The organism is Corallococcus terminator, from assembly GCF_049194865.1.
Classification (GTDB): Bacteria; Myxococcota; Myxococcia; order Myxococcales; family Myxococcaceae; genus Myxococcus; species Myxococcus terminator_A.
Genome location: NZ_JBLZWL010000057.1, coordinates 56,606 through 113,055, shown reverse-complemented (window position 1 = coordinate 113,055; position 56,450 = coordinate 56,606). Strand labels below are relative to the sequence as shown.

The window sequence follows — 56,450 nt, the reverse complement described above, 5'->3', positions numbered from 1 at the left end:
GTTGTGAGGAAGGAAGCGCCGTGACGAAGGTGAAGACGGGACTGGACGTGTGGGTGGAGCAGGGGTTCTCGGCGCTGAAGGGCAAGCGCGTGGGCGCCATCGTCAACCCCACCAGCGTGGACTCGAAGTTCCGCCACCTGGCGGACCTGCTGTCCCAGGCGCCGGGCGTGACGCTGGGCGCGCTGTTCGGCCCGGAGCACGGCGTGCGCGGCGAGGCGCAGTACATGGTGGCCGTGGGTGAGGCGAAGGACCGCCGCACCGGCGTGCCCGTGCACAGCCTCTACGGCTCCACCTTCGAGTCGCTGTCCCCGCGCGTCGAGTGGCTCAAGGGCCTGGACGCGCTCGTCTTCGACATCCAGGACGTGGGCAGCCGCTACTACACCTACGTCTACACCATGGCGCTGGCCATGAAGGTGGCCGCCAAGGCGGGCGTGCCCTTCTATGTGTTGGACCGGCCCAATCCCCTCAACGGCCGGGCGATGGAGGGCAACCTGGTGGGGGAGGGGTTTCGTTCCTTCGTGGGCCTGTACGCGCTGCCCAACCGCCACGGCATGACGGCGGGGGAGCTGGCCCGGTTGTTCAACGCGCAGGAGGGCTTCGGCTGCGCGCTGACGGTGGTGCCCTGCGAGGGCTGGCGCCGCGAGCAGTTCTGGTCCGACACGGACCTGCCCTTCATCTCCCCGTCGCCCAACATGCCCACGCCGGACACGGCGCTGGTGTATCCGGGCATGTGCCTGGGCGAGGGGACCAACGTGTCCGAGGGCCGTGGGACGTGCCGCCCCTTCGAGCAGTTCGGCGCGCCGTGGGTGGACACGGACGCGCTGCTGGCGCGGCTGGCGAAGGAGGACCTGCCGGGCGTGGCCTTCCGCGCGGTGGGCTTCACCCCCACGTTCGACAAGTACCGGGGCGAGTCCTGCAACGGGGCCTTCATCCACGTCACGGACCGGCGGGCCTTCCTGTCGCTGCGCACCGGGGTGGCCATCTTCCAGGCCCTGCACGACATTGGCCCGGGGAAGTTCGACTGGCGGGCGGACGCGTACGAGTTCGTCGAGGACGTCCCGGCCTTCGACCTGCTGTGTGGGACGGACCAGGTGCGCCGGGGAATCGAGGCGGGCTGGAGCCTGGACCGGCTGATGGAGGGGTTCTCCGCCCAGACGGAGCGCTTCGGCGGACACAGGGAGCCCTACCTGCTGTACGCTTGAGCGTGGGACTTTCCACGTGATTGGTGTCTTCTCCGACAGCCACGGTGACCTGCAAGCCTTCGACGCGGCCTATGAGCTGCTGCGCTCCCTGGGCGCGCGCCGCTTCCTTTTCACGGGTGCGCGCTACACGGACCTGGACGAGTGGTTGCTCTGGCGGCGGCAGAAGAGCCGGGGTGGCCGGGAGTACTCGGACTCGGACTTCCTGGCGGACGTGAGCCAGTGGCTCGGCAGCCAGGACGCGCTGCCCCGCACTCCCTCGCGGGGCGCGGCGCCCGCGGACATGGCCTCCGAGGACGACCGGCGCCTGGTGATGGAGCGCTTCGTGCGGGTGCCGGAGCGCGATTCGCTCCAGTACCGAGACCCATCCATCAACAACAAGGCGATGGACCTGCTGGGCGACACGCTGTGCTGCGTGGTGCACGACAAGAACGATTTGACGCGAGAGGACCTGCTGAACGCGCTGGTCTTCGTCCACGGCAAGGACCCGGAGCCCAAGGTCGTCCAGATTGGCCCGCGCTACTTCCTGACGCCGGGACGGCTGGTGGGCGCCGCCGAGCAGACATGCGCGCTGCTGGAGAAGGTGGACCGTGACTTGCGCTTCTCCGCGTACCGGCTGGACGGGCTCGTGGTGCTGGAGCCGCAGGTGGTGGTGCTGGACAAGAAGTCCCCGAAGCTGACCTTGAAGTGACGTGAGGCCCTGACGTGCAGGTCGCGCTCCTAGGAGGCTCGTTCAATCCGCCGCACGTGGGGCATCTGATGGCGGCCTCGTACGTGCACGCGACGCAGGGCGTGGACGAGGTGTGGCTGATGCCGTCCTCGCAACACCCGTTTGGCAAGCAGATGGAGGCGTTCGAGCACCGGGTCGCCATGTGCGACGCCATGTGCCGCGAGACGGCGGGCTGGCTGAAGACGACGCGCATCGAGAGCGAGCCCGGGCTGACGGGGCGCACGGTGGACACGCTCGAGTTGCTGGTGAAGCGGCACCCGGGCGTGCGCTGGTCGCTCATCATCGGCAGCGACATCCTGCGAGACTTGCCCCACTGGAAGGACTTCCACCGCATCCAGGAGATGTCGCGCGTCATCGTGCTGTACCGCGCGGGCTACCCGGCGCCGGACACGGTGGGACCGCCCCTGGCCGAGGTGTCCTCCACCGTGATTCGCGAGCTGCTGGCGCGGGGCACGGAGCCGTCGGACCTGGTGCCCTCCGGCGTGCTGGCCCATGCCCGCGCCGCCGGGCTGTATGGCCTGGGGCGCGGGAAGTAGGGCGGGCCTAGAGGCCGAGTCCCACCAGGTGCAGGTCTCCCAGCCCGTCGTCGTAGCGACGGGCGAATTGGTAGAAGATGGAGAAGGGCACGGCCTGCCCCAGGGTGAACTGGAGCGACATGGCCGCGCCAAACGCGCCGTGGTTGTCCCGGTTGTCCGTGCGCGCCAGCGTCGCGAAGATATCCATCTCGAAGTTGCGCACGAAGAGCGACGGCAGCAGCCACAGCGTGGATGCCCAGCCGTGGTCGATGATGAAGCGGTAGCGGTACGTCGCGCCGCCAATCAGCGCGTTCTTCGCGCGAATCGTGATGTCCTCGTAGCCGCGCACGTACTCGCTGAACGCGATGCCCGGCTGGAGCTGAAGTGGCAGGCGGCTCGTCTCCGTCGAGCGTCGGCTGCTGTACCAGGTCTGGCCCGCGCTGAACCCGCCCACTTCGAGCAGTCCCTCGGGTGCACCCGGCAGGTAGCGGCCCACCGCCGAGAGCTGGATGTTGTCCGTGCCGCCAAAGAACCCGCGGAAGAAGCCGTCCAGGCCCACGCGGACGTCACCCATCGTCGAGTCGAGGGCGAACGCCCCGGGATACACGGCGCCGCTCACCGAGATGCCCAGTCCGCGCTGGAGGCCACCGTAGGACGTTGAGTCACCCGCGAAGTAGGACGCGGAGACCTCCGGGCCAATCAGCCGCGTGACGAGGCGAGGGAACTGGCCGAAGGCGTCGTACTCGCGCCGCAGTGCCAGCACGCCAATCGTCACCGGCGTCGTCCAGAACGTGCGCGACGCGTAGGCCAGTGCCTGGAGGTCCGTGCGGTCGTTGTCTCGCACACGGGCGACGGAGGCCTGCAGGTACCAGGGCGCGAGCTGCGCGTTGCCGTAGGCGAGCGACACGTTGGGCTCTTCATCCTGCGTGCTGTACGAGAAGTTCAGCGAGTACGCGTGGAAGCCGAGCCGGTCCTGTCCCGCGAGTGACAACCCACCGCTGAACAACAAGTCATCCGAGTCTTCGCTCTCCGTCGCGACCCACAGATACGGGAGTCGGAACTCGGGGATGAAGAAGCCCTCCAACGTCGAGTAGGGCTCGTCGGTGAGCACCGTCACCGCCTTGCCCGGGTCGGGAGGCGGCGCGACGACGGGCGCTTCGAGGTCTCCCTCGGTGGACGCGATGGGCTCCACGGGAAGGTCGGTCGCGAGCGGCGCGGCCACCGGAGCGGGCTCAACGGGCGCGTCCGTGGACCGCGGCGGGAAGTCCGTGAAGCCACCTGGGGCCGGCTCGGAAGTCGTCGGCCCCTGTGCCTGGACAGGTGGCGATGCCCCCGAGTCCTGCGTGCCGGGGAGGGCCGTGAGTGTCCCCGCGTCTTGTCCGGCCGAGGCGTTGTGCGTGCCTGGGCTGGCCGCGAGGGTCCCCGCATCCGGGTTGGTCGACGCGGGCGTGCCAGGGAACTGCGACAGCGCGTCGGGCGACATGCCCGCGTTCGGCCCCTCGGGCGGCGATGTGGCGGGGAAGGCCGAAAGCTCCTCGGGCGCGGGCGGTGGCGGCGTCTGGTCCACCGGAGTCGTGACGGCGGGCGCGGCGGTGAGGGGCGGCGGGCTCATCGTCGCCGTGTCCGCCTGGGAGGGCAGGGGGGCTTCGGTCCCCGCGACAACGGGAGGAGCCTCCGTGCTGAACGCCGGCACCGTGGTGCTCACTCGCTCCGTCATCGCCACCAGGGGTGAGCGGTCGATGGTGAACGACGTCCCCGCGCGATTCAGGAAGACCACTTCGCCCGTGCCCATGGGGCTCACGTCCATCACCAGGTGCGGCGCATCGGTGATGCGCGCGAGCTCCCGCGTGGAGACCGTCATGACGTACGCCTGGAGTCGTCCGGTGTCCTCGCGCAGGAACACGATGCGGTCCGCGTCCAGCCAGCGTGGCGAGTAGTTGAACAGGCCGTCTCGCGTCAGCCAGCGCAGGCTCCCATCCTCCTCGCGCACCACGAGGTCCCAGCCCAGGCTCCCTCCCAGTGGGAACACCATCCGCTTGCCATCCGGCGACACTGCCGGCGGGCCCAGCGGCGCGCTCGCATCGAAGCGGGTGAGCTGCTCCTGCTTGCCCGTCTCCAGCTCCAGCCGCATCAGGTTCGCCGTGTCCCCCTCGACGCGGACATAGACATACGCCGCGCCATCCGGAGTGACACTCCCGCCCATTCCCTTCACGTCATCCCAGACGCGAACCACTTCGCCCGTGCGAGCGTCCACGCGCCACAGCTTCGCGGCGTACGCCCCCACCGCGTTCAGGTCCGCCATCACCAGGTAGAGCCACGCACCGTCCGCGCTGAAGGACATGCCGCTGACCAGCGTCGACGAGCCCAGCACCCACCGGCGGAAGGGCAGCAGCTCCACCAACGGCCGCTCGAACCGCACGTGCCCATCCGGCTCACGCACCGTCAGCCGCGAGTACTGCTCCCGGCCCACGCTCACGAGCGCCGTCACGCCGCTCGAGGGATGCGAGGCGAGCCGCGAGAAGTACCCCGCTTCGGGAATCCAGACGCGCTGCGACTCCGGCCGCTCTCGCACGATGAGCTGCTCATGCAGGTCCTTGGTGTAGTCGGCGAACAGCGAGCCGATGTCCTTTCCATAGACACTCTTGAAGCGCAGCGTCACCGCGATGGGCGGGATGATGGTGGAGCCCTGCTTGTCCACCAACTGCCACAGCTTCGCCTCGCCATACTTCGTGGCCAGGTACTCCACGAAGTGCATGCCCGTGAGGTAGTTGCCTCCAAACGGATCCAACGCCCGGTTCTCCGGAGACAGGTACCCCGGGTTCAGCTTCCCGTCCTTGGCCTGCACCACCGAGTCGAACCAGCCTCGCCACACCGGACTGTGCGGACGCCCGGTGTCCTTGCCGAAGCGGCCCTCGTAGTACGTGGCCAGTCCTTCCAGGAACCAGGACTCGGTGAAGGTGTTGGGCTGGAACAGGCCCCCCGTGAAGGTGTTGAGGAAGCCCCACAGGCCATTGGTCTGCTGGAGCTGCACGTAGTGCACGGCCTCGTGGCAAGCCACGTCGCCGATATCCACCTCGCCCAGGCCGAAGAAGTGGAACAGCTCCAGCGTCACGTGCGCCGGCATCACCATCTGCTGGGGGATGCTCGCGTAGTCCGGCACGACGTACGCGTTGTTGAAGTCCGCGCTCGTCATGTAGACGAGGAGGCGGGGGCGGGGCTCCTGGCGCCAGGTCTGCGCGCGCAGTCGCTCCACGCAGCCCTCCAGCCGCGCCGCCATCCGCAGCGCGGGACCTTTGAGTTGCTCCGGGTAGTAGAGCTCCAGTGATTCCGTCGTCAGCTTGCGCATGGGGTCGCGCGCGAACGACGTCTGGATGTCTTGGGGAAAACGAGGTGTGACGAAAGCACACCCCCAGCTTGTCAGCAGGAGACAGACGGCCACGGCATGCCAGCGAAGGCGCCGGTGGGAAGCAGGCATGCGGGCCATCCTACTGGCCACAAATCGTAGCCACGAACGCGTTTTTCACGGTAAGGGGAAGCCCACCGCTTCCCTTTCGATTTCGGATTCCTTCATGTCCCAACCGGAACCCCAGGCGCATCCTGTCCCCCAGCATGTCCACCAGGCGCAGCTCCAGGTCGCCGCGGCCCTCGAAAAGGCCGAGGGCCAGCCGATTGACCTGGTCAAGGCGCCCTGGGCGGACGTGGAGAAGGCCGTCGCGAAGGTGCTCGGTGGCCCCTTCCAGGTGAACAAGCCCGAGCACCAGACCATCGCCCTGGGTCTGGCCGGCGCGTTCGCCATGCGCCTCATCGTGGAGCACAACGCGTTCTGGTTCCCCAACCGCGACTCTCCGGAGGGTGCCACCCTGGGCTTCCCCGAGGCCATCATCATGCTGTCGCCGTTTGGCGCGGCGATGGACGCGCTGGGTCAAAACAAGCTGGGCCGGCTGGATGACCTGGCTTCGGACATCCGCCGCTCGCTGGGTCAGGCCCGCTTCGGCACCAACCCCGCCCAGGCCCTGGGTGGTCAGGCGCCGAAGCTGACGCCGGTGGACTACCAGCGCCTGTTCGACCCGGGCTTCCTCCAGTTCGTCGTCGTGGACCCGAAGAAGGCGACCACCACGCTGGAGACCAAGCCGGACGTGCTCGCCCGCGACGTGCGTAACGCGCTGGGTCGCGCGCAGGACCTCCCGGCCGAGGCGCGGCAGCAGTTCGAGGGGCAGATCGTCCAGTCCCTCCAGCGCCTGGACCCGAGCAAGACGCTCATCGAGCAGGCCGAGCGCGCCCCGCGACTGGCCGAGCTGATGGTCCACCTGTTCGCCACGGTGAACGGCACGGGCTCGGCGCCCGAGGACTTCTGGCACGACATCGTGCTGCCGCTGCTCTTCATCGGCGCGCCGACCTCCTTCCCGCCGCTGGATGAAGAAGAAGTCGAGCTGTACCGCCAGGGCGCGGACGCGCTGCCCCTGTTCGTGGATGTGGTGCCGCACGCGCACCCGGCTCCGGACGAGGGTCTGCTGGGCGCGTTCGAGATGAGCGACATCGGCCTGCTGCACCCGGGCTTCGCTCGGGTGGGCGCGCTGCGGCTCATCCGCATCGACCCCACGCGGATCAAGCCGCTGCTGGCCAGCTTCGACGCGGCCAAGCTCGGGGGCTCCATCAAGGCGTTTGGCGAGGCCGTGGCGAAGGCCGCTGGCAAGCCGGTCAACGAGACGCCGCAGGGCAAGGAGATGCTCCAGGCCTCGCTCACGCTGCTGTCGGACCTGCAGCGCGGAATCGCGTCGGGTCAGGGCGAGCTGTGCCTGCGCCGGCTCACCGAGGCGGAGGCCGCTTCGGAGCGTGCGCTGGGCTCGGTGCGCAAGGGTCTTCAGGGTTCGCTGATCATCACCTGAGTTGCTTCCGCAGCGCGGCGCGCGACTCGGGGCGGAGACGCTCCGAGGCCAGCTTCAAGGCGCGCCGCGACAGCAGTCGGTAGATGGGGGCGACGTCGTCGGGGAGGGCCGCGAGGTGTGCGGCCACCACTCCCGCGTCGCCTCGGACGATGGGCCCGGTGAGGCTTCCCGCGAGGCCCCGGGCTTCCATTCCACGCAGGGCGGAGCGCATCAGCGGTAGCAGGGCCGGCAGGGCGTCCTTCGGGTCGATGCCCGCGGCACCGAGCGCGGCGACGGCGGCATCCGCGAGCGCCACCACGAGGCCCGCGCTCATCACCGCACCCGCGTGGTAGGCGGCGCGGTGGCCCTCGGGCACTTCCAGCGTGTCCAGCCCCACGTCGACGGCCATGTGACGGAGCACGTCTCGCAAGGCGCGCGAGCGGGTGCTGATGGCGGCGGTGTTGCCCGCGAGCGAGTCCCGGGCGGAGGACACCGCGCAGAGCGGGTGGAAGGAGCCCAGCGCGCGACCTTTCGGTGGGCCCAGGGCGTCCAGGGACAGCGCGCCCGCCGTGTGCACGAGGGCGACGGAGCGGGGCAGGGTGGTGGCGAGTGACTCCGCGACTCGGGGGACCTCGGCGTCGGGGACGCAGAGGAGCACGAGGCGCGCGCGCCGCAGATCCTCGGGCGTCGCGGTCTTCAGTCCGAGGGCTTCGGCGCGAAGGCGTCCCTCTTCTCCGCGTGAATGCATGCGGACGGGCCAGCCCGTTGCGTTGAGCGCGAGGCCCAGCGCACCCCCGAGCCTTCCCGCGCCGATGATGACGAGCGGTGGGCGGGGTGTGCTCGGGGTGTTTCTTCCAGCTCGATTCGCGAGCGGCTCCGCGACTTGTGTGGTGCCTTCCGGCGTGGCTCCGCGTGTCGCCGCGGCACCGCGTTTCCGAGAGGTGCCGAGGCTGCGTTCCGGCGTGTGCTTCCGCGCTTCTTTCGCCGCGCGGGTGAGTGAGGAACTCGAGCCCTTCGTGAGCGCGGGTTTCCGCGCTGCTTTCGCCGCACGGGTGAGTGAGGAACTCGAGCCCTTCGTGAGCGCGGGTTTCCCCGCTGCATTCGCAACACGTTTGCGCGGGGAGCTCGTGCCCTTCGCGGGAGCGGGTCTCCCCGCTCCCTTGCCACCACGCGTCCGCGAGACGCGGGGACTCATCGCACCCGCTGGAACGCGAGCTGACCGGCGAGCAGCGCGACGCGCACCTTGTCGCCCGCGCCGAACTCACCAGAGAGGATGCGCTCCGCGAGCGGCCCTTCCACCAGCCGCTGCACCATCTGCCGCATGGGGCGCGCGCCGAGCTGCGGGTCGAACCCGCCCGACTTCAGCAGGTGGCCCACCACGTCCTGGCCCGCGACGTACTCGATGCCGCGCTCGGTGGAGAGCCGCTTGCTGCTCTCCTCCAGCAACAACGTGGCGATGCGAGCGACCTCCTCCTCCTCCAGGGGACGGAAGGGGAGCCGCTCGTCGATGCGATTCCACAGCTCCGGGGGCAGCGCCTTGCGCGCCGCCGACGCCGCCAACTCCAGCGCGTTCGTCGTCCCCGCGCCCTCCGAGCCGAAGCCCAGCGGACGACCCGTGCGGGAGAACGCCTCCGCGCCCAGGTTGGTCGTCATCACGATGACCGTGTTGGAGAAGTCGATGTGCCGACCCTTGCCGTCCGTCAGCCGCCCCTCCTCCAGCACCTGGAGCAGCAGCATCTGCACCTCGCGGTGCGCCTTCTCGATTTCATCCAGCACCACGATGGACGAGGGCCGCCGACGCACCGGCTCGGTGAGCTGTCCACCCTCGCCGAAGCCCACGTAACCCGCAGGAGAGCCGATGAGGCGCGACACCCCATGCGCCTCCGCCATCTCACTCATGTCCAGCCGCACCAGCGCGTCGCGGTTGCCGAACAGCACCTCCGCGAGTCCGCGCGCCATCTCCGTCTTGCCCACGCCCGTGGGGCCCAGGAAGAGGAAGCTGCCCATGGGCCGCCGCGACGCGAAGCCCGCGTAGTTGCGACGGATGACCCGGGCGATGCGCGCAATCGCCTCTTCGTGCCCGATGACCCGCTCGCTCAGGTCCTGCTCCAGCCGCAGCAGGCGCGCCGAGTCGTTCATCAACAGCCGCTCCTCCGGCACGCCCGCGAGCTTCGCCACCACCCGCGCCACGTCCGAGGGCTCCACCACGTCGCGCCCCTCGCGGTGGCACCGGCTGCCCGCCAGGTCCACCACCGAGATGGCCTTGTCCGGCATGAACCGGTCCGTCACGTAGCGACTCGCCAGCGACGCCGCGGCCTCCAGCGCCTCCGGGCGATAGCGCAGCGCGTGGTGCTCCTCGTACCGGCCGATGATGCCGCGGAGGATCTCCACCGTCTCCGGCACCGACGGCTCGTGCACGACAACGGGCGTGAAGCGTCGCTCCAGCGCCGGGTCCGCGCTGATGAACTTGCGGTACTCGTCGTGCGTCGTCGCGCCGATGCAGGGGAACTCACCGCGCGCCATCGCCGTCTTCAGCTCGTTCGCCGCGTCCTGCGGACCGTCGCCCGTCGAGCCCGCACCCACCAGGGTGTGAATCTCGTCGATGAAGACCATGATTCGGCCTTCCGCGCGGCGGACCTCTTCCTTCAGCGTGTTGAGCTTCTCGGAGAAGGAGCCGCGAAGCTGCGTGCCCGCGACCAGCGAGGCCATGTCCAGCTCCACCACCACCTTCTCCGCCAGGCTGCCGCGCAGGCTCAACAGCCGCTGCGCCACGCCCTCGACCACCGCCGTCTTCCCCACGCCCGCTTCACCCAGGAGGCACGGGTTGTTGGTGCGGCGCTTGCCCAGGACGTCGATGACCTCTTCGATCTCCCTCGCGCGGCCCACCACCGGATCCAACCGACCTTCACGGGCCAGCTGACTCAGGTTGCGGCCCAGCGACGTCAACATCGGAAACGCCTTGGGGTCCAACGCCAGCGACGCGCCCTTGGCCACGGGTGCGGGCGTCGGAGCGGGGCGCGACACGGGCGCCGGGGGGGCAGGCGTCGGCGCGGGAGGCGGCGCCGCGCGGGCCACCGGAGCGGGCGCGGGCGGCGGCGGAGCGACCTTGGGCGCGGGCGCCTCCTGGACCTCGTCATCCACGTCGATGAGGTCCCTCGGAGAGAGGGCGGGAGTGGTGACGCGCGGCGGCGGGGGCAGCGGGGGCGCGGCCGGCAGGGAGCGCGGCAGGCTCACCGCCACGGCCGAGGAGGGCAGGGGAGACGGAGGCGCCCCGAGCGGTCGGGCAGGGACGATGGGACGCGCGCCGAGCACATGCGTACGGCCAGGCTGGAGCTTGCGCGGCATCCGCCCACTCACGAAGTAGGAGACCGCCGTGGTCCGCAGGGTCGCCAGATCCAACCCCGTCTGCGTCAGCAGCTCGTGGGCGACGCAGCGCACCCGCGTCACCGCGATGAGCAGGTGGAGGCAGTCCGCCTCCTGGGAGCCACAGCTCGTGGCGATTTCCCGGGCCTTCTCCCTCAGCTCGCGAACGTGGCCGTCCCCTTCCGCCGGCGCGGCGGTGAGCAGGTGGAGGAGCGCATCCTCGTCCACGCCCCGCTCCTTCAGCAGGAGCTGCGCCCGGTTCTCCACCGTGAAGAGCGCCAACAGCACGTGGGCCGAAGTAATCTTCTGGGCCACGCTCCGGGCGATGTCATTCGCTTCTTGGAGGACCTGGGCCAGATCCGTGCTTTCGACCATTCGAGCTCCGGCAAGCGTGCAGCCGAGCGGAATACACCCTCTCGATCCCGACGGCAAAATTTCCGCAACAGGTTGCTACAGGTCTGCGGAATCCTTGGAGTAGAAAGCCGCCCCACCTTCCATGAGGATGGAATTAGGTTGGCCGGCTGCCCGTTCACCGCCGCAAAATTTCGACTGGCCGAGCAATTGCCTGAGGGGGAGCGTCGTACATCCCTCCGAGACCACTCACTCTATGACCTCTCTCGTCCAACCTGTGCGCGTCTTCATCGACCCTGTCGAGGGAACGCCCGCCGCAGTCGAAGCCCGCCGTTGGGTCTGGCCCCTGCTCATCCTCGCCCTCTGTGTGTCCGCCTCCGGGACGCTGTTTTCCCTGCGCTGGGACGCGACCCCGGATGTCATCCGTGAACTTCAGGCGTCCGGGGAGATGGCGACCATCTCCGAGGCCGACCTGAGCGACAAGATCCAGACGACGACCCGCAAGGCGCTCGTCGGCGGCATCGCCAAGGGCGTCTTCGTGATGCCCATGGTCGCGCTGCTGCTGGCCGCCATCCTCTGGGTGGTGTCCTGGCTGTTCGACCGCCCGGCCCACTTCGAACAACTCATGTCCGTGGCGGCGCTGGCGCTGCTGCCCATCGCGCTGTACCACGCCGTCCTCGCCCTCTGCATCGCCGCGCAGCACACCATCTCCGTCGCTCGCGTCGCGCAGCTGGTGCCGGCGCACCTGGGCGTGCTCATGAGTGGCCTCAGCCCGAAGATGGCGCGGGTGGCGTCCACCGTGGACTTCTTCAACCTGTGGAGCACGGGCCTGCTGGGCCTGGGCTTCGCCGCCGCCACGGGCATGTCGCGCAACCGCGCGCTGCTGCTGGCCCTGGTGCTCTACGTGATGTTCGCGGGAGTGATGATGGTGGGCTTGCCCGGTTCGGGAGGTGCGCAATGAACGCGCTCATCGTCGCCGCGCTGCTCACCGCGGCTCCGTCGCCCGAGCCCACGCGCCTCACGCTGGAGGAGATCCGCACCCAGGGCCGGCAGAGCACCACCGCGCTCCAGTCCCTGCTCGACCTGGAGGTCGCCGAAGCGGACGTGCGCGTCACGCGCTCCGCGCTCTTGCCCCAGCTCTCCGTCAACGCGTCGGTCGGCAAGAACTGGTTCGGTCGCCGCAAGTCCTTCACCCTGGTTCCGGACCCCAACAACCCGGGCGAGTTCGTGCAGATTCCGGTCGAGTCGAAGCCCACCAGCACGGGCGACTACGACCTGGGGTTCATCCTCAATCAGGTCATCTATGACCGGGCGCGCTGGAAGCAGCTGGAGCAGAGCGGCGTGCTGCGCGATGCGCAGAAGAGCCAGGCGCAGGAGGAGGCGGACACCTCCGAGCTGGAGGCCATCCGGCGCTTCTTCGCGCTCTTCCGCACCCAGGCCACCCGCCAGGTGCTGGAGGCCACCGTCAAGCGCAGCGAGGAGCAGTTGGACCGCGCGCGCTCCCTGTTCCAGGCCGGACGCGTGGGCAAGGTCGAGGAGATCTCCGCGCTGGTGAACCTGGGCAATGACCGCATCACCTTCATCCAGTCCCTCACGCAGCTGGTGACGGACCAGACGCAGCTCGCGGTGTGGCTCACCCGTCCGGGCACCGAGCCCCTGGAGGCGGTGGACCCGGGCGTGCTCAACGAGGAGCCCGCGCCCGCGCCCACCATCGAGCAGGCCATCGACGAGGCCCGCGAGAGGCGCCCCGTGCTCAAGGCGCTCCAGCTCCAGGTGCGCTCGGCGGAGCTGCAGCGCGCCATCGCCCGCGCGGACTACCTCCCCGTGCTGTCGGCCCGCGGCCTCTACACCCGGCAGGGTCCGGACGCCGAGCAGGTCTTCACCGAGCCGCGCCTGCAGAACAACTTCCTGGGCAGCGTCAACCTCCAGTGGAACGTCTTCAACGGCTTCATCACCCCCGCGCAGACGCGTCGGGCGGAGGCCACCATCCGCAAGGCCCAGCTCACGCTGGCGCAGTCGGCGCGGGAGATTGAAGGCGAGGTGCGCACCGCGCACCAGTCGCTGCAGGCACAGATTGTCGCCGCCCGCCTGTCCGCCGAGAACAAGGAGGCCGCCATCCAGGGCCTCCGGCTGGCGGAGGAGCGCTTCAAGGCCGGTGCGGGCTCCACGCTGGAAGTCCGCGATGCCCAGCTCAGCCTCACGCAGGCGGAGCTCAGCTTGTTGGAAAACAGGATTGATGTCGAAATCGCCCGCTTCAGTTTGTTGCGGGCCATGGGCGCCCTGAGCCCGGGAGAGACGAAATGAAGTGGTGGAAGGGTGCGATTGCCGGTGCGCTGTTCCTGGGTGCCGCGGCCATCACGGCTGGGGGACTGAAGGAGCGTCCGCCACCGTCCCAGGAAGTGCAGATCGCCAAGGCCCGCAAGGGCACCATCACCCGCGCCATCACCGGCGCGGGAAAGGTGCAGGCGGCGACCACGGTGAAGATCTCCTCCAGCCTCTCCGGAGACCTGGTGGAGCTGCTCGTCAAGGATGGCGAGCCGGTGAAGAAGGGCCAGGTGCTGGGGCGCATCGACAAGCGCATCTACGAGGCGGCGATGAAGCAGGCCATGGCGTCGCAGAACGCCGCGCGCGCCGATGCCCAGGTGGCGGAGGTCGAAGTCGGCCGCACCACGCTGGAGCTGGGGCGGGTGGAGGGCCTGGTGACCAAGGGCCTCGCGTCCGGCGCGGAGCTGGATATCGCCAAGGCGAGCAAGAACACGGCGGAGGCGCGCCTGGCGTCCTCCCGCCAGCAGCTGGCGCGCAACGTCGCCATCGTCGAGCAGGCGCAGGCGGACCTGTCGAGGACGACGCTGTCGTCGCCCATCGACGGCAACGTCATCGAGCTGTCGCGCGAGGTGGGTGAGCGCGTGCGTGGCTCGGAGCTGGCCGAGGACGTGGTGATGACCATCGCCGCGCTGAGCGCCATGGAGGTGAAGTTCGAGGTGGGTGAGCACGAGGTGGTTCACCTGAAGCCGGGCCAGCCCGCGGACGTGACGCTGGACGCGCTGGAAGGGCAGACGTTCCAGGGCTCGGTGGTGGAGATCGCCCAGAAGGCGCTCATCAAGAACCCGGGCACGGAGGCGGAGGTGACGAGCTTCCCCGTCACGGTGGCGCTGGACATGCGTCCGCCGGGCGTGCTGCCGGGCATGAGCGCGGAGGCTCGCATCTCCGCGGAGACGCACGATGACGTCATCCTGGTGCCCATCCAGGCGGTGACGGTGCGAGCGGAGCGCTCGCTGCCGGATTACAAGGAAGCGGTGGAAGGTGGCGGGCTGAAGGCCAAGCGCACCGAGACCCTCGCGAAGGTGGTCTTCGTGGTGGACGCGGCGAACAAGGCGCAGGTGCGGCGGGTGCAGACGGGCATCGCCTCCGACACGGAGCTGGAGATCCTCTCCGGGCTGAGCGACGGGGACCGTGTGGTGGAAGGTCCCTACCGCACGCTGTCGAAGGAGCTGAACCACGGAGACAATGTCCAGGGGCCCGATCAGGGTGATGCTCCTGGCGCGAAGGGCGGTCAGAAGTCGTGAGCAACAGCAGCGGCGCCGGCACCGGCCGGCTCATCCAGGTGGACGACATCACCCGCGTCTTCCATGTCGGTGGCGAGGAGGTGCGCGCCCTTCGCGGCGTCACCTTCGGCATCAGCCGGGGCGAGTGGGTGGCCATCATCGGCCAGTCCGGCTCTGGCAAGAGCACGATGATGAACGTGCTGGGCTGCCTGGATACGCCCACCAGCGGCCGCTACATGCTCAACGGCAAGGACGTGTCGCGCATGAGCGACGACGAGCTGGCCGTCATCCGCAACGTGGAGATCGGCTTCATCTTCCAGACGTTCCAGTTGCTGCCGAAGGAGACGGCGCTGGCGAACGTGGAGCTGCCCCTGGTGTACCGGGGCATGGCGGCGAAGGAGCGGCGGGAGCGGGCGAGGGCGGCGCTGGACAAGGTGCAGCTCACGCCCCGCATCCACCACCGGCCCAACGAGCTGTCGGGCGGTCAGCGTCAGCGCGTGGCCATCGCCCGCGCGCTGGTATCGGAGCCCTCCATGCTCCTGGCGGACGAGCCCACGGGCAACCTGGACTCGGCCACGGGCGAGGAGATCGTCCGGCTGTTCGAGCAGCTCCACCAGGCAGGCCACACGCTGGTGCTCGTCACGCACGAGCCCAAGCTGGCGGCGCGCTGCCCTCGGGCCATCCGCCTGAGCGACGGAGAGATTGTCGCCGACGGCCCCGGGCGTGAAGTGGCCCTGGGCAACGCCGCCGCGGTGGCGGCGGGTGGCGCATGAAGAACGTGACGAGCCTGCGGGTGGACGTCCTGGAAGGCGCGCGCATCGCCCTGTTCTCCTTGCGCGCCAACCGCCTGCGCACGGTGCTGACGACGCTGGGCATCGGCATCGGCGTGGCCACGCTGCTGGCAATCGTCGGCATCATCCAGGGCCTCAACACGTCCTTCCACAAGCAGCTCGCGAGCTTCGGCGCCAACACGCTCTACGTCTCCAAGTTCCCGTGGATGATCAAGGGCGACTGGTGGAAGTACCGCAACCGGAAGAACTTCACCCTGGACCAGCTTCCCCGGCTGCGCGCCATGGCGCCGTTCATCACCGCGCTGTCCCCGTCCGTCTCCCGCATGTCGGACGTGTCGTACGGCGGCGAGCAGATGTCGTCGGTGCGCATCCAGGGCGTCAACCACGAGTACCTGAGCATCGCGGGCTTCGACATCACCGGAGGCCGCTTCATCACCGAGGCGGATGAGGAGGTGACGCGTCCGGTGGCCGTGCTCGGCGCGGACGTGGCGGAGCGGCTGTTCCCCGGCATCAGCCCGGTGGGACGGACCATCCGCGTGGACAACCGCTCCTTCCAGGTGGTGGGCACGCTCAGTCGCAAGGGGAAGGTGGTCAACGAGAGCATGGACCTGCTCGTGCTCATCCCCTTCAGGACGTTCTACAGCAACTTCGGCAAGGGCCGTCCGTTCGAGATCGCCATGGCGGTGGCGGACGCGTCCCAGGTGCGCATGGCGGAGGACCAGCTCATCGGCATCCTTCGGCGCCTGCGCGCGACGGAGCCGGGCCAGCCCGACGACTTCAACATCAACAAGCCGGAGGCCATGGCCCAGACCTACGCGCAGCTCACCGGCGCGCTGTACGGCGTGGCCGTGGGCGTGGGGCTCATCACCCTGCTCGTGGGCGGCATCGGCATCATGAACATCATGCTGGTGTCCGTGCGCGAGCGGACACGGGAGATTGGTGTCCGGCGCGCGTTGGGGGCTCGCAAGCGCACCATCGTCGTGCAGTTCCTCATGGAGGCGGCCAGCGTATCCGCCGTGGGAGGCCTGCTGGGAACGACAGTGGGATTGGGCACCGCCAAGGTGGTGTCACTGATAACGCCGCTGGCGGCGGACGTGCAGACGACCACGGTGCTGGGTGGGGTGTTCTTCGCGGCGCTGGTGGGCCTGCTGTTCGGCATCTGGCCGGCGGCGCGCGCGGCGAACCTGGACCCCGTGGAAGCCCTTCGGTACGAGTGAGTCGATGCGAGCCTTCCTGGACAATCTGCGGCTGGCCCTGGGGACGTTCCTGGGCAACCCGCTGCGCTCCCTGCTGACGCTGCTGGGCATCGTCATCGGCGTGGCCACGGTCATCACGATGATGGGCCTCATCGAGGGCCTGCGCACCAAGGTGAACAAGGACCTGGGCCGGCTGGGGGCACACACCTTCCAGCTCACCAAGTGGCCCTCGGGCGGCTTCGGCCGCTTCAACTGGGCGAAGTTCGCCAAGCGCCCGAACATCACGATGGAGGACGTGCACGCCATCGAGATGTTCTGTCCGTCGGTGGGCGTGGTGGCCCCGTCGGATGACACGGGCGGGCAGAAGATTTCGACGGCGAGCGCGGAGACGCGGCCGTCGGTGCGCGTCACCGGCGCGTCCACGACGTACCCGGTGACGAGCGGCGTCTCCGTGCAGTCCGGCCGCTACTTCAACGAGGTGGAGGGGCTGGACGGGCGCAGCGTGGTGCTGCTGGGCGTGGACGTGGCGGACTCGCTCTTCCCCGGCATCGACCCCGTGGGCTTCGAGGTGCGCCTCCAGAACCGGCCGTTCCGCGTGATTGGCGTGCTCCAGCGGCGCGGCAGCTTCCTGGGCATGGTGAGCATGGACAACCAGGCCATCATCCCCCTGCGGGTGTACCAGCAGCTCTACGGCAAGGAGTGGTCGCTGGCCGTCGACATCCAGGCGAAGGACCCCAGCCTGTTCCGCAAGGCACAGGACGAGGTGACGACGCTGATGCGACGTCGGCGCGGCGTGGACCCGGACCAGCCCAACGACTTCGAGATCCACACCAACGAGTCGGTGACGGCGTCCTTCAACCAGCTCTCGCAGGTCATCACCATCGCCGGCATCGGCGTGTGTCTGCTGTCGCTGGTGGTGGGCGGCATCGGCATCCTGAACATCATGCTGGTGTCGGTGATGGAGCGGACGCGGGAGATTGGCGTGCGCAAGGCGCTGGGCGCCAAGCGGCGGCGCATCCTCGGGCAGTTCGCCACGGAGGCCGTGCTGTTGGCGCTCTTTGGCGGAGGCCTGGGCGTGGGCCTGGGCTTCGGGCTCGTCTTCCTGGGGGACTGGATGGTCGGCTTCCCCATGACCGTACCGCCGTGGGCCGTGGGCCTGGCCTTGTCGATGAGCTGCGGGGTAGGGCTGTTGTTTGGAATCTACCCGGCTGCTCGCGCCGCGAAGCTGGACCCCGTCGAGGCGATGCGCAACGAGTAGCGCCCGTCGTCCCGTCGTCGGTTGCCTCCCTCCCCGGACTCCATTAGGGGAGGGGGATGGCGCCACGTATCGGTTCGCTCTGGGACTCGGTGGGTAACACCCCGCTGCTTCGCATCGGCTCGCTCAGCCGCATCACCGGCTGCGAGATTCTGGGCAAGGCGGAGTTCATGAACCCCGGCGGCAGCATCAAGGACCGCGCCGCCAAGGGGATGATTCGCCGCGCGGAGGAGCAGGGACTCCTCAAGCCCGGAGGCACCATCGTCGAGGGCACCGCGGGCAACACGGGCATCGGCCTGGGGCTCCTGGGCCGCGAGCGCGGCTACCGCGTCGTGGTGACGATGCCGGACAACCAGGCGCGCGAGAAGTACGAGCTGCTGGAGGCCATGGGCGTGGAGGTCCGCAAGGTGCCGCCCGTGCCCTTCGCCAACCCCGGCCACTTCTTCCACCAGGCGCGCGCGCTGTCCGAGCAGCACGGCTGGTTCTGGGCCAACCAGTTCGAGAACACGGCCAACGGCGACTTCCACTACGAGACGACGGGGCCCGAGGTCTGGGAGCAGTGCGAGGGCCGCGTGGACGTCGTCGTCGTGTCCGTGGGCAGCGGCGGGACGATGTCCGGCGTCAGCCGCTTCCTCAAGGAGAAGAACCCCGCGCTGCGCGTGGTGCTCGTGGACCCGCCGGGCTCCGGCCTCTACAGCTACGTGCGCGAGGGGAAGCTGGAGTCGTCGGGCTCCTCCATCACCGAGGGCATCGGCATCATGCGGCTCACCGCCAACTTCCAGGCCTCGCGCGTGGACGAGGCGATGCGTCTGGGCGACGGGGAGATGCTGGACACGCTCTACCACCTGGCCCGCGAGGACGCGCTCGTGGTGGGCACGTCCGCCGCCCTCAACGTGCGCGCCGCGTACGAGCTTGCCCGTCAGCATGTCGGCTCGGGACTGCGCATCGTCACCTTCCTGTGTGACCACGGCAGTCGCTACGCCTCCAAGGTCTTCAACGCGGAGTTCCTCGCCTCGAAGCAGCTCCAAGTGAACCCGCTGCCCGGCGTCCCCGCCGCGCGCTGAATCCCCTCCACGACGCGGCGCCCTTCCTCGCGCCGCGTCGTGCCGTCGTGCAGCCCGCACTGAAAATACGGACGGCGGCGCAAGCGTGTGCAGGGGCCTCCTAACTGTCCGACAGGACTGGATAGTCTTTCTTCGATTTCCGGAAAAACTGTTGTTGCGGGTTTAGGGCGACGCTACAGGTGCGCGACCCCTCCGTCTCCGTTCCGGAGGCGGGGGCTCACCTCATGGAGTCCGCATGTCGCGCCTGGTGTTGCCGTTGAGAGCCCTGGTGTTGGAGGCCGCGTTGGCGGCCATGGTGCTGGCCTGTTCGGGCGCGCCGGACGTGGAGTCACCCGTCGACGAGCCGCTGGCGCGGCAAGAGGGCGCGGCGCTGGCGACGCGCGTGGTTGGCTACTTCCCGACGTGGGCGGGCGACGTCAACGCCATCCCCTACGACAGGCTCACGCACATCAACTACGCCTTCGTGGTGCCCACCGCGCAGGGCGGGCTGACGGGCCCGAGCGGGACGGACGCGCGGCTGCGTTCGCTCGTCACCGCCGCGCATGCGCGAGGCGTGAAGGTGCTCATCGCGGTGGGCGGGTGGAACGACGGCAACGACAGCGGCTTCGAGTCGCTCGCGGCGAACGCGGGCACGCGCACGGCCTTCGTGAACAACCTGGTCAACTACGTCAACGCGGCGGGGCTGGACGGCGTGGACATCGACTGGGAGTACCCGGACCCGGGCGCCTCCGCGCAGAACTTCGCGGCGCTCATCCGCGAGTTGGGCGCGGCGATGCGCTCGCGCGGAAAGCTGCTCACCGCCGCGGTGGTGGCCAACGGTTACTACGGCGAGGGCGTCCCCACCTCGACGTTCGCCGACTTCGACTTCCTCAACATCATGGCGTACGACGGCGGGCAGCCGCATTCGACGTATGACTACGCCGTCCAGTCGCTCAACTACTGGAAGGGGCGGGGCCTGCCGGCGTCGAAGGCCGTGCTGGGCGTGCCGTTCTACGGGCGCTCGCCGTCGTCGTATGTCGGCTACGCGGACCTCGTCGCGCGGGACTCGCAGGCGCCGTACAAGGACAACGTCGGGGACGTCTATTACAACGGCATCGCCACCATCCAGGCCAAGACGCGGCTGGGCCTCCAGCAGGGTGGCGGGGTGATGATCTGGGAGCTGACCCAGGACACTCGCAATGACACGTCGCTGCTGCTCGCCATCTTCAACGCGGCGCAGGGCGGCGGTGGCGCCACCCGCTACCGCATCGTCAACAAGAGCTCCGGCCGCTGCCTGGACATCAACGGGCCCAGCGCCGCGGACGGTGCGAGCATCCACCAGTGGGCGTGCCACACCGGCGCCAGCCAGCAGTGGGTGATGGAGCCCACCGACAGCGGCTACGTGCGCTTCGTGTCGCAGTACAGCGGCAAGGTGCTGGACGTGCGCGACGTCAGCACCGCGGACGGCGCGGGGCTCCAGCAGTGGTCCTGGTCCAACGGCGGCAACCAGCAGTTCCGCACGGTGGCGACGTCCGGCGGGTTCCACCGCATCGAGGCCCGGCACAGCGGCAAGGTGCTGGACGTGGCGAGCTGTGGGACGAGCGGCAACGGCACCGTCATCCAGCAGTGGACCTGGTCCAACAACGACTGCCAGCAGTTCCGGCTGGAGGCCCAGTAGCCAGGGGCCTCCGTCCTCGCGTCCCTCAGTGAGGGGCGGAGAAGCGTCCGGGCTCCATCGTCGCGGCGCCCGGGCGCGTCTTGCGGAAGAGGTAGTAGTCGGCGGGTCGCTCCCAGTGGGATGCGCCCGCGGTGTCGCGCGCGGCGGGGCCTCGGGGCGGAATCTTCGGGACGAGGTACGCGGAGAGCTCCTCGTCGCTGAAGATGAACTTCCCCCGCTGCTCCTTCACCACGGCGATCAACTCCAGGTTCTCCTCGGTCGCGGCCTCCGCCGCGTCGCCATGGTGGTCGTTCGTCACCAGCAGGCCGCCGACCTTCAGGTACTTCCCGCAGGCGCGGGAGATTCCTCCTGCATACAGCGCCAGCAGCAGGTCGAAGCTCTCCTCCAGCGCTGGAATGGGCTGCAGGTAGTCCTGCGCGACGAAGCGCACGGAGGCCTTCTGCTCGTATTGCTGACAGGAGCCGATCTTCCTCAGCACGCCGTCCTTGTTGGCGAAGAAGCCCTGCGCCAGGTCGTTCCGGTCCACGTAGACGACGTGCTGGAAGAAGAACGACGGGGTGATGTGCACGAAGCACCCCGGATAGAGCACCGTGTCCACCGCCACGAACCGCTCGCGGAGCAACTCGAAGAGGCCCGCGCGCTCGAGCTGATGATCAACCACGAAGCCCTGGTAGATCTCCTCGACTCTCTCCATTTCCTGGATTTGAGCCGGTTTCAGGGCTGCCGTACAACTTTGGGCCCCTCTCGCAGCCAGAGAGTCGCTGTAGCGCGGAATGTCACAGCTCCGTTGCGGATGTTGCTTGAGGGGACACATCCTCGCCGCGTGTGCATGGGCTTCTCTCCGAGTCCTTGTGATGGCCTGCGGGGTGCACCAGGGGAGGTCGCGGTCAAATCCCCTGGAGGCAACATCCATGAAGTGGTTCCCGAAGAAGGCCCTGGGCCTGAAGTGGGCTGGGTCCGGTGCGCTCGTACTCTCGCTGTGTTTGACGGGTTGTGGTGGCGAGGCGTTGGAAGGGCCGGCGCCCCTGGCCGCTCAGCCCCAGACGGCGGCGGCCGAGCCGACCCCTTCGAACCAGCCCGCGCCCATCATCCAGTCGATGGACGTGGTGGCGCAGGACGACGTCCTGGGTTCCCGGACGCGCAGCCTGGTGCGGGTGAAGCTCGCCAAGGCGCAGGAGGGCCTGTTCACCGAGGTCCCCGTGGTGTCCGACACGGGCAAGGCGGTGGTGCTGAGAGATGAGGGCAAGGACGGCGACGAGCAGGCGGGTGACGGGGTGTTCTCCGGCTTCGCCGAGGTCGACCTCGACACGCTCCGCGAGACGCAGAAGCGAATCACCGCGGCCCAGAGCCAGCAGCCCAACGAGCCGCTGACGTTCGCCGTCTTCAACAACCGCGAGGTGGTGGAGGAGCGCCCGGTGGTGGCGCTGACGCCGGACATCTTCAAGCCGCGCGCGCCCATCCCCGTGACGCCCGTGGGGCTGCTCAGCGACGTCAAGCCGGCCAAATCGCTGGTCATCACCCATCCGAACGTCATCAACGATCCGTCGCGCACGTATGACCCGTGCTCGAACTCCGGCAACCCGAACGGGGTGTGGACGTTCAACCACCTGATGACGGAGATGGCGAGCACCTTCGTGACGCCGTCGGCCCTCACCGAGCAGTGGCTGCTGCAGTGGAACGCGAACCAGACGCTCAACGGGTGGTCCGTCCCGGCGCGCACGCAGGTGGTGTCGCGCATCCTGAATCCGTGGCCGAAGGTCGCTGGCACGCTCGACATGACGAAGTCGGCGTTCAAGCTGGTGGCCATCTTCAACCGCTTGGACCTGGGCAAGGGCGACGGCCCGGTGGGCTACGGCGGCTCCAGCGGTGGTGGCGAGCTGCGCTTCGTCTTCGCCGCGGTGGACAAGAGCGCGGGCTGCACCATCCGGCCGCTGCTGGTCATCTTCGAGTACGGCGTGCCCATCACCGGCTGCCTCAACGTGAAGAGCTGGGCGCAGCAGTGGATGCAGCTGTCGACCCCGCTGATGGTGCTGGGCAGCCCCGCCTACAACGCGGCGCTGGAGGCCCTCACCGAGCAGGTCGTCGTCGCGGGCGCGGCGCCCACCAAGCCCAACGGCAACGCCATCAACCAGATTCGCACCAACGACTTCATGCTCTCCAGGCCCTGGGAGCTGCGGGAGTTCCACCTCTTCGACACGGGCCCGACGCCGAACTTCCTGTCGGAGACCACGGTGGCGCTGACGCCGGGAGACCTGCGCAACAACACCACGATCTTCCGTGACTTCGTGAACACGAATCAGGCGGCCATCCTCGCCAACACCTACGGCGTGCCGGCCACCTTCTCGGGCTTGAATTTCCTGGGCGCCAACCCCCGCGTCCCGACTCCGGCCACCACGTTCTGGCGGGCCGCGGGCATCGTGAGCAACACCGCGCGGCACAAGGTCTCGCTCAACACCTGCAACGGCTGCCATGCGCGCGAGACGAACACGCCCTTCACGCACATTGGAGAGACGGGCGGCCTGTCGGGCTTCCTGGCCACGGGCATGGTGAATCCGCTCCTTCCCTTCAACGTGACGGACCCGGTGGATGGCACGTCGCGCAGCTTCTTCGAGATTCGGGACCGCGCGCAGCACCTGGACTCCACCGCGAACCAGTCCTGCCTCACCCGCGCGTTCGACGTGCGCTCGCACGCGGTGCACTGACGTCGTGAAGCACGGGCCCGGGAGGACACGCCCCAGGCCTGCACGAATTCCGCACAAACATGCCTCATGAAGCGCACGGGCTGGCCATCCGGGTTGCACACCGGGGGGCCAGTCTGTGTCCATGAACCTTCCTGTTTCCGCGCCGCGTCCTCAGCGGACGTCCGACGGCCCCATCCGAGGGGCCTTCCGGTGGCTGGTCGCCCACCACGTCTTCGGCAGCCTATTCATCGTCGTCTTCGCCACGGCGGTGATCGCCGGCCAGGTGGCGGGCCGCACGGACTTCGCCAACTCGGAGCTGGCGGCCGGAGTGGAGGACCGGTGGGGCGCGCCCGTCGTCCAGCCGGCGCCCTCGCTGCGCTTCGTGCACAGCGGCACCATCTTCACCGAGCTGAAGCCGCTCGCCTTCGACCGTCAGCACGTGGAGGTGCTGGCGAAGATGAACTACCGCAAGCGCGGCCTGCGCTACTTCTCTGGCTTCGACTTCAACCTGGGGGCCGAGTACGCGGTGGTCAACCGCGAGGGTCATGACATCGACGTGGCGTTCATCTTCCCCATGGAGATGAACAAGTCGCAGGTGCTGCTGTCGGAGCTCCAGTTCCTCGTCGACGGCCAGGAGTCCAGCCTGGACCTGGGCGAGTCCGGCAACCGGTTGGTGTGGACGGGCCGCATCGCGAAGGGCGCCACGGCCCGCTTCGTCATCCGCTACCGCGCACGAGGGCTCGACTCCTTCGTCTACAAGCTGGACCCGAACCTCTCCGCGCGCGATGTCCGGCTGCACTTCGCCGTCGAGGGCGGCGACAACTTCGACTATCCGTCGGGAGTGCTGTCCGCCTCGTCCGTGCAGGCGGGCAGCGACGCCGTCACCTTGGACTGGGCCTTCCAGTCCCTGGAGTCCGGCGTCAACCTGGGCGTCATCCTGCCCTCGGAGAAGACGTTCGACTCCATGGTGTCCCGCATGGCGGGGCGCGCGTGGGTGCCGTTCCTCGCGCTGGTGGCGCTGCTCGCGGCGCTGGGCCTGCGGCACAAGCGACAGCTCGCGCTGCATGAGTCGTATCTGCTGGCCGCGGTGTACGGCTTCTTCTTCGTGCTGCTGGCGTACCTGGCCGCCTTCATGAACTTCTACGTGGCCTACGTCCTCAGCGCGCTGGGGCTCGGCGCGGCCGTGGTGGCCTACGCGCGCTGGCTGTTCCCGAAAGAGCGCACGGTGGTGCTGGCGGGCGTCTGGGCCGCGACGCTGCTGGTGCCCACGGTCGCCGTCATCCTGGATGGCTACACCGGCCTCATCTACACCCTGGAGATCCTCGCGGGCCTGCTCGGGCTGATGGTCCTCTCCACCCGCTCCGGTGTGCGGGCCTTTCTCTCGGACTTGTCGCAAAACGGCGGCGCCCCGCGCGCGGCTGTCGCCACCGCCACCCCTGTCACCCCGGAAGCGAGCTGAGCCCACCATGCGGACCCTTTCTCTCGTCGTCGGATTCCTGCTGCTCGCTCCAGAAGCACTGGCCACGGGCGCCACCGCGTCCACGGCTTATCCCGCTGGCACCGCCACCGTGCCGTTGGACCAGCTCATTCCCCTGTACACGCAGCGCCAGGCGTATGTGCCCGCGCCCCCCACCGAGGCGCTGGTGAAGAGCCAGCTCAAGGGCCGGCTGTCGACCGATGCGCTCCAGGTGGAGGCCAGCTTCCAGGTGGAGGTGCTCGCGGATGGACGTTGGACGCAGGTGCGGCTGCTCCACCTCGACGCGGACACGTACCCCACCGCGCTGCCCACGCTGGAGGACGCCACGGTGGGTGTCGTGGATGGCTTCCTGTGCCTGATTACGCGCAAGGCGGGCCGTCACGACTTCGACGTGGGGCTCACCGTGCGCTCCTCGGGGGCCGGGCACGAGCGCCGCGCGCAGCTCCGCTTCGGACCGGAGGCGCCTTCGGTGCCGCTCCAACTGGATGCCGACACGTCCATCTTCACGCTGATGGAGCCGCTGCCGACCTCGGGCGAGGGCTACGCCGTCTATCCCGTGCAGGGTGTGCTGCGGGTGGGGTGGCGAGCCGCCGCGTCGGTGTTGCAGGCAACGAAGCCGCAGGTGCGCCCGCCGATGGAGCCGCGCATCGCCGAGGCCACCGCGACGTGGGTGTCCACTCTCGAGGGCCGCGCCTCCCTGCGTGTCAGCTACGCGCTGAGCCTGGACCGGGAGCAGCCCCTGGAGTTGACGGTGCCGGAAGGGCACAAGCTGGAGCGCGTCACGCTCAACGCGGTGCCCGTGCCCGTGGAGGAGGCGACGGAGGGTGTGCTGAAGCTGAAGGTGGCTCCGTCGCGACTGGGTGAGACGAGCGGCGCGTTGGAGGTGGTGTTGACGAGGGAGCTGGGGGTCTTCCACCTGTCCGGTCGGCTGAAGCTGGCGCTGCCGCGCGTGTCGTGGCCTGTGGCCGAGCTGAAGGCCCGGGCGCACTTCCCCGCGGTGTTCAACTACCGCCGCGAGGGCGGCAGCCTGGAGCAGGTGGAAGAGGCCGCCGCCGTGGCGGGGAGCGCGGCCCTGCCGGGCAAGGTGCTGCAATTCCGTCAGTACCTGGTGGCGGCGTCCTCGCCCACGCTGGAGCTGGGCTACTCGGTGGACATCTCCGACAGCTACTTCCGCTGAAGCTCCAGGAGCACGTCCAACTGGGCCCTCAAGGCGTTGGCTTCGTCGTTCTTCCCGAGGCTGACGTAGAGGGCCACCGCGTCCCGCCGTTCCTGGACCTCGCGTTCGATGACGGCGTTCACGGCTTCAGGCGTCAGGGCCAGGCGGGCCACTTCACCGCTGCCCAGGCCACCGGCGCTTCCGGCGAAGGTGCCCTCCGTGGACGGTGGAGCCGTGCTGACGTCGGGCGCCTCCGCGTTGTCGAGGGCCGCCATCACTTCACGAAGCACGGCCGAGGCAGGAGCGTTCCGGGTCCGAAGCGCTTCCTTCAGCTCTGCGCGAAGCCTCGTCTTCCACTCAGCGACGGTTCTCATGGCCCGCCCAGCCTAGCGACGCACCAGGGGCGCGGCCACGGCAAAGGCGGCGCCCGGCTCCGGAGGTCGGGCCGGGAGCAGCTCCAGCCCCGCGCCGAAAGTCCGCAGCATCGACTGGGAGATGGTGAGGCCCAGACCCGTGCCGCCCCGCTCGCGCGCGGTCGTGAAGAAGGCGTCGAAGATGAGCGCCCGGTTCGCCTCGGAGATGCCGCGCCCGGTGTCGCGCACGATGACTCGAGCGGGCCCGGTGCCGCTCGTCTCCACGGACAGCGACACGCGCACGTCCTCGCCGCCGTGCTGCCTGGCGTTGGTGACGAGCTGCCAGAGCACGTCATCCAACACCTCGGCGGGAAGGGACACGGTGAGCCCCTCCGGCACGGGCCCCACGTCGATGTGCGCGAGGCCCTCCGAGGACGCGCGAGTGGCGAGCGCCGTCAGCAGGGGCGCCAGCTCCACCTGCGCGGGCCGGGCCGTCATCGAGTCCGCGCGCGCCAGCTCCATCAGCCGCTGCACCAGCCGCGTGAGGCGCTTCGCATCGGCGTCGATGTTGGAGAGGAAGCGCGCGCGCTGCTCCGGCGTCATCACCTCGGCGCTGTCGCGCAGCAGCTCCACCGCGCCCTGGATGGAGGCCAGCGGCGTCTTGAACTCGTGCGACACGTTGGCGGCGAAGGAGCGGATGTACTGGTTCCTGTCGCGCAGGGCGGTGGCCATGCCGGCCAGGGACTCGGACAGCTCGGCCAGCTCCGCGACGACGGGGCGGGCCACGGGCTCGAAGCCCTCGGGGGCGCTCGCGGCGATGGCGCGCGTCTGCTTCACCAAGGCGCGCACGGGCCGGCCCAGCAGCGCGGCGGCGGCGAGCGACATCAGCGCCACCGCGCCAAGCGACACCAGCCCCGTGGCCGTCAGGTTCCACCGGTCCGCGTACATGGCCTTGGCGAACGTCATCGGCGTGCGCGCCAGCACCACCGCGCCCCAGACACGACCGCCCTGGATGACAGGCAGCGCCACGAACACGCGGATGCCGGTGTCGCGGCTCAGCGAGGCGAGGGGCGTGTCCTCCGGCTCGGCGTGGCGGCGACGCAGGACGCTGGTGGGCATGCCGTGCAGCGCTTGTTGGACCTCCGGCCGGTCAGCGAGCGTTGCGCCCATCAGCTCCGCGCTGCTGCTGGACACCACCACGCCTCCGGCGTCGACGACGCGAATGCCCGCGAGCGTGGCCGCCCTCACGTTCTCCAGCAGGGGACGAAGTCGCTGGCCCACGCCCCGGGCCAGGGGCTCACCGGGCACGCGCGAGGCAGGGGGGCGATCGTCCGGAGGCAGCGGTTCGTCCGAGGCGCGGAGCGACGGGAGGATGGGCCGCAGCTGGTCATCGTTCGGAATGGGGAAGGGCCACTTCGCGGTGCGCGGCTTGCCGTAGTCGATGCCGGCCACCTGCTCGGCGAGCATGGACCGGTAGACCTCCGCCACCACCGCGCCCTGGGTGAGCAGCTCCGTCTCCGTCTGACGGATGAGTTGGTTGTCGTAGACGCGCACGAAGGACAGCCCGCCCAACGTGAGCACGAAGCCCGCCAGCCCCACGGCGACGAACACCATCCACAGCCGGGGCCGCGCCCGGTGCCTAGGGGATGGCGAGCCGATAGCCAAGGCCATGAACCGTCTCGATGACTTCTCCGCCGACCCCGGCGAACTTCTGCCGCACCCGCCGCACGTGGCTGTCGATGGTGCGATCACTCACCACGCTGTCGTCATAGACGCGCGTCATCACCTCGTCGCGGGTGAACACCTTGCCAGGCACGCGCAGGAGCGCGGCGAGCAGGTGGAACTCCGTCACGGTGAGCACCACCTCGTGCTCGCCCCACCAGGCGCGAAAGCGCTCCTCGTCCAGCTTCAAGGGGCCTCGCGCGAGCGGCTTGGGCGCCGTGGAGGCGGGCGCGGCCTCCGGTGCGGGACGGGCGCGGCGCAGCACCGCCTTCACGCGCGCCACCAGCTCGCGGGGGCTGAAGGGCTTGGTGAGGTAGTCGTCGCCACCCAGCTCCAGGCCGAGGATGCGGTCCACCTCGTCGTCTCGCGAGGACAGGAAGACGATGGGCAGCTCGTGCGCGCGGCGGACCTCCCGGCACACCGCCAGCCCGTCCATCTCCGGCATCATGATGTCCAGGACGATGAGCGCCGGAGGGGCACGCCGCACCTGCTCCACCGCCGCTTTTCCATCCGCGGCCTCCTCCACCTTGAAGCCGCCTTGCTCCAGCGCGAAGCGGACGATGTCCCGCAGGTGCGGATCATCATCGACGACCAGGATGGTGAGACGCTCGGCCACGGGACGCTCGGAAAAGGAGAGGGCGAGACGCGGAGTGTAGCTTCGCCACCCCACTTCTGGGACTTGCCGTCGCAGTCGTATTTTTTATTGTCACCGGACGCAACTGGCGAAAAGGGCGGTCGATAACCCCGCATGACCGTTGTCGGTTCCCCGCGCCCGCAGACTCGTCTGCTCGTCAATTCATCTACCGCTGGCGCGGGGGCCCGTCCTTCTCGGTTCGTCGAGAACGAGGAGCAGGTCGACCGAATCAAGAACGTCTGAATTGACGAAAGGGACGAGCGACCTCGGGGGAGGGGCTCGTCCGGGTCGAGCCGGGGTGTCAGTTCGAGCCCCGGCTCACCCAGTCACTTGAGGCGAAGGGTACGGCGGGTACCCTTCGCGAACCTTGATTCGACGCGTCCTCCGCCGCGGACGCCGGATGGCCGCCGCCGCCACGAGCGCGAGCACCACCGGAACGAACACCAACAACGCTTGAGCCGTCACCATCTCCCTCCTCCTGGAACTATGGAGTGGGGGTCTGACGTGCCGTCCCAGGAAAACCTGAAAGAGCCTGGACTCCGGGGCTGTGGGGAGGGGTGGGACGGAGCGGCTCAGTGGGGGCTGGATTTCCGCCTCGCCGCGAGCGCCAGGCCCGCGAGCAGCGTCCAGGACAGGGCGCTGAGGACGTACCCCACCCAGAGGATGGGCGGACGCCGGTACTCCAGCCAGAGCAGTCCTTCTCCCAGGCCGAGCAGGTGCGGGTAGGCGCGGAACAGGGGCTGCTCCTCACCTCGCGCATCCACCAGCCGCATGCCGGGAAACCACGCGAGCTTCACCTTGAAGAGTCGCGGGCCGCCCTGGGGCAGCTCCACGCGATAGCGCCCTGGGTGTTCCTTGTGCAGTGAGGCGGGCTCGGGTGGCAGGTTCACCGAGGAGCCCGCGCGGGCGAGCGCCTCGTGCAGTGGCCGCCACTCCGCGTCTTCCACCAGGGTCTGCCGCAGGTGGATGCGCGCCTCGCAGGCGGGGCCGATGGGGTGGAAGTACGAGTTGTAGAAGAAGCGCGCCTCGCGCTCGAAGGGCATCAGCTCCGACGGAGGAAAGAGCTCCACGGCGGAGTTGAGGGCGGGGCCGCCGGGGATGTCGTCTCGCGGCTCGACTCGCAGGGTGCGGAAGGGCGAGCCATTCACCGTGAAGGAGGGCTCGGGCACCAGCCGGAAGCGCGAGGTTCCTCCCAGCTCGAGCGTCCGCGAGTAGCACGCGGCGCGGGCGGTGATGGCCTCCAGCGGCGTGCCCGGCTCCACGGGGCGCGCGGCCAGCACCCGCGTGTCCACCGAGAAGCGGGTGACGTTGAAGTCCGCGAGGAACTGGTCCAGCACGCACTGCTGGAAGGGACACGTGAAGCTGCCGAAGTAGAAGTGGTCCAGGATGACCGGCCGCCCCACGAGCGTGGCCATGTACGAGCTGACCAGGTGGTTGGCGGTGTTGCTCTCCCAGAAGAGGCCCTTGGGGCCTCGGAACTCCTCGTCCATGGCACCGAGGTAGCTCTCCACCGCGAAGTCGAAGGCCCGTCGGTACTCCAGGACGAAGTGGCGTCCGAAGCGCTCATCCGGAGCGGGCGCGGCCTCCCGCTCGAAGCGAGTCCCGTGCGCGAGCTTGTCCGGGAGCGTGAGGCCCGAGCGCAGGGGAAAGAGCCACGTCACGAGCGCGAGGGCCACGAGCGCGGCGCCGCGCACGAAACGGGTCCTCCACAGCGGTGTCGAGGGCAGGGCGTCCAGCACCGAGGCCACCATGGCGGGGACCAGCACGAGGCCGCAGATGTCGAAGCGGTAGTAGTGCAGCGAGGGCAGCCACGCGGCGTCCTCGAAGACTCGCGCGAAGATGGACGGCACGAGCAGCGTCACGGTGCCGGCCGCGAGCAGGCGCATCCCGCGCGTCCAGCCGAACAGCGCCACGGGCAGACACGCGAGCGCGACGCTCCAGCCCGTCTGCTCCACCATGACGCGGTTGCTGACCATCAACCCCCGCCAGGTGAGGAACGGCAGCCAGAAGAACGCGCTCAGTCCCGCGCCGAGCACCAGCGCGCCCACGAGCCGAGGCACCTTGATGAGCCGAGGCAGCGACAGCAGCACGAGCACGCCCGCGGCCAGGCCCATGATGAGGTGTGATAGGACCACCCCGGCCAGGAGCACCGCGAGGCGGAGCGGACGCGGCGTGCCGTACAGCTCGGCGGTCACCGCGAAGAAGAACACCGCGCCGAGGAACTGACTGGTGATGCCCACCCGGAACAGGTCCAGGAAGCAGAGCCCCTGCGCGAAGCCCTCCGCCTTGTGCGTGTAGAACATCAGCACCGAGACGAGGACGAAGAGCCAGCGGACCGCGGGTCGCTCGAAGCGGAGCGCCACGGCGCCGATGCCCGCGAAGTAGCCCGCCACCAGCAGCGACAGGAACAGCTTGAAGGTGGTGACGGGCTCCAGGGGAAGCCAGAGCAGCGCCCCCAGCAGCAGGTCCTCGAGCGGTGGATAGAAGAGGTTCTGGACGTAGCCGAGGAATGCGCTGTCGTTGAACTGGTGGAAGTACCCTCGGCGCACCGCCATGCCACTGGCGAGGTGCCCGGCGACGTCGATGCTGAAGACATCCAGCCGGGTGACGATGAGCACCGCCCCGTACAGCGCCGCCAGGGCGAGCGCGGCGAAGAGGGCGGTGCGCGAGGTGAGTGACTGCTTCATGAAGGGACGCGACGTCGGAGGTCAGCCGAGGAGCGGGCACCGGCGTCGCGGTGCCGCTCGCTCGTGGACGTCGGGGCTCAACCTCCCTCGGAGGTTCCGCCGCCGTTGGTGCACGTGTAGCAGTTCGGCTCGTTGCCGCACCAACCCGAGCCTCGCGTCGATGAGCAGTAGACGGGACACAGGTAGCAACTGGGCTCATCTCCGCACCACTGCGGGCCGCGCGTCGAGGCGCACGTCACCGGGCACAGCGAGCAGTTGGGCTCGTAGCCGCACCACTGGGCGCCACGGGTGGAGGAGCAGGGTTTCGGACACGTGGTGCAGTTGGGCTCCGTGCCGCACCAGCCCGAGCCACGCGTCGACGAACACTGCTGGCCGTGCGTCGGGTTCTGCGGAGCAGGAACCTTGAAGCAGTGAGGCTCGGTGCCCATGTATTCGGGGCCCCGGGTGTAGAAACAGGGCTCTCCCCACATGATTTGACAGCCGAAGATGGGGTCCCACTCTTGTCCGGCCGGACAGTTATGGAGCGAGAACCCGGCCTCCTGTGGGGTGACGTCGGGCAGCGCCGAGTCGTCCTGCTGCGTCCACGACTCGGGCTCTTCGACCTCCGAGCCAGCGCAGGCGGGCGTGAGGAAGCCCAGCCCCAGGCTCAGGAGTGTCACGAGGAACAAACGCCAGGGATTGCCGACGGGTGTTTTCATGGGGCGAGGTTTCCGGCGAGCCGTGTCGACAGCACGAGACACGTGCAAGACATCATGTCGAGCATGACCAGACCTCCAGCGGGGGGACTGCCATTGTCATGCGGGCGCACTCCGGGTACAAGTGAAATTCTCCAAATCGGAAGAATTCCGTCAGTACTTGAATTTCGGGGCATGGCTGGGGACTCAGTCCGTGAGAATGTCTGTCATTTCGCGGGCGGAGGCTTGCCGTAGAAGGCGGTGGGGGCGAAGCCATCGCGTCCCGCCGCGAGCATCACGGCGAAGCCCTCGGGACCCGCGCCCACGGAGCCGTTGGGTGACTCCAAGATGTACCTGCCCGGGGCTGTCTCGCGGAAGCGGACGCCTGTGAGCGCGGGCAGCTCGGTGCGCTCGGCGTAGGCCGTGTCGTAGGAGAAATCGAGCCCTCCAGAGGAGCGGCAGAAGACGCGACGGGGCGAGTACACGGCGCAATACCAGGACCAGGCATAGGGCAGGTCCACCGCGTGCGCGGCGTCCTGGAGGACCTGGCGTGGCGTGCTGGGCGGCAGGGGGATGAAGAAGAACTGGAGGTTCGTCTGGGCCCAGTCGGTGATGGGGGCTGCCATTTCCAGCTCGACGGTGGTGACGGCGTCGTCCCGGCGCAATGTCACGGTCTTGAAACGGTGGGAGCGCGCGTTGAGCGAAGGGTAGAGCACGGGCTCGGCGGCGCGAGGCGCGGCGGGGCGCGTGTCACCGGTGGCCACGGAGAGGACAGTGAGGTGGTCCACGAAGCCCACGTAGTCGCGGGCGGTGGCGAGGGTGACGGACAGGGCCGAGGGCACCGGGACGCCCTTGAGGGCGTAGTAGCGCTCCAGGGGCACCTCCACGTGGACGCGGGCACCGTCGACCCGGACGAGCACGCCTGTGTCGGGGCCCACCGCGTCCGCGCGGACGGTGTCGCGGACGTAGACCTGGGGCGTGTAGCCCTGGGTGAGCGGCGCCATCAGCCCGACGCGTAGGTCCAGGCGGTGGGGCAGCTCCAAAGTGGTGCGCACCGGGTAGCCCAGGTCCGCGGCGTACTGCGGGTCCGCCGTCAGCGAATACGTCGTGGGGGCGTTGTCGATGGGCTCGCCCAGGAAGAGGTAGAGGTTCTGGTCGACGGGGCTGCGAAAGCCACCCTGGAGCGTCGCATCCACCACCAGGTGCGTGGCGGTGCGCGTCGCCGACAGGGCGGTGAGCACCAGCTCCCGCGCCCCCGTGAGCTCGAGCCGGGTGACCTGCTGGTGCTCGACGAGGTGGGCGCACGTCGTCGAGGAGTCACCCGCCGGCAACGCGCAATCCAGCGAGTAGGGCGGGGCCCTGGACGTGCAGCCGAGCACGGCCGCCCAGAGGAGCAGCCGTGCCCGGAGGTGCTTCGCCGAGGAGGGGCGGACTACCACTTCTCGATGGAGGTGATGCCCAGCGCGAACGGAGAGCCGATGAAGCTACCGTCCGACGTGCAGGGGCGGTTGGTGATGTCGTTCAAGTTGGCCGAGTAGTAGCCGTAGGTGGAGCCGTTGCCCTTCTCGTAGAACGTGGTGCCGTTCGGGAGGACGACCTTCCAGACGTAGTCGAAGTGCTCGTACCGCTTGGTCCCGGTGCGGGTGGAGACGATGCTCCGGACCGTCACGGTCCACGTCCACGGCGCGGACGCGGGAGCGTCCACCGTCTGCGAGTTGTCCCACTCGATGGCGACGCTGTTGTCGACCCCGCCCCAGCCGTGGATGAGAGACACGGACGTGCCCCAGGGCAGCGTGTAGTTCCGGTACGACATCCGGACCTCGGCCTCATAGGAGTGGGCGTAGACACACGCGTGCAGCACCGCGCGCCCGTCCGCCCACTGCTCGATGGCGACGGCGGAGGTGGATGCGAAGAACAGGGCGAGGGCGAGGACTTTTCGGAGGGCCGAGGTCATGGAGAGAGACTCCCAGGTGGATGGTTCGGCCGGCGTCTCTAGCACGGGGGTGGGTGTCGGCGCACTCCCTGTATGTATGCCCACTCGGTGTTTTCGAGGCGGGTTGTCGGGTTCGTGAAACATCATCGCGCGACAACCGAGGCGTGGGGGCATCCGGAATGACCCGCCCGACGTCTCGGGAGACTCGCCTTTGCGAGTCACGTGAGGGCTGCAAACCTCGCGGTCAGGTGTCGAACCTGCCCCAGTTGGATGTCTAAGATGTCTTGTATTTGATGGGCTTCGAAGTTCTCGCGCCACATCAGCGAATCTCCGCTCGCGCGCGAGAAGGGAACATCCATGCGTGGTTTGAGTCGTCTTTCCGTGGTCGGGTTGATGCTGGCGCTCGTTGCCGGCTGTGGTGAGGGATTACCCTCGGGTTCGGGCGCGGTACAGATGGTCATCGGGGACCAGGAGTTCGCGGCGAGCGAGTCCAGCGTCACGCGCATCCAGGTTGTCGTTTCCGGCCTGGGCATCACCGACATCCAGCAGGACCTGGTGAAGACGGGCAGCACCTGGGGCGGCACCATCGCCGGCATCCCGGCTGGGACGAACCGGGTCATCGTGGTCTCCGCCTATGGCGGCAGCTCGCTCCTGTACCGGGGCGAGGCGACGGAGGTCACCATCGTCGAAGGGGAGACGGCGCTCGTGGCGGTCACGCTCCATGACGTGTCGCTGCCCCAGTACACGAACAACGACGCGCCCATCATCGACTCGGTGACGGTGTCGGGCACGACGGTGGAGGCCGGTGGGCAGCTCACCCTGGGAGCGACGGCGCATGACCCGGTGCCGGCCGACTTGCTGGCGTACGCCTGGACGGCTTCCGCGGGGACGCTGAGCAGCGCGACCATCGCGAACCCCACGTGGACGGCGCCCTCGTCCGCGCAGACCGTCACCCTCACGTTGACGGTGCGGGATCAGCGCAACGGCATCAGCCGGGCGCGCGTGACGGTGGAAGTCACGGAGGAACTGGAAGTGGGCGGCAGCGCCACGATTTCCGTGAGCTTCAACGCGCCGCCGCTCATCCTCCTGGTGACCGCGAGCGAGGGCCGGGTGGTGCTGGGCCAGAGCACGGCGGTGAGCGCCAATGTGCATGACCCGGACCTCGGGACGGTGTTCTATCAGTGGACGTCGTCTTGCGCGGGGACGTTCTCCTCGCCCACGAGCCAGACGTCGAACTTCACGCCGTCCGCGGTTCCCGCTGGCGCCTGCAACAACTGCAGCATCACGATGACGGCGCGCGACCCCAAGGGTGGGACCCGCTCCGGCTCGTATTTCCTGTGCGTGGTTTCGACTCCCGCGCCGTAGTCGAGCGCGGGTGAGTTGAAGGAACAGGGGCCGAGGGAGGTGTCCTCGAGACCGAGGAGTGCTGCTCTCGGCCTGCTGATCAGTAGGGTTCAGTATCTCCAACCTGAAAGGTTGCCTGCGTGTCGACTGTGCGGATAGGTTGCGCCGCATGGGTGACTCTTTTCAGATCATTGTGGATAAGGACGTGTCCGAGGAGGAGGCTCCTCGTCTCGCCGCGCGGGTTCGAGACTGGCTTTGCGCGCGGCGCATCATTGAACCGGAATTGACGGACTGTGCGCTGGGGAATGCAGGGCACCGACCGGGGCTTGGGCGCACCGTTGCAGTGGAGAACCCTGACGAAGAGGCTTGGAGTTGGAGCCTCCAGACGAACGGTCTCCAGATAGAAGTAGGACGAACCGTCTTCTATACCATCGGCGGTGAATTGACGTGCCGCTCGTGTGGAGCGCAAGTCGAACCCGAGGATGGTTGGTCGGACGCGGTTGACGATTGGTACAGTGGAAACGACAGCGCTGAGTTCGAATGCCCTGCCTGTGGGAAGCCTGATCGACTCGTGGATTGGACGGGCGAGTACCCGTGGGGCTTCGGGAATCTGGGGTTCAAGTTCTGGAATTGGCCCTCTCTGTCAGAGCGCTTCATCCGAGAGCTGACTGATCAGTTGGGCCACCGGACCGTCGTGGTTCGCGGAAAGCTGTGAGAGGAATTGCCGATGCGTGACACGAGATTGCGGCGAGAGAGTGTCGAGGGGCTTCCTGTGGGAGATCGCCTGTGGCGGCTCATGGAGCCTGCATGGGACCATGAAGCGAAAGCCGGGACGCATGGTCAGCAGGTGATTGCCCTCACGACGTTCTTCATCCGGGACATCGGGAACGGCGGGTTGGACCAGGCCCTCTACAACTTCGGCCCATCCGCGGTGGAGTTCATCTTGAAGAGCTTTGATGAACTTGGAGCAGCCGAGCACTCCACGGTGGTGAGGGCGGGGTTGCACGCACTCTTCGGTCTCAGCCCGCCGGGGACTCAAGAGGAACGCCGACGGATCATTGATGCACGTTCGCGAGCGTGGCTCGACGAGCATATCGACCCACTGAGCGACCGCCTCTATGGCGAAGAGAAGCTGGAGGCTTTCTACCTGCGCTACATCGACGCGCACGTGTCAGAGTTCTTTCAAGACTGAGATCGACGCGGGTCTGCGGCCCTTGCGATTGCAGGCATTCGAATGGGTCCGACGGCGTGTCGGACCGAGCTGCGAACCAAGAGGTCTGGACGTGTTGAGGAATGTGATGCGCACGGCCAGGGAGGAGATCAACGGCGTGGAGGTGCTGATCCAATGAAACTGCTGACGCTTCATGATCTGAACGCAGAGGACAGTCTATGACTCTCCTTTGACGGGGCATTCGATCAGCAGTCTGAGGTAGCGCGCGAACTTGCGCCATTCCTTGATGCCCTTGAGGAGCACGCGGGCGACTGGATGCCGAGTGTTGTCACGAGCACGCGACAGCGAAAATACTCTCGCAGTGCCGTGTGGAAGGCGTTGGAAGAGCGCCGCAGTGAATATGGTTCAGTTATTGGATTGCATCGCCCGGAACATCCTGCCGTGTCGCTGACGCTCAATCTCGGGGTTACGCAACGTCGGCCCCGCCTGAGTGTAGGCCTCACTGTGCAGCCGCTGTCATTCTTCCTGGGGGAAGGGCATTGCCGCAGGTTTGTCGAAATGGCTCGCGCTTGGGTGTCTCGATATCCAACGACGTACGCGGCCGCCCACAGCGCTGCTGATCGTCAGCTCGCGGATTATCCGAACTTTGGACGCGACGATGAAACCGCGCAGCGAGACGAGATCGACAAGGTCTATGAGTTGTTCTGGCTCAATGTCTTCGGTCCGAAGTTGGTGGAGACCGTGGGCCGCGAGCGGATGCTCTCGACTCCTGCGCACCTCGTGGAAGAACTTCCCAACGGCTCCGTCCTGTTGGTGCTGCGGTCCACCGCCGCCGACTTCGCCAGTGACGAGGCGCGCGTGGCGCAGGCCCGTGCCCATGTCCACCTGCGGCCGGACCTCGACTTCGACACGGTGCTGCGCACCTTGCGAGTGCGCAGTGCCTCACTTGCTCCGGTGAAAGCTCGCTTCCACCCGGACCTGGCTCCGCTCCTCTTGCGGCTGCCGGATGAGTTCGCCATCAGCGAGCGGCAGCAGAAGATCGCCGAACTCAATGCCTTCCGGCCGCCCGTGCCAGAGGAGTGGCTCCCGGCCGCCCTTCCAGCGGACGTGGAACGTGTTGGCAGTGACTACGGCGACCTGTCTGAAATACTCGTGGCGGCATTGCATACCAATGTGCCCAGTATCTTCGACGCGACACCGAGTCCCTGACGGACCTCGACTTCTACTTCTGGAGAGAGAACTTCCCAGAGCGGTACGAGCGCGACCTCATCGACGAGCACACCGTGCCGGCCCTGGGCGCCTATCTGGGCGGTGTTCTGGTGCGACAGTTGGGTGGGACATGGGTGCCGCGGCAGACGCTTGAAGAGTCTCAGGTGCGTATCGGCACGCGCGTCTGGCTGCCTTTCCTTCGCGCGCGCCGATACATGCAGTCCCGCCAGTCGCTCCTGGACTACTCGCTCACCCAGTTTTTCCGGGAGGCAGAGCGGTACCGGGGCTGAGGTGGTACTTCGTTGGGACTGGATTGGTTCTACTGGAGGTCGACCGGGGGCGAGCCCTGCGTCAGCCTCTTGGCGACCGCCGCCGCGCTGTCACGCATGTACTTGAGCCGGTCATCGAACGCTCCGTCGCCGCCGCTGCCCGCGCGCTCGGTGTGGAGCAGCTCTCCGCTCTCGTTGATGTAGTGCACGTAGAAGAGCGCGGTGCCGTCGGCGCTGAAGCGGTCGGTATCCACGCTCGCGAACGGCGTTCCGTCCTCGGTCCGGAGCTCCCGTTGGATGGGGGAGCGGAAAAGGGTCGCGACCGGGATGATGACTCCCTTGGCGCCCGCTTCTTTCACGTACCGGGCCAGATCCTGCTTCATCCTCGGCGGGACGTTGAACTTGTCGGTGGCGATGTTCGGGAGGGCTTCGCACCACTCGCTGTCTCCCTTCAGTTTCTTGACCTTCGCATGGGAGGCGTCCTGGCCGTACGCGTTCCAGAGCGCCGGTGCGACGTAGTCCTCGATGTTGCGGATGACCTTGTCGTTGTTGTCCGCCGGGTCGGCACACGCGAGCAGGGGCGTGAGCGCGTAGGGCTTGTCGAGTGCGCTCCATTTCCCTCCGCTGAAGTAGGTCGGATTGGAGGTCGCGAGGCCAGGAACACAGCCGGAGAGCGTGACGAGAAACAACGTGGAGAGGAGGGGAGCACGGTGAGCGGGCATGGAGAATCCTCGAGCGGGGAGCTGGGACTCACGGAAGCGCGTGAGCTGTTTGTATGTCCCGCTTCTCTCCAACGGTCCCCGCTGCGTTCTGTCGCAGGGAGGCGACATCGCGGCTGTGCGAAGCGCTTCTACATGCCCACCGATGGGGACGCGTGACGCTAGCGGATCACCGTCGTGATCCGCTCAGACCCCGTGCGTGAAACCCGCCGTGTCTCCCGCCCGTTGAAGTCCACGGACTCTCCTTCACCCACCAGCGCCCGAATCGTGATGCGTGACAGGCACTGACTGTCATCCACGGCGTGCATCACCTCATAGCGTGGCACCGTGGACGCGGGCTCACCGAGCCGCAGCCTCATCTCGCGGATGGCCTCGATGTAGCCCACCAGCGGCTCCATGCGCGCCAGTGCCCGGCGCAGCACCTTGTCGGAGCGCTTGCTCATCACCCGGTCCCAGACGAGGTAGCCCGCGCCCAGCGTGGCCGAGCTGGTGAAGAAGATGACGAAGTTCAGCACGCCACCCAGGTAGCGGTTGCGCGTGAAGCCCTGCTCTCCCGTCGCCTCCGTGAGGATGTCCTTCAGCGTCTCCGCCGCCGCCTGGTTCGCCATCGCCGTCCACTCCCGGGCGTCCTTCGGATTGCCCAGCAGCAACCGACACACTCCCAGGTGCAGGGAGATCAACGAGACGCGCGCGGTGTCCCGCTCGACGGCCAGCGCCTCCGTGAAGCAGTAGCTCGCGGACTTGAGCAGCTCCAGGTGATCTTCCCGCGTGCACTCGGGCCGCGTCGCTTCCTCCAGGTGGATCCGGCCTTGATGAAAGGCCCCCTCCCTCAGCAGGTGCGGTTCCCGATGCAGATGGCCCAACAGGACCAGCTGCTCCCCCTCCGTCCCCAGCAGCGCCTCCAACAGCACCGCCGAACCCTCCTCCAGGAACTTGCCCCCAACCTGCCGGGGCGTCGCCTGGATGAGGTCATTCCACGTCGCCATTTGCAGACTCCCGTGTACCCCGGCGCCTCATGGATCCGTCGAACCCCCTGAGGAACAAGTCTGCCACAGTCACGCGGTTTCACGAGCGCGGGACCTCGCTTCCGTCATCCGCCGCGCGCTCCTTCATTCCCAAGAACGAGAGCGCTTTCAGGCTCGGCAGAAAAAAGTACCCGCCCCCCCGCGTCGTCACGAATTTCTGCAGGGATGTCGCGCATTGCCGGATTGGCTCCGCGGGGATGATCAGGCGTCCGCCACCGTCTCCCGCCAGTGGGTCCTCGGCGCCCTCAATGCCTCCGAGTTGCTCGAAGTGCACCCAGCTTCTCTGGACAAGTTCGAACTGACGGCCCACGTGCGCGTTGAGCGCGATGAAGAGCAGTCCCTTGCCGTCCGCGTCCTCGTAGTTGAAGCCGCGTCGGAGGAGTCGATGGCGTCGCGTGACGTCGGTGGACACGCGAGGCGACGGCGGCAGCGCGTCTCGAGGGTTGCACCGCCGCGTGTGCGCGGTGATGGGGCAGCCGTAGCCGTGCGGATCATCTCGCGCATAGCGGAAGTCATTGTCGGGATGGGGTGGCCCGGTGCCGCTCGCGCGCGCGGGTGCGCCGTCCTTCTGGAACAGGAAGGGGAGGAGCTTGCGCAGCAACCGGTGTCGTCGAGGCGTCGCGAGCGGTGCACCGTCGCGCTGCCGTCCCACCAGCTTCGAGGCCACCCACTCGCGTCGCTCCTCGGAACTGCCCTCGGGTGCGAGCGCTGCCTGTTCGTCCAGGAAGCGCTCGAAGGCCGCCACGTCCTGCTCCAGCTTGCGCAGCACGAGGAACGTCCCGTTGTGTCCCAAATCCCGCCGACCCGGCATGCCCGGCACGGGTGGCAGGACCTGCGCCCCCGGCAGGTGCTCCGAAACGTGCGGCGACAGCGGCCACTCGCCGTACTCGTTGGCGTGACCCAGCAGGAACTCGCCGCGCTTCACGGGCCTGTCGTAATCCCGTGGGTGCGCCGCGGGGTCATCCAGTCCTTCGAGGCGAGGCTGTGACACGCCATCCAGGAAGCCGAAGTGGTCGCGGAAGTATCCCGGTGGATCTCCCTCGCGAGCACGTCGCTGGCCGCGTTGGACGAAGACCTCGCGCAGCCCGTTCAGACGCGCCCGCTCCAGGTGCGCGCGGAGCAGCGGCTCCATGTTCGCCGCGTCCGTCGCATACAGCATCAGCACGACATGCAGCGCGTCTTCGTGCCGCGTCCCACCGAGCATCCAGCGGTCCGGATCGTTCTCGTCCACGTCGCGCAGGTGCTCGCGCGCCCTCAGGGCCATGCCCTCGCGCAGCTCGCGAGGAAGGGATGCACTCACGTCCTCCGGCATCCCCAGCGCCACGAGCCCGGCATGGGACAGCGCCAGGTTGACGCACGTCTGGCTGTGCGCGGAGTCCCGCATGCGGAGCCGGAACTCGTCCCGGTCGGCCGCGGTGAATGTTCCATCGCTCGTCAGCTCGCGCAGCCACTGGCGGCAGCCGTCCGCGTCGTCGATGCGCAGGAAGAGCAGGGTGAGCTCCCCCATGTTTCGATAACCATGCAGCAGCAGGCCCTGCACATCGCGAAGGTCCACCTCGGCCGAGAGCTCAGGCGGGGGCGGGCTCCGCGTAGGTGAAGTCGGGAGTCTCGGCTCGAACGTGCGCATGGGGTTTCCTCCGGGGCTCTCGCCATCCCTGTCGGAGCGGGGCGAGCAGCGCGGACAGCGAGTGGATGACGAGGGCCAGGGGACGCAGCAGCGGACGACCGGGGTCGCACGCGCCTCGCGACAGGAACGCGGCCAGGGCCTTTCGCGCGCCCCGGTCCTTCAGCGGTTGGTCCATGCGCTCGCGCGTGAGCAGCTCGCGCAGTCGGAGCGCGTTGTGCAACAGCAGGACGGAGTGCCGCTGGCGGGGTGTGCCGTCGAGCGCCGCGCTGTACCAGACCCGCGTGGGGACCTCGTGCGCGCGCAGCCATTGCTTGAAGGGCTCCACCGGGAGGCGCTCCTTGGGCATCGTCGGGTCGATGCCTCGCGTCTTCGCGGGGAAGCCCTCGGTCCGACTCCAGATGAGCTCCAGGAAGCCCCGCACGTCCGCGTGGTCGACGAACGCGTCGATGTACGACTCCCAGGTGTCGTCGTAGTTGCTGAAGAAGATGAGGTGGTGCGGTCCCCGGCCGTCCTCGTCGCTGTACACCAGCCACCGTGCGCAGTGGATGGTCTGCACGTGGTTGAGGCCCACCACGTATCGCCGCAAGCGCAGGTTCACGCTGCGCAGCGCGAGTCTCGCCAGCGCCAGCGCGCCCGGGTCATCGACGATGCGCGCGACGTGCACCATGGGGTTCTGCACCATGGCGTCGCTCACTTGCGGAATGGCGGGCACGTCGTCCATGCCATGCGCGGGCCATGACGTTGGACGCACCTCGTGACGGTTCCTCGCGTGCAGCCACAGCCGTGCCTTGAGCAGGTAGATGCCGGGAAGCGCCCAGGCATAGCGATAGAGGGCATACGCCAGCGTGGACACCGCCGCCGATTCACGCGCCGCCGCCAGCCGCTCCTTCCAGTCCGCCTCATCCCCGCTCGTCGTGGCCGCTCTCGCGACGTCACGCAGCTCGCGGTAGAGGTCCGGCATGTCGCGAGGCCGTCCCTTCCACGGTGTCTCCGCGAGCAGGGGCGCGCGTGTGTCCAGGTGCTCGTTCACCGCGCGCAGGGCGTCCACGGAGGCGCGCAGGTCCTCGGGGGCCTGGAAGCGGTAGGCGAAGTCCACGTGCCGGGTGACGGCGCGGGCGCGGTGGCGGACGAGGTAGTCCTCCACGGCCTCGGGCTCGGCCAGTCCCGCTTCGGGATATCCCTCGCAGGTCCGGTAGAGCGCGTCGAACAGGCGGGCTCCGTCGGCCCCGCGCTCATGCAGCGTGGTCAACCAGCGCACGAGGGCGTGGAGCACCTCGCGGTCCAGCGCCTCCGGCTTCGTGCTCCGGGTGTCGAGGACGGCATCCGCGCCGAAGATGAGCCGAGGGTCCTCGGTGGGTGATGACTTGGGGCCCAGGTCGATGAGGGCCCAGCGCGCGAAGTGCAGGCCGGGCACTCCCGCGAAGAGCTCTCGCCTCGCCTTGGCGACCGAGTTCAGCAAGTCATCCAGTGCCTCACGCTTGCCCGGGAGCACGCGCGTGATGACGGTCGATGTGCCATGGCGCATTCACACCTCCCTCGTTGAGCGCGCGGCTTCCGATGAGGTGGCGCCGGGTCGGGTGGGTGAGAACCAGAGTGGGGCCAGGGGCTTCGCCCGCTCGTCCCACCCGGTGGTTCGTGGACAGGCAGGAGTCGAAAGGGGGCCTGGGACTTGGGGACAACCGTTCCTAATGTGAACTCAGGAGGACGAATAGACGCGGAGGATACCCAGGGGACACGGTGATGCCTGATAGCGGCCAGGACGAGGAGCGGCGCGACGGTTCCATGCTGGAGCGCGAGCCGGACGCCGTCGAGGACGACGACTTCGACGACGCCTTCCTCCGTGAGGTGGCTCGGGCTTCCGTGCCTCCTCGCCTGCCTGTCCCCGGGATGCGCGTGGGCGACCGGGACGGGAAGCGCTACGAGGTGCTGGAGGAGCTGGGCGGAGGGGCCATGGGGCAGGTCTTCCGTGCCCTCGACACGGAGCTCCAGCGGCCCGTGGCGCTGAAGTTCCTCGTCCCGCACGAGTCGATCGCCGAGGCGCCGATGATCTCCCTGCTCCGGCAGGAGGGACGGGCCATCGCGCAGCTGGACCAGGAGCACATCGTCCGCATCTTCAACGTGGACCTCTGGAGCAGCGAGCCGACAGAGCCGCCGGTTCCCTTCCTCGTCATGGAGTGTCTGGAGGGCGAGTCCCTGTCGGCCCTGTTGCGGCGCGGCCGGCCAGGGCATCGGCGGGCGATGGAGATCCTCGACGCGGTGGCCTCGGGGCTGGCGCACGCGCACGAGCGGCACATCGTCCACCGCGACCTCAAGCCCAGCAACGTGTTCATCACGCGCTCAGGCGTCGTGAAGATTCTCGACTTCGGACTGTCCTGGCTCGTGGCGGCGAGCACCGCGCCCGATGTGCTGCTCTCCACCGCGGGCACGCCGCCGTACATGGCGCCCGAGCAGTGGCGCGGAGAAGCGCAGGATGCCCGGACCGACCTCTGGGCGGCCGGCGTGCTGCTGTACGAGATGCTCACGGGAGAGCCGCCCGTCCTGGGCGCGCCGGAGGAGATTCGGGAGCAGGTGACGTCTCCAGGGCCCATGCCCTCGGTCCGCGCGCGAGCCCCCGAGGTGCCCGAGCCCGTGGATGGACTGCTGGCCGAGCTGCTGGCCAAGGCCCCGGAGGCGAGGCTGCGCTCCGCGATGGAGCTGCGCGAGCGGCTGCGCGAGGTGGAAGAGGGCCTGGCGCCGCGACATGAGCCAAGGCGTGCCAGGCCTCCTCAGCGACGGCAGGTGACGTTGGTCGCCTGTCGGCTGGCGGACCTGGCGGGACTCGCCGCGCGACTGGATGCGGAGGACCTGGGCGAGCTGGAGGCCGCGTTCCATCGGAGCTGCTCGGAGGTCTTGAGACAGCACGGCGGCACGGTCGTCCTGTGTGTCGGAGAAGAGGTGCTCGGTTGCTTCGGTCACCCCGTGGCGAGAGAGGACGACTCCGAACGGGCCCTGCGCGCGGCGCTGCGACTGGCCGCCACCGTGGCACCGACGCTCCAGGAGTCGCTCGTGTCGCTTCCGGGGCGGAAGCTGACGGTGACGGTGGGGGTGCACACGGACACGGTGGTGCTGGATGACGCCTCCATCCAGGGCGAGGCGCCTCGTGTGGCAGCATGGCTGGCGCGGCATGCCACGCCGGGCACGGTGTGGATCAGTGACTCGACGGATGTGCTGACGCGCGGGGCCTTCGTGACACAGGCCCTGCCGCCGCTGCGCTTCACGGGACTGTCGGGTGTGCGTGACGTGACACCGTACAGGCTGGTGCAGCCACGGCGGGTCACCAGTCGCTTCGACCGCGGACTCGTATCGCGCAACCTCACGCCGCTGGTGGGACGGCGCGCCGAGCTTCAGTTCCTCCTGGAGCAATGGGAGGAGGCGCGCGCGGGGAGGGGGACGTGCGTGCTCGTCACGGGCGAGGCGGGCATCGGCAAGTCCCGGCTGGTGTGCGAGGTGCGCGAGCGCGTGCCGCCCTTCATGGCCCACCTGCTCCGGGCACAATGCTGGCCCCAGTCGATCACCAGCGCCTTCGCGCCCGCCATCGACCTGCTGCGCCGCATGTTCCAGCTCGACGTCGAGGGCACGCCCAAGGAGCACCGCGCGCGCTTGGAAGCAGGCCTGGGCGTGCTCGGGCTGGGAGAGGGGCGCACGCGGTTGCTGTCGGGGCTGGTGGGGCTCTCCGGCGAGGAGGGCGCGCCGCACCTGCGCCATGCCCCCGAGCGACTCAAGGAGGAGACCCTGGACGCGCTGGTGCATCTGCTGACGTGCCTGTCCGAGCAGCGCCCGGTGTTGCTGGAGGTCGAGGACCTGCACTGGGCGGACCCGTCCTCGCTGCAGCTGCTGGGCTTCCTCCTGGACCGCCTGCCGAAGCTGCGCGTCTGTCTGTTGCTCACGTCGCGCGTCGCGCTGCCTCCGCCATGGACTGATGATGCGCGCGTGCAGCGGTTGGGCCTGGCGCGACTGTCGCCACCGGTGGCGGGGGAGCTGGTGCGCAAGGCGGCGGGAGACAGGCCGCTCTCCTCGGAGCTGGTCTCCCGGCTGGTGCGTCGCGCGGATGGCATCCCGCTCTTCGCCGAGGAGCTGACGCGGCGGGTGGTGGAGGAGCCCCGCGGTGTCGAGTCCTCGTCGGTGGAGGTGCCCGTGTCGCTGCGTGAGCTGCTCCTCACGCGGCTGGACAGGCTGCCCGGCTCACAGAAGGAGCTGGCGCAGCTCTGCGCGGTGGTGGGGCGCAGCTTCTCCCATGCGCTGCTGGCGTCGTTGTCGGGACGGACGGAGAACTCGCTTCGCGTGGACCTCTCCGGCCTCGTGGCCGAGGGGCTGTTGCAGCCGACCGAGACGGTGGAGCCCAGCTATGGGTTCCGGCACGCGCTCATCCAGGACGCCGCCGCGGACTCGCTGCCTCGGAAGGCGCGGCGGCAGTACCACCGTCGCGTCGCTCGTGTGCTGGCGGAGCAGTTCCCGGAGCTGACGGAGGTCCAGCCGGAGCTGCTGGCGTGGCACTACACGGAGTCGGGACAGGTGGAGGCGGCCATCCGGTGGTGGGCTCGGGCAGGGGAGATGGCGAGCCGCCGCATGGCCAACGTTGAGGCCATCAGCCACTTGCGACAGGCCCTGACGTTGCTGCGCGCGCAACCGCCGTCCCGCACGCTCGATGGCGAGGAGCTGAAGCTGCTCCTCGGGCTGGCGCTGTCGCTCGTGCAGGTGCAGGGCTACTCCGCGCCGGAGGTCGAGTCCGTCCACGCGCGCGTCCGCTTCCTGATGCGAGAGCTGGAGGACGACCTGCCCCGACTGGAGCCGCCGCACTGGGTGGCCTTCGCGCATGCCTTCGCGCGGGCGCAGTGGGACGAGGCCCACGAGGTGGCGGAGCGACTGGTGCGGCTGGGGCGACGACATGGTCAGCGGGAGCTGCTGGCCCTGGGCTACCGGATGCGGGCCACGGACTTCTTCACGTGGGGACGACTGGCCTCCGCGCTGGAGAACGTGGAGCTGGCGCTGACGTACTCGGACTTCCAACTGGAGCAACACCAGGTCCTCGCCGTCAAGCACTGGGTCAACCCCCGCGTGGCGGCGCTGGCGTACGCGGCGGTGGTGCACGCGGTGATGGACGCGCCCGAGGCCTCCCGTGAGCACGCGCGTCAGGCGCTGCGGTTGGCGATGGACATCGGCCATGCGAACACCTCCGCCTTCGCGTTGCAGTACGCGGCCCTGTCCGCCCAGCTTCGTCGCGAGCCCCGCGAGGCCCTGGAGCTGTGTGACAGGAACATCGCGCTCTCCCGCGAGCACCACTTCCGGCTGTGGCTGGGCTGGTCCACGCTCATCCGTGCCTGGGCCCAGGCGCTGCTGGGCAGTGCTCGCGAGGGACTCGCGTTGATGCAGGCGGCGCTCGCGCACTGGCGACGCTCCGGAGTCAAGGCGGGGATGCCGCACAACCTGGGCATGCTGGCCGAAATCCACCTGCTGCTCGGTCAGCCGACCGAGGCGCTCTCCGCGCTGCGCGAGGCCCTGGGCGAAGCGGGGACGACGGGCGAGCGCTCCTACGAGGTGATGCTGCGGGGCCTGGAGGCGGAGGCCCTGTCCATGCTGGGACGCGAGGATGAGGCCGTGTCGGCTCGCACGCTCGCCCTGCGCGTCGCAGAGACGCAGGGCGCCCTGGGCTACGGTCGGCTGGTGCGGGAGCGGAGGCCAGGCCATCCGCTGGTCGAGCTTCCTCCCGTGCAGGACCTCCAAGCGGAGGAGCCCGTGCCTGGACCGTGATGCGAGGGACATCACAGCGCTGAGTGCGTGACTCCTCCCGGCAGGTCCACAGCAGGAGCGTGATGTGATGGTGTCGATGAACATCGAGCCAGGGGGAGTCTCGGAGGCGGAGGTCGCGGTGCCTCGCGAGCAGGCGGAGCAGGTGCTGCACGCGCTCTGCACGCGGGGCGAGTATGGCCCGGCGGTGGAGCTGGCCATGCGCACCTATGGGCCGGAGCTGCGGCGACTGATGGCGTCCGTGCTGCATCATCCGGAGCTGGCGAAGGATGCGTTCGGTCTGTTCAGCGAGAACCTGGTCAAGGGGTTGCCGGGCTTCCGATGGGAGAGTTCTTTCCGCACGTGGGCGTACCGGCTGGCGCGCAATGCCTGCTACCACCAGCTCCACTCTCCGGCCTTGCGTGAGCAGCCTGTGAGCGAGCCCGCGGCGAACGAGCCTCAGCGGCACCGCACGGACACGCACCCCTGGCAGCGGACCGCGGTGAAGGAGCGCTTCCGCGCGCTGCGCGAGCAACTGGAGCCACAGGAGCGCATGCTGTTGATGCTGCGCGTGGACCAGCGTCAGCCCTGGACGGAGATTGCCCGCGTCATGGTGGAGTCCGACGAGCCGCTGACGCGCGAGGCGTTGAGCCGACGGGCCGCGGCGCTGCGCCAGCAGTTCCAGCGCGTGAAGGCGCGGCTGCGGGCGCTCGCCATCGAACAGGGCGTCATCTCCGCCGAGACAGCGGAGGCGGCGGAGTGACGCGCGGACTCAGGTCGTCCCAGGAGGCGGCGCCTTGTAGACGCGGAAGCGCGTCACGGGGCGGTAGCCCATGCGGGTATAGAGCGGCTCGCCAGCCTCGGTGGCGTGGAGCACGGTGCGCTGGATGCCCCAGACGTCCCGCGCCTCCTGGAGCGCGCGCCGCATGACGGCCTCGGCCGCTCCGGCCCGGCGGTGCTCGGGCGCGGTCGCGACGAGCGAGATGTATGCGACGCCATCGACGCGGGTGACGACGGTGCTGCTGGCGGGCGCGTCACCCTGGCAGGCGACGAAGCCCCGGGAGTCGGCGTCGTAGAGGCTCTCCACGTCGAACGCCTCGCGGCCCGTCTCGCGGGACACGTCGTAGGACCGGGCGTTGATGTCGGCCACGGCCTGCCGGCCCCAGGTGTCCCGCACGGGGCGGACCTCGAAGGAGGACAGGGGGCGTGCGGGCTCCGTGAGCTGGTCGCACACCATGCCGGAGAGGACGGCGAGCGGCTTGAGCTTGTACCAGGCGAGGATGGCCTCGGCGCGCTCACGCACCTGGGGGGCGAGCCAGTCGTCGGACATCACGAAGGTCCACGCGTGCCTGCCCGTGGAGAAGTAGCGCGCCGCGGAGGCGACGGAGGTCGCCAGGGCCTGCTCGGTTTCCGCGGGGGCGCGCAGGAACGACGCGTTCATCAGAGCCCACGAGACGTGGCTCGCGGCGATGTAGATTTCGGCGCGCTCGACGACTTCACCCGAGCGTGCCCCCAGCGCCATCCTCCGCCACGCGCCTCGAAATTGCGCGTGGGACTCGTCGATCTCGGCCTGCGTCGCGGAGTGCATGGAGGGGCTCCTGGGTAGGGGTGGACCGCCGATTGTACCCCACGCGCCCCGCATGGAAACACCGAGCCCTCCATCCAGGTGCACGCTTTCATCGATGGGCCGGAAGCCCAATTCCGTCCAGCGAATCCACTGCCGCGCCAACTCATTGCCCGCACCGGCCACACCTTCATCGTCACCACCCGCAGCCGCCACCCGCACAAGTCGGAATGCGGGGTTGTTCATTGCAGCCCCGCGAATGATTGCCATGCTGAGTCGTCATTGATGCAAGGAGTTGTGTCGACTCTCCACTAACCAAAATGTCTGCCAACCAATGCGAGCCGTGCCCCGAGGTCCGTGGCCCTCGAAAACCAACAAACCCACTCAATGGAAATGCATACTGCGAGTGCTGTCCATCAAAGGGGTGTCACAATGAAAATGAAGGTGAGATGCATTGGCCTTGGGTTGCTTGCCCTGGCCGCGAGCTGCGGAGACAACCCGCTCGAGGATTCGTCGGCGACGCCACCTGAGCAGCTCCAAGCATCGCCGGCCCAAGAGATGCCGTCGGAGCAGGCGCTGGCCGCGACGCATACGGCGGAGGCCTTGACGGCGGTTCCCGTCCGGTACGTGGTCGACCCCACGACGACCACTCAGTTCTCGGCCTCCGCGGGCGTGGAGGAGACCGTCTCCTCTTCGTCTTCGCGGGCCGTCACTCCAGGCGCCGCCCGGCGCTCCCTCAAGTAGTGCACCCATTCTGATGTCGAGGAGATTCATATGTCGAAGAGAAAGGCTGCGATGGCATTGGCGGCGGCGGTGGGGTTGGGTAGCGCCGGTCAGGCCCATGCGTGGATGCAGTTCTGCAATGCGACGAGCGCCACCATCTGGACCGCCCACTCAACCTACGACTCGAGTTGCGTTCCCGTGGATGGGAGTACTTGGAGAAATGTGGGGTGGTGGGGTCTGACGCCGGGTCAATGCAAGATTGTCTATGGCAATGCCATTCCGGGCTCATACATCTACTTCTACGCAGAGGGAGGCGGGCGGTATTGGGGAGGGGAGTTCGTCTCGTGTACTCCGTACGCCGCCTTCAACCTGTGTGATCATTCCTGTACGGGCAACTCCCGAAACTTGGGCTATCGACAGCGAAATACGGGCGGCGCCGCCAACTACACGGTCACCTTCACGCTCTGACCGCCCGCCTCTCGCGTCTGGCCCAATACCTGTTGGACGATGAGCCTGGCACAAACCATCCGTCGTCCAATGGGCACGCATTTCTGCTCAGCGCGCCGCCACGCCTCGGAGCAGCGGCCGGGCCTTCTCCAAGAGCGCGAGGAATTCCTCACGCTCCGCGTTGCCCGCGGGAGTCGCCGCGCGTGCGATTTCCCGCACGGTCTCCAGGCTCCAGTTCTCCGCGTGGGGGCTCTTGCGGAGCAGCTCCGCCGCGCCCATCACCGCTGTCGCGAAGCGCAGGTCGACGCTGGCGTCCTTGAATGAGTTCGCGAGCGCACCGGCCTGGAAGGGATGGGCGCGCTCGGTGGCATTCACTCCCCGGGGCTTCTTCGCGCGCACGCGCACGGTGGCCAGTCCCGCGCCCGCGCCGGGCTTCAGCTCCAGCTCGTACAGCGCGGTGACGGTGTGGCCGGAGCCCAGCTCGCCCGCGTCCACCTTGTCGTCGCGGAAGTCCCGGTCCGCGATGTTCCGGTTCTCGTAGCCCACCAGGCGATAGCGCGCGACCTGCTCGGGATCGAAGTCCACCTGGAGCTTCACGTCCTGCGCGATGACCTCCAGCGTGCCGCCGAGCTGCTCCTGGAAGATGCGGCGCGCGGCCATCAGCGAGTCCACGTAGAAGTAGTTGCCGTTCCCCTTGTTCGCGAGCTGCTCCATCGTGGTGTCCTTGTAGTTCCCCATGCCGAAGCCCACGGTGGTCAGGGTGATGCCTTCCTTCACGTGGCCCTGGATGGTCTTCAAGATGTCCTCGTGCGACGTCCTGCCCACGTTGGCGTCGCCATCCGAGAGGACGATGACGCGCGAGAAGGACGCCCCATCGAGCGTCTTCATCGCCTCCTGGTAGGCCAGCTCGATTCCCGAGCCCATCGCGGTGGAGCCTCCGGCGGTGAGGTCTTCAATCGCGGAATGGATGAGTGCCTTGCGCTCCATGCCCGTGGGGCCGAGCACCCGCCGCACGTTGCCCGCGTAGGTGACGAGCGCCACCGTGTCGCCGTCACGCAGGTTGTCCACGAGCATGCGCAAGGCACGCTGGGCCAGCGGCAGGCGGTCCGGTGAGCCCATTGACCCGGAGACATCCACGAGGAAGGTGAGGTGCGCGGGCTTGCGCTCGGAGATGCTCAGGCGCTTGCCCTGGACGCCCACGCGCAGCAGGTGTCGCTTCGGGGTGAAGGGCGACGGCGCCGCGTCCATGTGCACGGCGAAGGGGCCGTCGCTCGGCGTCGGCTCCGGATACGTGTAGCGGAAATAGTTGAGCAGCTCTTCCACGCGCACGGCGTCGCTCGAAGGCAGCGCTCCCTCCATCAGGCTGCGTCGAGTCATCGTGTACGAGGCCGTGTCCACGTCCACCGCGAAGGTGGAGAGCCGGTCCTCCGCCGTCGTCACGAAGGGGTTCACATCGGCCTTGCGCGAGGGCTCCGAGTCCGAGGTGGAGGGCTTGTCCTCGAGCGAGGTGTCCCTCTTCCCCGACAGGAAGGCCATGTTCTTCCGTTGCATGAGGGTTCCACTGGAGCCCGAAGGGGCCTGGGCCGCGCCGACTCCAGAGCCATAGTTCACGCTGCCCCCACCGCGGCCCTTCGTGCCGATGGAGCCAATGCCCGCGCCAGGGCCCAGCCTGGCCCCGATGCCACCACCGCCCGCGCCGGTGCCGAACATCCCCAGGCCTTGCTGGGCGTCCTTGAGCGCCTTCCCGGACGGGGCCGGGGTCGTGGGCGGAGAGGCCGCTGGCGCTGGCGCGGGTGCCTCCTTCGCGGGCTCGGTCTTCATGGCGGGCCGCGGGCTGACAGCGACCGGTTGGGTTCCGTTCGTGTCGCCCTGTGCCTTCACCATCGCGGGAGGGCTGGTGCTGTCCTCGCTCGAACGGCACGCGACCATCATGCTGCCCACCGCGAGTGCACACACGACACCCGCGACGGCCCTGGGGTTCCGCCTCATTTGCTGCCTCCATGTCTTGGAATCGCCGCCCAACTCCGACAGCAGGCAGGCGCGAAAGGTTCCGCGCGTTCCCGTCAAACGCAGCCGCGTCCCGTTCTGACGCCAGGGTGGCGGTCGTCGGGGACCCTTGCCCGCATGGAGGGTCGCCGCGTACCGGTACGCTCCTTGCTCATGGCGGCGTCCCGAGGGTGACGACACCATGTTGATATTCTTGCGGAGCAACGCCCAGGCCGACGCGGTCATCACGACGGCCAATCCGACCATCCTCCTCGCGGACTACGCGGCGACGTACCCCCGGTTGGGCAACGGTGTCCGGGTCGTCGTCCCCTGGTACTCCATCGACGCGGACCCCGTGGCGTTCGGAAGGCGCCTGCTCACCGTGGCGGCGACGGACCCCGTGTGCCTGGCGCTCATCGACCGCGCCACCACGGTCTGGGGCCTGGACTTCTCCGTCAACGCGGGTGCGTTCGTCACGGAGGAGGTCCAGAACAAGTATCTGAAGCTGCTCAAGGTCTGGCTGAGCCCGCTGTCGGGAAACCTGGGCAGTCGCAACGCGCATCGCTCCGACGTGGATGAGCAGTACGCGCGGCTCTGGAGCCTGCATGGCCTCAATCAGGGCACGCTGCGCAACCTGGTGTTGCTGCCCTTCTTCAGCGAGCTGAACGTCGCCGGCCGGAGAGATCGCATCCAGATCTACCGCAATGTGACGGAGGCGGCCCGAGCGCTCGTGGGTGAGGTGACGACCTGGCCCTCGCGCACCATCGAGAAGATCTCGGTGTTGTCACTGCTGCGCAGCCCGGGGTTGGGCGCGCTCCAGCGGCGGATGCTCTCCATCGTGGCCACCGGTCTGGCCAACGGCGACATCGCGGCGAACTACACCATGTGGGAGTACCTTCCGTACTACCTGCGAGGCGTTCCGTTGGAGCCCACCGACACGGGGACCGCGCAACCTCGCGTGCTCGGGGCACTCCATGATTGCTTGAACGACGCCCTCGACACCCGGGCGGTCGCGGATCAGGGGTTGATTGGTGCGTTCCAGGCCCTGGCGGGCGGCGCGGAATACCGTCGCTGGCGGATGCTGCCGCCGGTGGCGCGGTATCAGGTGTTGATCAGCGATCTGGCGCGCATCCTTCCGGGCGGCAAGCAGCACAGCCCCCACATCCGAGTGGAGTTCGATCCGATCACGCTGGGTGGACTGCCCGGCAACATCGCTGGCTACGACGGGTGGCCGGTGGCGATGCGCGTCCATGCGGGCGCGACGCCCCACGACCCGGGACAGGCCTTCCCCTTCTCCACGGGGTGGACGCGCAACGAGTACTGCTCGAACGTCGTCTCGTCGAGGTTGATGCTCGCGCCGCTCTACGCGGGCACGTCCGGCCACAACCAGGGACGCATCAGGGCGTGGCTCTCGTTCGTGCCGACCTTGCCCGGCCTCGCCAACATCCCGTTGGGGCTGGTCATCTCCGCCGGCTACTCCGTGCTCTGGCGGCTCTACTACGACAAGCGCGTGAGCGGCTTCCACACGCTGTTCGAGACCTTCCAGGGCTCGCATGCCGACGACACGGTCCGTGACTTGAGTGCCATCCCCCAGTTCGCCGGGGACGACGTGTGGAACGCCGCGCTGAACCGCTCACGCAGCGGCAGGACGCAGGTGCGTTCGTTCTGGCGAGACTGCCTGGCGCTCTACATGCGGCAAGGTCGCAATCTCGGCCGCGAGCTCAAGGTGCAGGCGGCCCAGGCACGTCAGCTGGTCCTCCAGGCTTGCCCGGGCGCGGTCATTCCCCGGTGGAACACGACGGGCGACGTGGACCGCACGGGAACCGAGGTGGACGTCTGGGCTGGTGACAGGAACGAGGAGGTCCTTCGCGAGTACGAGGTGTGGCGGCGTCTGACGGAGGGCGAGGCCGTGCCACGGCTCGTGGGCGGCTCGTCGATGAACGCCGTCGTGCTGCACCAGTCGCAGGCGCCCATTCTCCAGCCCACCCAGCGGTTGACCCTCCAGGCGGATATCGCCGCCGCGATTGGCGCGCGGAACTACCTGGGCGACTCCCAGATGAAGAAGCTCTTCCACAAGTGGTTGGTCACGAACGCCTCCGACAAGACGACCGACGAGGAGGAGAAGAGGAAGCGCGACGACGAGGTCCAGCGAATCCGCTCGATGTTCGATGAGCTCGCCCAGGGGAATTCCGGGCCCACTCTGGCGATTGCCAGCCCGCACCAGTCTCTTCCTCCCATCACGGACGAAGAGCACGTTTGATTGACCCATGCTCATCCCGCCCCTTGCTCCCGATGCGACGTCCGCCGTGCTCGTGCTCGACGACGGGGGGGAGGAGGCGCGGCTGTTGCGCACGACGACACGACCGCCGGACCTGGCGGGGCTGGACACGCAAGGGCTCGCGGAGCTGCGGTGCTCGGGAAGCGCTCAGCTCTCCGTGGCGGGCTTCCGCGACCTGGAGCGGCGACTCGAGGGTGTGAGCGCCGAGTCGCTGCACGTGTTCGACCTGCGCCAGGAGTCGCATGGCTTCCTGAATGGCGCCGCGGTGAGCTGGTACGCCGAGTCCAACTGGGGCGCGGCGGGACTGTCCGACGAGGAGGCGCTGGCGCTGGAGGCCGGACGGCTGCGACTGCTCGCGCGCTCGCGGACGGTGAGGGTGGGGGATGCCGGCGCGGTGAAGCGCCGCGAGCCCCTCGTCTCCACCGAGTGGGAGTGCCGTGACGTCCGTGACGAGGCGCGGGCCTTCGAGCTTCCACCGGAGCGCTACGTGCGCCTTCCCGTCACCGACCACACTCGGCCCCGCGACGAGACGGTGGAGCACTTCATCCAGAAAGTGCGTTCGCTCGGCGAGGGAGCGCACGTGCACCTGCACTGCCGGGGAGGCAAGGGACGCACCGCCACGTTCATGTGCTTGCTGGACATGCTGCGCAATGCCGAGCGGCTCCCACTGGACACGCTGCTGACGCGCCAGGCTCGGCTCGGTGGCTATGACCTTCGCAAGGAGGCCGACCCCACCCGTCGCAAGGCGCCGTACATCGCCGAGCGCCGGGCCTTCATCGAGAGGTTCCACGCGTATGCGCGGGAGAACCCTGGCGGCGCGCCGCTCGGATGGTTGGCGTGGCTTGCTCGGCAGCCCCTGAACCCCGAACACAAAGGCTGAGCGGTGGTCTAGGGTCCGCCGCATGACGCAGGCCGTTTCGGACGCATGGACGTTGCCCTGGCGGGGGCTGGGGCTGAGCAGCAACCTGAGCGCGGCGGACGTACCGCAGCCCTACCGGCTGCTGGATGCGTCACCGGGCCTCTTCGACTTCGTCGAGTACAGCGCTCCCTTGTCCCTGGACGAGGCGCGCGCCCAGGCCTCGCTGTTCCCCGAGATGTGGAGCCGCCGCGCGGACGTGCCGGTGCTCTTCCATCCCGTGCACCTGAATCTCTGGGGGCCGGAGCTGGAGCCCGCCTCCGTGTTGAAGGACCTGGACGCGCACGCGCGCGCCGTGGGCAGCCCGTGGGTGGGCAATGACGTGGGCTGGTGGCACGTGCGGGGCCAGCCGTTCCCGGGCTACCTCTACATCACGCCTCCGTTCAACGAGGTGGGGCTCGCGGACTGCGTGGCGCATGCGCTCCATGTCCAGTCACACCTCTCCATGCCCCTGGTGCTGGAGAACCCCGCGGTGCTCGCGCGCCGGGGCGAGTGGCACGTGCTCGACTTCCTCGCGAAGCTGCACGCGCGCACGGGCCTGCCGCTGCTGCTCGACCTGGGACACCTCTTCAGTCATCAGCTCGCCTCCGGCCTGCCGCTGGAGTCGGGGCTGGATGGCTTCCCGCTGGAGCAGGTCGTCGAAATCCACATCGCGGGCGGCGTGGTGACGCGCCGGGGTGCGCGCGGCTTCTACGTCGATGACCACACGCAGCCGGTCCGGGAAGAGCTGTTCAAGCTTTTGGAGTCCTTGCTACCGCGTTGTCCCTCGCTGCGCGCCGTCACCTTCGAGGGCGACGGCCATCCTCCCGAGGTGGCCCAGGTGTCGCTGCGCCGGCTGCGCGCGATGATTCCCCCGGGAGAGCGTCCTCCGCTGCGCCTGCGCGCCCCCGAGCCGCGCACTCCACCTCCGCTGACGGAGGAGAGCCGGCCGTGGGAGCTGTTCGAGGCGGGCCATGGCCTGGTCCCCACGGGCGTGACGGAGGACCCCGAGGGCACGCTCGCGGACCAGGACTTCCGCCTGGCCGTGGTGGCGGAGACGCTGGACAAGGACTGGCCACTGTCTCGGCTGCTGCTGGCGGGCACGCGCGAGGACCTGGTGGCCTTCACCAGCTCGCGCGAGTACCGGAGCCTCTTCGGCGGGGGAGGGCGCTCGCTGGCGCAGACCTTCTCCGCCTGGGCGATGCGACGGCTGCGCGAGCGGCCCGACGACGGGGCCTCCGCCGCGCTGAGCCTGGAGATGATGGCGCCCACCGCGTTCATGAAGGCGGTGCCTCTTCCGGGCCCGGGACAGGTGGGGCTGGTGGACGACGTCCGTCCCGGGAGCTTTCCGGCGGACCTGTCCGAGCTGCTCTTCGCCTCCCGGGCCGTGCGCCGACACCTCACCGCCCGTGCGTGGGCATGTGGGGAGCTGGAGCTGTCCGGACTGGAGGCGCTGGCGCAGGTGGCTCGGCGCCCGGGGGCGGCGGCCTGGACCTTCGCGGTGCGACGCAAGTCCCCGGGACATGAGCTGTCGAGCGTGTCGCGTGGCCTGGCGGACCTGCTCCGGGAGCTGACCTCCCGG

General features: G+C 68.6%; 41 protein-coding genes and 1 pseudogene (1 of these 42 cut by a window edge). 25 read left to right on the top strand and 17 right to left on the bottom strand.

The genetic code is table 11. The features are described from left to right. Positions 1–20: 20 nt before the first annotated feature. Genes ACN469_RS19205 through nadD form a run of 3 tightly spaced genes read left to right on the top strand, consistent with a single transcriptional unit; the run spans position 21 to position 2,465 of the window. Positions 21–1,202 (top strand): exo-beta-N-acetylmuramidase NamZ family protein, encoded by a 1,182-nt coding sequence (locus ACN469_RS19205; protein WP_498769972.1) that lies wholly within the window; start codon positions 21–23, stop codon positions 1,200–1,202. A gap of 16 nt (positions 1,203–1,218) precedes the next feature. Beyond that, entirely contained in the window at positions 1,219–1,890 is a 672-nt protein-coding gene (locus tag ACN469_RS19200; RefSeq protein WP_498769964.1) for a hypothetical protein, read from the top strand. A gap of 14 nt (positions 1,891–1,904) precedes the next feature. After that, positions 1,905–2,465 carry a nicotinate (nicotinamide) nucleotide adenylyltransferase gene (nadD, locus tag ACN469_RS19195; protein ID WP_498769962.1) on the top strand — a complete coding sequence of 187 codons (561 nt, stop codon included), beginning with the start codon at positions 1,905–1,907 and terminating at the stop codon, positions 2,463–2,465. 7 nt (positions 2,466–2,472) lie between these two features. Here nadD and ACN469_RS19190 read toward each other — a convergent pair whose 3' ends face one another. Next, positions 2,473–5,790, bottom strand: a complete 3,318-nt coding sequence (locus ACN469_RS19190; protein ID WP_498769960.1) for a hypothetical protein — start codon at positions 5,788–5,790, stop codon at positions 2,473–2,475. Between the two features lie 223 nt (positions 5,791–6,013). Here ACN469_RS19190 and ACN469_RS19185 point away from each other — a divergent pair, with 223 nt between their 5' ends. After that, positions 6,014–7,330: a hypothetical protein gene (locus ACN469_RS19185; protein ID WP_498769958.1), complete on the top strand. Its 1,317-nt coding sequence runs from the start codon at positions 6,014–6,016 to the stop codon at positions 7,328–7,330. Here ACN469_RS19185 and ACN469_RS19180 read toward each other — a convergent pair. Together ACN469_RS19180 and ACN469_RS19175 are read right to left on the bottom strand one after the other, a co-directional pair. Then, a complete protein-coding gene (locus ACN469_RS19180; RefSeq protein ID WP_498769956.1) occupies positions 7,323–8,504 on the bottom strand; it encodes a DUF2520 domain-containing protein in 1,182 nt (393 codons plus the stop codon). The genes ACN469_RS19185 and ACN469_RS19180 overlap by 8 nt on opposite strands. Beyond that, entirely contained in the window at positions 8,501–11,047 is a 2,547-nt protein-coding gene (locus ACN469_RS19175; protein WP_498769954.1) for an AAA family ATPase, read from the bottom strand. The genes ACN469_RS19180 and ACN469_RS19175 overlap by 4 nt, the downstream gene beginning before the upstream one ends. Positions 11,048–11,279: 232 nt before the next feature. On the opposite strand from ACN469_RS19175, the gene ACN469_RS19170 reads away from it, so the two are divergent. The 8 genes from ACN469_RS19170 to ACN469_RS19135 all read left to right on the top strand — a co-directional run bounded on the left by ACN469_RS19170 (position 11,280) and on the right by ACN469_RS19135 (position 20,531). Then, complete coding sequence (locus ACN469_RS19170) at positions 11,280–11,984, top strand: YIP1 family protein (RefSeq protein ID WP_498769953.1); 705 nt, start codon at positions 11,280–11,282, stop codon at positions 11,982–11,984. Further along, entirely contained in the window at positions 11,981–13,327 is a 1,347-nt protein-coding gene (locus ACN469_RS19165; protein WP_498769951.1) for a TolC family protein, read from the top strand. Before ACN469_RS19170 ends, ACN469_RS19165 begins: the two co-directional genes overlap by 4 nt. Further along, complete coding sequence (locus ACN469_RS19160; protein ID WP_498769949.1) at positions 13,324–14,589, top strand: efflux RND transporter periplasmic adaptor subunit; 1,266 nt, start codon at positions 13,324–13,326, stop codon at positions 14,587–14,589. The genes ACN469_RS19165 and ACN469_RS19160 overlap by 4 nt, the downstream gene beginning before the upstream one ends. Continuing rightward, entirely contained in the window at positions 14,586–15,341 is a 756-nt protein-coding gene (locus tag ACN469_RS19155; protein WP_498769948.1) for an ABC transporter ATP-binding protein, read from the top strand. Before ACN469_RS19160 ends, ACN469_RS19155 begins: the two co-directional genes overlap by 4 nt. Beyond that, positions 15,338–16,576 carry an ABC transporter permease gene (locus ACN469_RS19150; RefSeq protein ID WP_498769946.1) on the top strand — a complete coding sequence of 413 codons (1,239 nt, stop codon included), beginning with the start codon at positions 15,338–15,340 and terminating at the stop codon, positions 16,574–16,576. Before ACN469_RS19155 ends, ACN469_RS19150 begins: the two co-directional genes overlap by 4 nt. Positions 16,577–16,580: 4 nt before the next feature. Next, positions 16,581–17,813 carry an ABC transporter permease gene (locus tag ACN469_RS19145; protein ID WP_498769944.1) on the top strand — a complete coding sequence of 411 codons (1,233 nt, stop codon included), beginning with the start codon at positions 16,581–16,583 and terminating at the stop codon, positions 17,811–17,813. A gap of 56 nt (positions 17,814–17,869) precedes the next feature. Next, complete coding sequence (locus ACN469_RS19140) at positions 17,870–18,874, top strand: cysteine synthase A (RefSeq protein WP_498769942.1); 1,005 nt, start codon at positions 17,870–17,872, stop codon at positions 18,872–18,874. Positions 18,875–19,109: 235 nt separating this feature from the next. Beyond that, positions 19,110–20,531, top strand: a complete 1,422-nt coding sequence (locus ACN469_RS19135) for an RICIN domain-containing protein (RefSeq protein WP_498769940.1) — start codon at positions 19,110–19,112, stop codon at positions 20,529–20,531. Positions 20,532–20,556: 25 nt separating this feature from the next. Here ACN469_RS19135 and ACN469_RS19130 read toward each other — a convergent pair whose 3' ends face one another. After that, complete coding sequence (locus tag ACN469_RS19130) at positions 20,557–21,225, bottom strand: hypothetical protein (protein ID WP_498769938.1); 669 nt, start codon at positions 21,223–21,225, stop codon at positions 20,557–20,559. A 217-nt stretch (positions 21,226–21,442) separates the two neighbouring features. On the opposite strand from ACN469_RS19130, the gene ACN469_RS19125 reads away from it, so the two are divergent. The 3 genes from ACN469_RS19125 to ACN469_RS19115 all read left to right on the top strand — a co-directional run bounded on the left by ACN469_RS19125 (position 21,443) and on the right by ACN469_RS19115 (position 25,866). Further along, on the top strand, positions 21,443–23,233 hold the full coding sequence (locus tag ACN469_RS19125) for a choice-of-anchor X domain-containing protein (RefSeq protein WP_498769936.1): 1,791 nt from the start codon (positions 21,443–21,445) through the stop codon (positions 23,231–23,233). A 121-nt stretch (positions 23,234–23,354) separates the two neighbouring features. Next, a complete protein-coding gene (locus tag ACN469_RS19120; protein WP_498769934.1) occupies positions 23,355–24,671 on the top strand; it encodes a hypothetical protein in 1,317 nt (438 codons plus the stop codon). 7 nt (positions 24,672–24,678) lie between these two features. Then, the gene (locus ACN469_RS19115; RefSeq protein WP_498769932.1) at positions 24,679–25,866 is read left to right on the top strand and encodes a hypothetical protein; all 1,188 of its coding nucleotides are present in this window, start codon (positions 24,679–24,681) and stop codon (positions 25,864–25,866) included. Here the strand turns inward: ACN469_RS19115 and ACN469_RS19110 are convergent. The 7 genes from ACN469_RS19110 to ACN469_RS19080 all read right to left on the bottom strand — a co-directional run bounded on the left by ACN469_RS19110 (position 25,854) and on the right by ACN469_RS19080 (position 33,869). Then, complete coding sequence (locus ACN469_RS19110; RefSeq protein WP_498769930.1) at positions 25,854–26,219, bottom strand: GatB/YqeY domain-containing protein; 366 nt, start codon at positions 26,217–26,219, stop codon at positions 25,854–25,856. The genes ACN469_RS19115 and ACN469_RS19110 overlap by 13 nt on opposite strands. 12 nt (positions 26,220–26,231) lie before the next feature. Further along, positions 26,232–27,869, bottom strand: a complete 1,638-nt coding sequence (locus tag ACN469_RS19105; RefSeq protein ID WP_498769928.1) for a sensor histidine kinase — start codon at positions 27,867–27,869, stop codon at positions 26,232–26,234. Beyond that, the gene (locus ACN469_RS19100) at positions 27,838–28,536 is read right to left on the bottom strand and encodes a response regulator transcription factor (RefSeq protein WP_498769926.1); all 699 of its coding nucleotides are present in this window, start codon (positions 28,534–28,536) and stop codon (positions 27,838–27,840) included. Before ACN469_RS19100 ends, ACN469_RS19105 begins: the two co-directional genes overlap by 32 nt. 590 nt (positions 28,537–29,126) lie before the next feature. Further along, positions 29,127–31,241: a hypothetical protein gene (locus tag ACN469_RS19095; RefSeq protein ID WP_498769924.1), complete on the bottom strand. Its 2,115-nt coding sequence runs from the start codon at positions 31,239–31,241 to the stop codon at positions 29,127–29,129. A gap of 77 nt (positions 31,242–31,318) precedes the next feature. Then, a complete protein-coding gene (locus ACN469_RS19090) occupies positions 31,319–31,939 on the bottom strand; it encodes a hypothetical protein (RefSeq protein ID WP_498769922.1) in 621 nt (206 codons plus the stop codon). A 203-nt stretch (positions 31,940–32,142) separates the two neighbouring features. Beyond that, positions 32,143–33,354 (bottom strand): hypothetical protein, encoded by a 1,212-nt coding sequence (locus ACN469_RS19085; RefSeq protein WP_498769920.1) that lies wholly within the window; start codon positions 33,352–33,354, stop codon positions 32,143–32,145. Continuing rightward, positions 33,348–33,869, bottom strand: coding sequence for a hypothetical protein (locus tag ACN469_RS19080; protein ID WP_498769918.1), 522 nt, complete (start codon positions 33,867–33,869; stop codon positions 33,348–33,350). The genes ACN469_RS19085 and ACN469_RS19080 overlap by 7 nt, the downstream gene beginning before the upstream one ends. Before the next feature lie 336 nt (positions 33,870–34,205). On the opposite strand from ACN469_RS19080, the gene ACN469_RS19075 reads away from it, so the two are divergent. The 3 genes and pseudogenes from ACN469_RS19075 to ACN469_RS19065 all read left to right on the top strand — a co-directional run bounded on the left by ACN469_RS19075 (position 34,206) and on the right by ACN469_RS19065 (position 37,862). Further along, positions 34,206–35,213 carry an Ig-like domain-containing protein gene (locus tag ACN469_RS19075; RefSeq protein WP_498769916.1) on the top strand — a complete coding sequence of 336 codons (1,008 nt, stop codon included), beginning with the start codon at positions 34,206–34,208 and terminating at the stop codon, positions 35,211–35,213. Between the two features lie 706 nt (positions 35,214–35,919). Continuing rightward, on the top strand, positions 35,920–36,384 hold the full coding sequence (locus ACN469_RS19070; protein WP_498769914.1) for a DMP19 family protein: 465 nt from the start codon (positions 35,920–35,922) through the stop codon (positions 36,382–36,384). 294 nt (positions 36,385–36,678) lie between these two features. Further along, positions 36,679–37,862, top strand: a pseudogene (locus ACN469_RS19065) (hypothetical protein). A gap of 29 nt (positions 37,863–37,891) precedes the next feature. Here the strand turns inward: ACN469_RS19065 and ACN469_RS19060 are convergent. From ACN469_RS19060 to ACN469_RS19045, 4 genes are all read right to left on the bottom strand, one after another. After that, the gene (locus ACN469_RS19060) at positions 37,892–38,563 is read right to left on the bottom strand and encodes a hypothetical protein (protein WP_498769912.1); all 672 of its coding nucleotides are present in this window, start codon (positions 38,561–38,563) and stop codon (positions 37,892–37,894) included. 158 nt (positions 38,564–38,721) lie between these two features. Then, on the bottom strand, positions 38,722–39,546 hold the full coding sequence (locus tag ACN469_RS19055) for a hypothetical protein (RefSeq protein ID WP_498769910.1): 825 nt from the start codon (positions 39,544–39,546) through the stop codon (positions 38,722–38,724). Positions 39,547–39,625: 79 nt separating this feature from the next. Then, positions 39,626–41,140, bottom strand: a complete 1,515-nt coding sequence (locus tag ACN469_RS19050) for a Dyp-type peroxidase (RefSeq protein WP_498769908.1) — start codon at positions 41,138–41,140, stop codon at positions 39,626–39,628. Between the two features lie 13 nt (positions 41,141–41,153). Then, complete coding sequence (locus ACN469_RS19045) at positions 41,154–42,737, bottom strand: hypothetical protein (protein ID WP_498769906.1); 1,584 nt, start codon at positions 42,735–42,737, stop codon at positions 41,154–41,156. A gap of 215 nt (positions 42,738–42,952) precedes the next feature. Here ACN469_RS19045 and ACN469_RS19040 point away from each other — a divergent pair, with 215 nt between their 5' ends. After that, complete coding sequence (locus ACN469_RS19040) at positions 42,953–46,999, top strand: protein kinase domain-containing protein (protein ID WP_498769904.1); 4,047 nt, start codon at positions 42,953–42,955, stop codon at positions 46,997–46,999. A gap of 67 nt (positions 47,000–47,066) precedes the next feature. Further along, positions 47,067–47,738, top strand: coding sequence for an RNA polymerase sigma factor (locus ACN469_RS19035; protein ID WP_498769902.1), 672 nt, complete (start codon positions 47,067–47,069; stop codon positions 47,736–47,738). A 9-nt stretch (positions 47,739–47,747) separates the two neighbouring features. On the opposite strand, the gene ACN469_RS19030 is transcribed toward ACN469_RS19035, so the two are convergent. After that, a complete protein-coding gene (locus ACN469_RS19030; RefSeq protein WP_498769900.1) occupies positions 47,748–48,563 on the bottom strand; it encodes a GNAT family N-acetyltransferase in 816 nt (271 codons plus the stop codon). Positions 48,564–48,971: 408 nt separating this feature from the next. Here ACN469_RS19030 and ACN469_RS19025 point away from each other — a divergent pair, with 408 nt between their 5' ends. Further along, positions 48,972–49,283, top strand: coding sequence for a hypothetical protein (locus ACN469_RS19025; protein ID WP_498769898.1), 312 nt, complete (start codon positions 48,972–48,974; stop codon positions 49,281–49,283). 30 nt (positions 49,284–49,313) lie between these two features. Further along, positions 49,314–49,730, top strand: a complete 417-nt coding sequence (locus ACN469_RS19020) for a DUF1036 domain-containing protein (protein WP_498769896.1) — start codon at positions 49,314–49,316, stop codon at positions 49,728–49,730. 87 nt (positions 49,731–49,817) lie between these two features. Here ACN469_RS19020 and ACN469_RS19015 read toward each other — a convergent pair whose 3' ends face one another. Next, a complete protein-coding gene (locus tag ACN469_RS19015) occupies positions 49,818–51,530 on the bottom strand; it encodes a vWA domain-containing protein (protein ID WP_498769894.1) in 1,713 nt (570 codons plus the stop codon). Between the two features lie 367 nt (positions 51,531–51,897). Here ACN469_RS19015 and ACN469_RS19010 point away from each other — a divergent pair, with 367 nt between their 5' ends. The 3 genes in view from ACN469_RS19010 to ACN469_RS19000 are tightly spaced (at most 22 nt apart) and all read left to right on the top strand, a layout consistent with a single transcriptional unit that may run on beyond the window. Next, positions 51,898–53,955, top strand: coding sequence for a hypothetical protein (locus tag ACN469_RS19010; protein ID WP_498769892.1), 2,058 nt, complete (start codon positions 51,898–51,900; stop codon positions 53,953–53,955). Between the two features lie 7 nt (positions 53,956–53,962). Beyond that, positions 53,963–54,853, top strand: a complete 891-nt coding sequence (locus tag ACN469_RS19005; protein ID WP_498769891.1) for a phosphatase domain-containing protein — start codon at positions 53,963–53,965, stop codon at positions 54,851–54,853. Between the two features lie 22 nt (positions 54,854–54,875). Beyond that, positions 54,876–56,450: the 5' portion of an MbnB/TglH/ChrH family RiPP precursor modification enzyme gene (locus ACN469_RS19000; RefSeq protein WP_498769889.1), read on the top strand. Its footprint extends 123 nt past the window's final position; 1,575 of the gene's 1,698 nt are visible here — the first part of the coding sequence; its start codon is at positions 54,876–54,878; its stop codon lies off the right edge, out of view.

Bases quoted from the DNA above. Each gene is read 5' to 3' on its own strand.
- ACN469_RS19190 (WP_498769960.1), bottom strand. From the start codon at position 5,790: ATGCGCAAGCTGACGACGGAATCACTGGAGCTCTACTACCCGGAGCAA.
- ACN469_RS19185 (WP_498769958.1), top strand. From the start codon at position 6,014: ATGTCCCAACCGGAACCCCAGGCGCATCCTGTCCCCCAGCATGTCCAC.
- ACN469_RS19180 (WP_498769956.1), bottom strand. From the start codon at position 8,504: ATGAGTCCCCGCGTCTCGCGGACGCGTGGTGGCAAGGGAGCGGGGAGA.
- ACN469_RS19175 (WP_498769954.1), bottom strand. From the start codon at position 11,047: ATGGTCGAAAGCACGGATCTGGCCCAGGTCCTCCAAGAAGCGAATGAC.
- ACN469_RS19170 (WP_498769953.1), top strand. From the start codon at position 11,280: ATGACCTCTCTCGTCCAACCTGTGCGCGTCTTCATCGACCCTGTCGAG.
- ACN469_RS19165 (WP_498769951.1), top strand. From the start codon at position 11,981: ATGAACGCGCTCATCGTCGCCGCGCTGCTCACCGCGGCTCCGTCGCCC.
- ACN469_RS19160 (WP_498769949.1), top strand. From the start codon at position 13,324: ATGAAGTGGTGGAAGGGTGCGATTGCCGGTGCGCTGTTCCTGGGTGCC.
- ACN469_RS19150 (WP_498769946.1), top strand. From the start codon at position 15,338: ATGAAGAACGTGACGAGCCTGCGGGTGGACGTCCTGGAAGGCGCGCGC.
- ACN469_RS19145 (WP_498769944.1), top strand. From the start codon at position 16,581: ATGCGAGCCTTCCTGGACAATCTGCGGCTGGCCCTGGGGACGTTCCTG.
- ACN469_RS19140 (WP_498769942.1), top strand. From the start codon at position 17,870: ATGGCGCCACGTATCGGTTCGCTCTGGGACTCGGTGGGTAACACCCCG.
- ACN469_RS19135 (WP_498769940.1), top strand. From the start codon at position 19,110: ATGTCGCGCCTGGTGTTGCCGTTGAGAGCCCTGGTGTTGGAGGCCGCG.
- ACN469_RS19130 (WP_498769938.1), bottom strand. From the start codon at position 21,225: ATGGAGAGAGTCGAGGAGATCTACCAGGGCTTCGTGGTTGATCATCAG.
- ACN469_RS19125 (WP_498769936.1), top strand. From the start codon at position 21,443: ATGAAGTGGTTCCCGAAGAAGGCCCTGGGCCTGAAGTGGGCTGGGTCC.
- ACN469_RS19120 (WP_498769934.1), top strand. From the start codon at position 23,355: ATGAACCTTCCTGTTTCCGCGCCGCGTCCTCAGCGGACGTCCGACGGC.
- ACN469_RS19115 (WP_498769932.1), top strand. From the start codon at position 24,679: ATGCGGACCCTTTCTCTCGTCGTCGGATTCCTGCTGCTCGCTCCAGAA.
- ACN469_RS19110 (WP_498769930.1), bottom strand. From the start codon at position 26,219: ATGAGAACCGTCGCTGAGTGGAAGACGAGGCTTCGCGCAGAGCTGAAG.
- ACN469_RS19105 (WP_498769928.1), bottom strand. From the start codon at position 27,869: ATGGCCTTGGCTATCGGCTCGCCATCCCCTAGGCACCGGGCGCGGCCC.
- ACN469_RS19095 (WP_498769924.1), bottom strand. From the start codon at position 31,241: ATGAAGCAGTCACTCACCTCGCGCACCGCCCTCTTCGCCGCGCTCGCC.
- ACN469_RS19090 (WP_498769922.1), bottom strand. From the start codon at position 31,939: ATGAAAACACCCGTCGGCAATCCCTGGCGTTTGTTCCTCGTGACACTC.
- ACN469_RS19080 (WP_498769918.1), bottom strand. From the start codon at position 33,869: ATGACCTCGGCCCTCCGAAAAGTCCTCGCCCTCGCCCTGTTCTTCGCA.
- ACN469_RS19075 (WP_498769916.1), top strand. From the start codon at position 34,206: ATGCGTGGTTTGAGTCGTCTTTCCGTGGTCGGGTTGATGCTGGCGCTC.
- ACN469_RS19070 (WP_498769914.1), top strand. From the start codon at position 35,920: ATGCGTGACACGAGATTGCGGCGAGAGAGTGTCGAGGGGCTTCCTGTG.
- ACN469_RS19060 (WP_498769912.1), bottom strand. From the start codon at position 38,563: ATGCCCGCTCACCGTGCTCCCCTCCTCTCCACGTTGTTTCTCGTCACG.
- ACN469_RS19055 (WP_498769910.1), bottom strand. From the start codon at position 39,546: ATGGCGACGTGGAATGACCTCATCCAGGCGACGCCCCGGCAGGTTGGG.
- ACN469_RS19045 (WP_498769906.1), bottom strand. From the start codon at position 42,737: ATGCGCCATGGCACATCGACCGTCATCACGCGCGTGCTCCCGGGCAAG.
- ACN469_RS19040 (WP_498769904.1), top strand. From the start codon at position 42,953: ATGCCTGATAGCGGCCAGGACGAGGAGCGGCGCGACGGTTCCATGCTG.
- ACN469_RS19035 (WP_498769902.1), top strand. From the start codon at position 47,067: ATGGTGTCGATGAACATCGAGCCAGGGGGAGTCTCGGAGGCGGAGGTC.
- ACN469_RS19030 (WP_498769900.1), bottom strand. From the start codon at position 48,563: ATGCACTCCGCGACGCAGGCCGAGATCGACGAGTCCCACGCGCAATTT.
- ACN469_RS19025 (WP_498769898.1), top strand. From the start codon at position 48,972: ATGAAAATGAAGGTGAGATGCATTGGCCTTGGGTTGCTTGCCCTGGCC.
- ACN469_RS19020 (WP_498769896.1), top strand. From the start codon at position 49,314: ATGTCGAAGAGAAAGGCTGCGATGGCATTGGCGGCGGCGGTGGGGTTG.
- ACN469_RS19015 (WP_498769894.1), bottom strand. From the start codon at position 51,530: ATGAAGACCGAGCCCGCGAAGGAGGCACCCGCGCCAGCGCCAGCGGCC.
- ACN469_RS19010 (WP_498769892.1), top strand. From the start codon at position 51,898: ATGTTGATATTCTTGCGGAGCAACGCCCAGGCCGACGCGGTCATCACG.
- ACN469_RS19005 (WP_498769891.1), top strand. From the start codon at position 53,963: ATGCTCATCCCGCCCCTTGCTCCCGATGCGACGTCCGCCGTGCTCGTG.